The sequence below is a fragment of the Sphingomonas pituitosa NBRC 102491 genome, assembly GCF_001598435.1.
GTDB lineage: Bacteria > Pseudomonadota > Alphaproteobacteria > Sphingomonadales > Sphingomonadaceae > Sphingomonas > Sphingomonas pituitosa.
This window is the reverse complement of sequence record NZ_BCYY01000013.1, coordinates 54,884-111,315: the sequence shown is the minus strand read 5'-3', so window position 1 is coordinate 111,315 and position 56,432 is coordinate 54,884. Positions and strand designations below refer to the sequence as shown.

Annotated in this window: 51 protein-coding genes, 1 pseudogene and 1 riboswitch (2 of these 53 running past the window's edge); of the genes and pseudogenes, 29 read left to right on the top strand and 23 right to left on the bottom strand. The window is 67.2% G+C overall.

From position 1 onward, the window contains the following. Together SPI01S_RS12115 and SPI01S_RS12110 are read left to right on the top strand one after the other, a co-directional pair. Window positions 1–1,483, top strand: partial view of a PepSY-associated TM helix domain-containing protein gene (locus tag SPI01S_RS12115; RefSeq protein WP_157084664.1) — the 3' portion only. Its footprint begins 11 nt before the window's first position; only the last 1,483 of its 1,494 coding nucleotides appear in the window; the start codon falls outside the window, past its left edge; it ends in the stop codon at window positions 1,481–1,483. Further along, window positions 1,480–1,797 carry a DUF3325 family protein gene (locus SPI01S_RS12110; protein WP_066722636.1) on the top strand — a complete coding sequence of 106 codons (318 nt, stop codon included), beginning with the start codon at window positions 1,480–1,482 and terminating at the stop codon, window positions 1,795–1,797. Before SPI01S_RS12115 ends, SPI01S_RS12110 begins: the two co-directional genes overlap by 4 nt. Before the next feature lie 7 nt (window positions 1,798–1,804). Here SPI01S_RS12110 and SPI01S_RS12105 read toward each other — a convergent pair. After that, a pseudogene (locus SPI01S_RS12105) lies at window positions 1,805–2,298 on the bottom strand (nucleoside deaminase). 168 nt (window positions 2,299–2,466) lie between these two features. Between SPI01S_RS12105 and SPI01S_RS21840 the strand changes: the two are divergent. After that, the gene (locus tag SPI01S_RS21840) at window positions 2,467–3,444 is read left to right on the top strand and encodes a DUF4917 family protein (RefSeq protein WP_084253431.1); all 978 of its coding nucleotides are present in this window, start codon (window positions 2,467–2,469) and stop codon (window positions 3,442–3,444) included. Window positions 3,445–3,473: 29 nt separating this feature from the next. On the opposite strand, the gene SPI01S_RS12095 is transcribed toward SPI01S_RS21840, so the two are convergent. From SPI01S_RS12095 to mutM, 4 genes are all read right to left on the bottom strand, one after another. Further along, the gene (locus SPI01S_RS12095; RefSeq protein ID WP_066722490.1) at window positions 3,474–3,962 is read right to left on the bottom strand and encodes a GNAT family N-acetyltransferase; all 489 of its coding nucleotides are present in this window, start codon (window positions 3,960–3,962) and stop codon (window positions 3,474–3,476) included. Next, window positions 3,959–5,344 carry a chromosomal replication initiator protein DnaA gene (gene dnaA / locus SPI01S_RS12090; RefSeq protein ID WP_084253437.1) on the bottom strand — a complete coding sequence of 462 codons (1,386 nt, stop codon included), beginning with the start codon at window positions 5,342–5,344 and terminating at the stop codon, window positions 3,959–3,961. The genes SPI01S_RS12095 and dnaA overlap by 4 nt, the downstream gene beginning before the upstream one ends. 433 nt (window positions 5,345–5,777) lie before the next feature. Next, window positions 5,778–6,041 (bottom strand): 30S ribosomal protein S20, encoded by a 264-nt coding sequence (gene rpsT / locus SPI01S_RS12085; protein WP_010545371.1) that lies wholly within the window; start codon window positions 6,039–6,041, stop codon window positions 5,778–5,780. 97 nt (window positions 6,042–6,138) lie between these two features. Further along, window positions 6,139–6,948 (bottom strand): bifunctional DNA-formamidopyrimidine glycosylase/DNA-(apurinic or apyrimidinic site) lyase, encoded by an 810-nt coding sequence (gene mutM / locus SPI01S_RS12080; RefSeq protein WP_066722487.1) that lies wholly within the window; start codon window positions 6,946–6,948, stop codon window positions 6,139–6,141. Between the two features lie 89 nt (window positions 6,949–7,037). Here mutM and SPI01S_RS12075 point away from each other — a divergent pair, with 89 nt between their 5' ends. From SPI01S_RS12075 to SPI01S_RS12030, 10 genes are all read left to right on the top strand, one after another. Then, window positions 7,038–7,769 (top strand): class I SAM-dependent methyltransferase, encoded by a 732-nt coding sequence (locus SPI01S_RS12075; RefSeq protein WP_066722483.1) that lies wholly within the window; start codon window positions 7,038–7,040, stop codon window positions 7,767–7,769. A 211-nt stretch (window positions 7,770–7,980) separates the two neighbouring features. Continuing rightward, window positions 7,981–9,513, top strand: coding sequence for a 2-polyprenylphenol 6-hydroxylase (gene ubiB, locus SPI01S_RS12070; protein ID WP_066722479.1), 1,533 nt, complete (start codon window positions 7,981–7,983; stop codon window positions 9,511–9,513). Beyond that, window positions 9,510–10,628, top strand: a complete 1,119-nt coding sequence (locus SPI01S_RS12065) for a hypothetical protein (protein ID WP_066722475.1) — start codon at window positions 9,510–9,512, stop codon at window positions 10,626–10,628. Before ubiB ends, SPI01S_RS12065 begins: the two co-directional genes overlap by 4 nt. Next, a complete protein-coding gene (coaBC, locus tag SPI01S_RS12060) occupies window positions 10,625–11,797 on the top strand; it encodes a bifunctional phosphopantothenoylcysteine decarboxylase/phosphopantothenate--cysteine ligase CoaBC (RefSeq protein WP_066722473.1) in 1,173 nt (390 codons plus the stop codon). The genes SPI01S_RS12065 and coaBC overlap by 4 nt, the downstream gene beginning before the upstream one ends. Continuing rightward, window positions 11,787–12,608 (top strand): alpha/beta hydrolase, encoded by an 822-nt coding sequence (locus SPI01S_RS12055; protein WP_245653576.1) that lies wholly within the window; start codon window positions 11,787–11,789, stop codon window positions 12,606–12,608. Before coaBC ends, SPI01S_RS12055 begins: the two co-directional genes overlap by 11 nt. A 2-nt stretch (window positions 12,609–12,610) precedes the next feature. Then, window positions 12,611–13,057, top strand: a complete 447-nt coding sequence (gene dut, locus SPI01S_RS12050) for a dUTP diphosphatase (protein WP_066722471.1) — start codon at window positions 12,611–12,613, stop codon at window positions 13,055–13,057. Continuing rightward, a complete protein-coding gene (locus tag SPI01S_RS12045; RefSeq protein ID WP_066722468.1) occupies window positions 13,054–13,431 on the top strand; it encodes a hypothetical protein in 378 nt (125 codons plus the stop codon). Before dut ends, SPI01S_RS12045 begins: the two co-directional genes overlap by 4 nt. Next, window positions 13,428–14,192 (top strand): HesA/MoeB/ThiF family protein, encoded by a 765-nt coding sequence (locus tag SPI01S_RS12040; RefSeq protein ID WP_066722465.1) that lies wholly within the window; start codon window positions 13,428–13,430, stop codon window positions 14,190–14,192. Before SPI01S_RS12045 ends, SPI01S_RS12040 begins: the two co-directional genes overlap by 4 nt. A gap of 48 nt (window positions 14,193–14,240) precedes the next feature. Continuing rightward, window positions 14,241–15,260, top strand: coding sequence for an NAD-dependent epimerase/dehydratase family protein (locus SPI01S_RS12035; RefSeq protein ID WP_066722624.1), 1,020 nt, complete (start codon window positions 14,241–14,243; stop codon window positions 15,258–15,260). A 46-nt stretch (window positions 15,261–15,306) separates the two neighbouring features. Then, on the top strand, window positions 15,307–16,653 hold the full coding sequence (locus SPI01S_RS12030) for a nucleotide sugar dehydrogenase (protein ID WP_066722462.1): 1,347 nt from the start codon (window positions 15,307–15,309) through the stop codon (window positions 16,651–16,653). A gap of 4 nt (window positions 16,654–16,657) precedes the next feature. Here SPI01S_RS12030 and SPI01S_RS12025 read toward each other — a convergent pair whose 3' ends face one another. The 3 genes from SPI01S_RS12025 to galU all read right to left on the bottom strand — a co-directional run bounded on the left by SPI01S_RS12025 (window position 16,658) and on the right by galU (window position 18,112). Next, window positions 16,658–16,849 (bottom strand): type II toxin-antitoxin system RelE/ParE family toxin, encoded by a 192-nt coding sequence (locus SPI01S_RS12025; protein WP_245653575.1) that lies wholly within the window; start codon window positions 16,847–16,849, stop codon window positions 16,658–16,660. Between the two features lie 83 nt (window positions 16,850–16,932). Then, on the bottom strand, window positions 16,933–17,187 hold the full coding sequence (locus SPI01S_RS12020) for a type II toxin-antitoxin system ParD family antitoxin (RefSeq protein WP_066722459.1): 255 nt from the start codon (window positions 17,185–17,187) through the stop codon (window positions 16,933–16,935). Between the two features lie 55 nt (window positions 17,188–17,242). Next, window positions 17,243–18,112 (bottom strand): UTP--glucose-1-phosphate uridylyltransferase GalU, encoded by an 870-nt coding sequence (galU, locus tag SPI01S_RS12015; RefSeq protein WP_066722457.1) that lies wholly within the window; start codon window positions 18,110–18,112, stop codon window positions 17,243–17,245. Window positions 18,113–18,225: 113 nt separating this feature from the next. Between galU and wecB the strand changes: the two genes are divergently transcribed. The 3 genes from wecB (at window position 18,226) to SPI01S_RS12000 (ending at window position 21,486) form a co-directional block, all read left to right on the top strand. After that, window positions 18,226–19,365, top strand: coding sequence for a non-hydrolyzing UDP-N-acetylglucosamine 2-epimerase (wecB, locus tag SPI01S_RS12010; RefSeq protein WP_157084663.1), 1,140 nt, complete (start codon window positions 18,226–18,228; stop codon window positions 19,363–19,365). A 67-nt stretch (window positions 19,366–19,432) separates the two neighbouring features. Continuing rightward, the gene (wecC, locus tag SPI01S_RS12005; RefSeq protein WP_066722451.1) at window positions 19,433–20,731 is read left to right on the top strand and encodes a UDP-N-acetyl-D-mannosamine dehydrogenase; all 1,299 of its coding nucleotides are present in this window, start codon (window positions 19,433–19,435) and stop codon (window positions 20,729–20,731) included. Window positions 20,732–20,733: 2 nt separating this feature from the next. After that, window positions 20,734–21,486 (top strand): metallophosphoesterase family protein, encoded by a 753-nt coding sequence (locus tag SPI01S_RS12000; protein WP_066722448.1) that lies wholly within the window; start codon window positions 20,734–20,736, stop codon window positions 21,484–21,486. 227 nt (window positions 21,487–21,713) lie between these two features. On the opposite strand, the gene SPI01S_RS11995 is transcribed toward SPI01S_RS12000, so the two are convergent. Next, window positions 21,714–22,301, bottom strand: coding sequence for an FKBP-type peptidyl-prolyl cis-trans isomerase (locus SPI01S_RS11995; protein WP_066722445.1), 588 nt, complete (start codon window positions 22,299–22,301; stop codon window positions 21,714–21,716). Window positions 22,302–22,387: 86 nt separating this feature from the next. Beyond that, the gene (rpsU, locus tag SPI01S_RS11990) at window positions 22,388–22,594 is read right to left on the bottom strand and encodes a 30S ribosomal protein S21 (RefSeq protein WP_010545388.1); all 207 of its coding nucleotides are present in this window, start codon (window positions 22,592–22,594) and stop codon (window positions 22,388–22,390) included. 222 nt (window positions 22,595–22,816) lie between these two features. On the opposite strand from rpsU, the gene SPI01S_RS11985 reads away from it, so the two are divergent. The 4 genes from SPI01S_RS11985 (at window position 22,817) to SPI01S_RS11970 (ending at window position 27,181) form a co-directional block, all read left to right on the top strand. Further along, the gene (locus SPI01S_RS11985) at window positions 22,817–23,554 is read left to right on the top strand and encodes a response regulator (protein ID WP_066722442.1); all 738 of its coding nucleotides are present in this window, start codon (window positions 22,817–22,819) and stop codon (window positions 23,552–23,554) included. Continuing rightward, the gene (locus SPI01S_RS11980) at window positions 23,551–24,831 is read left to right on the top strand and encodes an ATP-binding protein (protein WP_245653574.1); all 1,281 of its coding nucleotides are present in this window, start codon (window positions 23,551–23,553) and stop codon (window positions 24,829–24,831) included. The genes SPI01S_RS11985 and SPI01S_RS11980 overlap by 4 nt, the downstream gene beginning before the upstream one ends. Window positions 24,832–24,958: 127 nt before the next feature. Then, the gene (locus SPI01S_RS11975; protein ID WP_084253436.1) at window positions 24,959–25,804 is read left to right on the top strand and encodes a dioxygenase family protein; all 846 of its coding nucleotides are present in this window, start codon (window positions 24,959–24,961) and stop codon (window positions 25,802–25,804) included. Window positions 25,805–25,894: 90 nt separating this feature from the next. After that, a complete protein-coding gene (locus SPI01S_RS11970) occupies window positions 25,895–27,181 on the top strand; it encodes an MFS transporter (RefSeq protein ID WP_066722436.1) in 1,287 nt (428 codons plus the stop codon). 3 nt (window positions 27,182–27,184) lie between these two features. Here SPI01S_RS11970 and SPI01S_RS11965 read toward each other — a convergent pair whose 3' ends face one another. From SPI01S_RS11965 to SPI01S_RS11955, 3 genes are all read right to left on the bottom strand, one after another. Beyond that, the gene (locus tag SPI01S_RS11965; protein WP_066722434.1) at window positions 27,185–27,571 is read right to left on the bottom strand and encodes a response regulator; all 387 of its coding nucleotides are present in this window, start codon (window positions 27,569–27,571) and stop codon (window positions 27,185–27,187) included. Window positions 27,572–27,640: 69 nt separating this feature from the next. Then, window positions 27,641–30,082: an ATP-binding protein gene (locus SPI01S_RS11960; RefSeq protein WP_157084662.1), complete on the bottom strand. Its 2,442-nt coding sequence runs from the start codon at window positions 30,080–30,082 to the stop codon at window positions 27,641–27,643. Between the two features lie 20 nt (window positions 30,083–30,102). Beyond that, entirely contained in the window at window positions 30,103–31,350 is a 1,248-nt protein-coding gene (locus tag SPI01S_RS11955) for a putative bifunctional diguanylate cyclase/phosphodiesterase (protein WP_245653572.1), read from the bottom strand. 584 nt (window positions 31,351–31,934) lie between these two features. Between SPI01S_RS11955 and SPI01S_RS11950 the strand changes: the two genes are divergently transcribed. From SPI01S_RS11950 to SPI01S_RS11935, 4 genes are all read left to right on the top strand, one after another. Then, window positions 31,935–33,251 carry a UDP-glucose dehydrogenase family protein gene (locus SPI01S_RS11950; protein WP_066722428.1) on the top strand — a complete coding sequence of 439 codons (1,317 nt, stop codon included), beginning with the start codon at window positions 31,935–31,937 and terminating at the stop codon, window positions 33,249–33,251. A gap of 116 nt (window positions 33,252–33,367) precedes the next feature. Further along, window positions 33,368–34,288, top strand: a complete 921-nt coding sequence (gene cysD, locus SPI01S_RS11945; RefSeq protein ID WP_066722615.1) for a sulfate adenylyltransferase subunit CysD — start codon at window positions 33,368–33,370, stop codon at window positions 34,286–34,288. Further along, window positions 34,288–36,201, top strand: coding sequence for a sulfate adenylyltransferase subunit CysN (gene cysN, locus SPI01S_RS11940; protein WP_066722422.1), 1,914 nt, complete (start codon window positions 34,288–34,290; stop codon window positions 36,199–36,201). Before cysD ends, cysN begins: the two co-directional genes overlap by 1 nt. After that, complete coding sequence (locus SPI01S_RS11935; RefSeq protein ID WP_084253430.1) at window positions 36,198–36,917, top strand: 3'(2'),5'-bisphosphate nucleotidase CysQ; 720 nt, start codon at window positions 36,198–36,200, stop codon at window positions 36,915–36,917. Before cysN ends, SPI01S_RS11935 begins: the two co-directional genes overlap by 4 nt. Before the next feature lie 296 nt (window positions 36,918–37,213). Here the strand turns inward: SPI01S_RS11935 and SPI01S_RS11930 are convergent, their stop codons facing one another. Next, the gene (locus SPI01S_RS11930) at window positions 37,214–39,991 is read right to left on the bottom strand and encodes a TonB-dependent receptor (RefSeq protein WP_066722417.1); all 2,778 of its coding nucleotides are present in this window, start codon (window positions 39,989–39,991) and stop codon (window positions 37,214–37,216) included. Window positions 39,992–40,222: 231 nt separating this feature from the next. Here SPI01S_RS11930 and SPI01S_RS11925 point away from each other — a divergent pair, with 231 nt between their 5' ends. Then, window positions 40,223–41,440 (top strand): histidine-type phosphatase, encoded by a 1,218-nt coding sequence (locus SPI01S_RS11925; RefSeq protein WP_066722416.1) that lies wholly within the window; start codon window positions 40,223–40,225, stop codon window positions 41,438–41,440. Window positions 41,441–41,464: 24 nt separating this feature from the next. Here the strand turns inward: SPI01S_RS11925 and SPI01S_RS11920 are convergent, their stop codons facing one another. The 4 genes from SPI01S_RS11920 to glmS all read right to left on the bottom strand — a co-directional run bounded on the left by SPI01S_RS11920 (window position 41,465) and on the right by glmS (window position 45,814). Next, window positions 41,465–41,809, bottom strand: a complete 345-nt coding sequence (locus tag SPI01S_RS11920; RefSeq protein ID WP_066722414.1) for a hypothetical protein — start codon at window positions 41,807–41,809, stop codon at window positions 41,465–41,467. Between the two features lie 27 nt (window positions 41,810–41,836). Next, complete coding sequence (locus SPI01S_RS11915) at window positions 41,837–43,006, bottom strand: glycosyltransferase (protein ID WP_066722413.1); 1,170 nt, start codon at window positions 43,004–43,006, stop codon at window positions 41,837–41,839. After that, window positions 43,006–43,782 carry a DUF2334 domain-containing protein gene (locus SPI01S_RS11910; protein WP_066722410.1) on the bottom strand — a complete coding sequence of 259 codons (777 nt, stop codon included), beginning with the start codon at window positions 43,780–43,782 and terminating at the stop codon, window positions 43,006–43,008. The genes SPI01S_RS11915 and SPI01S_RS11910 overlap by 1 nt, the downstream gene beginning before the upstream one ends. A 208-nt stretch (window positions 43,783–43,990) precedes the next feature. After that, the gene (gene glmS / locus SPI01S_RS11905) at window positions 43,991–45,814 is read right to left on the bottom strand and encodes a glutamine--fructose-6-phosphate transaminase (isomerizing) (RefSeq protein WP_066722408.1); all 1,824 of its coding nucleotides are present in this window, start codon (window positions 45,812–45,814) and stop codon (window positions 43,991–43,993) included. 162 nt (window positions 45,815–45,976) lie between these two features. Here glmS and SPI01S_RS11900 point away from each other — a divergent pair, with 162 nt between their 5' ends. Next, on the top strand, window positions 45,977–46,564 hold the full coding sequence (locus SPI01S_RS11900; RefSeq protein ID WP_245653571.1) for a hypothetical protein: 588 nt from the start codon (window positions 45,977–45,979) through the stop codon (window positions 46,562–46,564). A gap of 15 nt (window positions 46,565–46,579) precedes the next feature. Further along, window positions 46,580–46,726 carry a hypothetical protein gene (locus SPI01S_RS23045; RefSeq protein ID WP_245653570.1) on the top strand — a complete coding sequence of 49 codons (147 nt, stop codon included), beginning with the start codon at window positions 46,580–46,582 and terminating at the stop codon, window positions 46,724–46,726. Between the two features lie 21 nt (window positions 46,727–46,747). Here the strand turns inward: SPI01S_RS23045 and SPI01S_RS11895 are convergent, their stop codons facing one another. Then, window positions 46,748–47,059: a hypothetical protein gene (locus SPI01S_RS11895; RefSeq protein WP_066722406.1), complete on the bottom strand. Its 312-nt coding sequence runs from the start codon at window positions 47,057–47,059 to the stop codon at window positions 46,748–46,750. Continuing rightward, window positions 47,056–48,408, bottom strand: coding sequence for a bifunctional UDP-N-acetylglucosamine diphosphorylase/glucosamine-1-phosphate N-acetyltransferase GlmU (gene glmU, locus SPI01S_RS11890; RefSeq protein WP_084253429.1), 1,353 nt, complete (start codon window positions 48,406–48,408; stop codon window positions 47,056–47,058). Before glmU ends, SPI01S_RS11895 begins: the two co-directional genes overlap by 4 nt. 84 nt (window positions 48,409–48,492) lie before the next feature. Here glmU and SPI01S_RS11885 point away from each other — a divergent pair, with 84 nt between their 5' ends. Together SPI01S_RS11885 and SPI01S_RS11880 are read left to right on the top strand one after the other, a co-directional pair. Then, window positions 48,493–49,170: an HAD-IA family hydrolase gene (locus tag SPI01S_RS11885; RefSeq protein ID WP_066722606.1), complete on the top strand. Its 678-nt coding sequence runs from the start codon at window positions 48,493–48,495 to the stop codon at window positions 49,168–49,170. Window positions 49,171–49,198: 28 nt separating this feature from the next. Further along, a riboswitch (glycine riboswitch) is annotated at window positions 49,199–49,289 on the top strand. A 101-nt stretch (window positions 49,290–49,390) separates the two neighbouring features. Continuing rightward, window positions 49,391–50,779, top strand: a complete 1,389-nt coding sequence (locus tag SPI01S_RS11880) for an L-serine ammonia-lyase (protein WP_066722404.1) — start codon at window positions 49,391–49,393, stop codon at window positions 50,777–50,779. Between the two features lie 188 nt (window positions 50,780–50,967). Here the strand turns inward: SPI01S_RS11880 and SPI01S_RS11875 are convergent, their stop codons facing one another. From SPI01S_RS11875 to SPI01S_RS11865, 3 genes are all read right to left on the bottom strand, one after another. After that, the gene (locus tag SPI01S_RS11875; RefSeq protein ID WP_066722402.1) at window positions 50,968–52,281 is read right to left on the bottom strand and encodes an alpha/beta hydrolase family protein; all 1,314 of its coding nucleotides are present in this window, start codon (window positions 52,279–52,281) and stop codon (window positions 50,968–50,970) included. Between the two features lie 58 nt (window positions 52,282–52,339). After that, window positions 52,340–54,643, bottom strand: a complete 2,304-nt coding sequence (locus tag SPI01S_RS11870) for a TonB-dependent receptor (RefSeq protein WP_084253428.1) — start codon at window positions 54,641–54,643, stop codon at window positions 52,340–52,342. A gap of 261 nt (window positions 54,644–54,904) precedes the next feature. Continuing rightward, window positions 54,905–56,432, bottom strand: partial view of a TonB-dependent receptor gene (locus SPI01S_RS11865; protein ID WP_245653569.1) — the 3' portion only. It continues 767 nt past the right edge of the window; the window shows 1,528 of its 2,295 coding nt (coding positions 768–2,295); its start codon lies beyond the right edge, outside the window; its stop codon occupies window positions 54,905–54,907.

Genomic DNA, 56,432 nt, shown 5'->3' with positions numbered 1-56,432 from the left:
ACGCGACGGCGCCCGCCAGGTGATGGCGTGGCTGCACGGCTGGAGCGGGCTGCTGCTCGGCTGGATGCTGTTCGTGATGTGCCTGGGCGGCACGCTCAGCGTGTTCAAGCCCGAGATCGGCCGCTGGATGCGACCAGAGACTACCGCCACCGCCGACCGCGCCGCCGCGCTCACCGCTTCGAGCGGCTGGCTCGGCAGGAACGCGCCCAACTCGTTCGGCTGGTACCTCACCCTGCCCAACGAGCGAATGAACACAGTCGAGGCGACCTATGATCCGGGCACAGGCTTCGTCTACCGCGCGCTCGATCCGGTGACCGGCGCGCCCGCCCCGCGCGAGACGCTGGGCGGCGAATTCTTCTACCGGCTCCACTTCGAGCTCCAGCTGCCCTTTCCCTGGGGCCGCCTGCTCGCCTCGCTCGCGGCGATGGTGCTGCTGCTCGGGCTGATCACGGGCATCATCGCGCATCGCCGCATCTTCAAGGACTTCTTCACCTTCCGCCCCGCCAAGGGGCAGCGCTCCTGGCTCGACGGGCACAATGCGCTGGGCGTGCTCGCCCTGCCCTTCCATATCATGATCAGCTTCACCGGGCTGCTGACGCTGGCCACGCTCAACATGCCCTGGGCAATCAGCGCCAATTACGGGAACGACATGGCCGCGATGTTCCAGGCGTTGCAGCCGGGGCAGGTCGACCGGCCCGCCGCCGGCAGACCCGCGCCCCTCGCGCCGCTGGCACCGATGCTGCGCGAAGCCGAGCGTCGCTTCGGCGGTCAACCGGTCGGGCGCGTGACGATCGCGCACCCCGGCGACGCCGCCGCGACGGTGACGATGTTCCGCGACGATGCCCGCCAGATCGCCTATGCGGCCGGCGCGGTCAGCTTCGACGGAACCAGCGGCCGCGTCCTCGCAGATTTCACCGAGAACCGGCCGGCGCTCCGCACCTATGGCGTCGCCTATGGCCTCCATTTGGCCCGCTTCGCGCCGCTGGCGACGCGCTGGCTCTATTTCCTGTGCGGGGCGATGCTGAGCCTGGCGGTGGCAAGCGGCATGGTGCTGTGGGTGGTCAAGCGCCGAGAACGCGCCCCGCTCAGCCTGGGCAACCGCATCGTCGAGCGGCTCAATGCGGGCGTTCTCGCCGGCGTGCCGATCGGCTGCGTCGCCTTCCTGCTAGCCAACCGCCTTCTGCCGCTGGGCGCGATCGATCGTGCCGGTGCCGAAGTCTCGGCGGCGCTGTGGACGGCCGTCGTGGCACTGGTGCTCGGCGCGGTCCTCCCGCCGAAGCGCAGCTGGCCGCTGCTGATGACGATCCTGGCGCTGGGATGCGCCGCGGCGGCAATGCCGGGCGGCGCGTTCGCCGATCGCGTGCAGACCGGAGTCAGCGCGGTGCTGCTCGCCGCCGCTGTGGGCACGGGCTGGCTGGCGTGGAAACAATGGCGCCGCCCGGCGCCCGCGCTACGCCGCCGCGCCGGGACCCAGCCGGCATGATCGCCGCCGGCCTCACCCTAATCGGCTTCTTCGCGCTGGCTGCGGCGATGCCCCGCCACGCGCCCTTGCTGCTGGGAGGCTGGCAGTCGCGCCTCCCGCCGCAACGGCTGCAAGCCGCCGGCTGGGTGCTGCTGCTCGCTGCCTTCGCCGCCACGCTCCTCGCGCCGGATTGGCCGCGCGGCCTGGTCACCTGGCTCGGCCTGTTGCCGCTTGCGGCTGCGCTGGTGCTGCTGGGACTGACCTATGACGTCCGCATTGCCCGCGGCACCGCGGCGGCAGGCCTGCTCACGCTGGCGGCCGGGCTGCTCCGCTGACGCGCGATCAGAGGTTCGCCTGCTCCTCCACGGGCAGGTCGGCATCCGGAGCATAATAGAGGGTCGCGCATTCGGCGGCGAGGCAGCCGCCTTCGATGACGATGTCCTCGCGATAGGCGTCGGCGATGAAGCCGAGCGTATCGACGTGCCTGGCCTCGAAATACATCGCATGCACGTCGTCGCGCCCCGCCCCGAACACCACGCGGCCGACCTTCGACCAGATCGAGGCCATGGTGCACATCCCGCAGGGCTGCAGCGTGAATAGAGGGTCGCGCCGCGCAGCTCGAGTTCGCCGGTGCTTTCGCAGGCGCGGCGGATCGCCATCATCTCGGCATGCGCGGTGGCGTCGGGCAGTTCATGAGTCTGGTTGCGCTCGGCGGCGATCACCTTGCCGTCGCGCACGATCACGCAGCCGAGCGGCGAGCTGGCGGGATCGGAACCCTTCGACCGCGCGACCTCGATCGCCCTCCGCATCCACTGTTCGTCGTCCTCGTTCGCCATGCGCATTCTCCCAGGCCGGGGGCAGAACGCGCGGAGCCAAGTTTAGCCCCGCAACACCAATGGGAAGGGGGCGACACGCGAGCGCAGAGGGAAGCTGGCGATAACCGGCTACGCTTAAAAAAAATGCCCACGTCGCCTGCTATCCGGCTTGTGTACTAAAATAGTTACATGAGCGATATCATTGACTTTGCAACCGCTGTTGCCGAAACTGCCGGTGAACCTCGCGCTTTGCTGCTCGGCAACGGTTTCTCAGCGCGCCACTTTCAATATGCGACACTTCTCGAAGCGTCGAAGCTTGAGCTGGGCACTCCTCTCCGCAAGCTGTTTTCAGCGCTCGACACTGTCGACTTCGAGAAGGTCGTTCGTGCACTGGAAGAAGCAATAATCGTCGAAAGTGCCTATGGGCATGACGAACGCGCTGCCGAACTGCGCGAGCATGCCCAAGACGTCCGGACGGCGTTAGTGCAAGCCATTGTCACAACGCACCCCACGCGGCGCGAGGAGTTGGCCTCGCAATATGATCATTGCGCTACATTCCTCCACAATTTTGAAGCGGTCTTCTCCCTGAACTACGACCTGCTACTCTACTTAGGCAATCTTGAGAGAAGAGTTCTACCAGATGGGTTCGGCTTTGGTAAGAAGCAGGGCCTCCTGTTCGGTCCATTCAACGAAAAGGCACACTGCGCGCTCTACAACCTGCATGGCGGCCTCCATCTTTTCGAAGATCAAGCGGGCAACATGCACAAGGCAGTTAAGGACGGCAGAAACGGCAAGAGCGTCATCAACGCGGTGACCGATATCATCAACGAGGAGCATTCGATGCCGGTGTGTGTCGCCGAAGGTAGCTCCACGCAAAAGATGCAAAAGATAAACTCAGTTGCATACCTACGGTATTGCTACGAGAAACTTTCATCAAACGCGCGCACACTGTTCGTCTTCGGTCACAGCGCTGACGAAAACGACGAACATATCTACAAAGCCGTGTTCAATTCCAAAATTAGCAAGATATATTTTGGAATATACCGCCCGGACACGGAAACAATCAACAAATTTACCGCACAATTCGCAAAATATAAGGCACTATGGAAGTCCCCGGTGGCATATTACTTTTATGATAGCGAAAGTGCCGACGTATGGGGTCATTGATCGTCTCGCTTCTGTGCGACGCTACAGGCTCAGAGCCGGCGATACAGTAGCAGCGCATCCACCAGCCCCTGCTTCGGATGCGCGAACGCCTCGGGCACCCTCCCAATGGTCTCGAAGCCGAGCGCGTGCCAAAGCTGGACGGCGGGCGCGTAGCTGTGCACTACGAAGTTGAACTGCATAGCGCGAAAACCACCTGCCCGTGCCTCGGCGAAACTGTGTTCTGCCAAGGCGCGGGCAATGCCGCGCCTGCGGGCGCCTTCATGCGTGGCATAGCCGCAATTGGCGACATGCGCGCCGCCACCCGCCTGATTGGCCCGCAGATACCAGGTGCCGAGCACCTGCCCATCAGCCTCGGCCACGAAGCTCGCTCGATCGGACCCGAGCCAATAGGCCAGCGCCGCATCGCGCGACATGTGCCGATCCAGCGCGTAGGTTTCGCCGGCGCGAATGACCGGTTCCAGGATCGCCCAGATCGCCGCGCCGTCTTCTGGCGCGGCCGGGCGAATCACCGGGCTCACCCCTCCAGGGTGCGCATCAGCGCGCGGACGGCGCCATCGATCTCGACGTCCTTGCTGCGCAGATCCTCGATCCGCTTCACCGCATGGATCACCGTCGAATGGTCGCGGTTGCCGAACTTGCGGCCGATCTCGGGCAATGACCGCGTTGTCAGGCGCTTCGCCAGATACATCGCGATCTGGCGCGGCCGGGCGATCGCAACCGCGCGGCGGGCGGAGATCAGGTCCAACTGCTTCACTTCGAAGTGCGTCGAAACCGCGCGCTGGATCTCGTCGATCGTGATGCGGCGCTGGCTGGTGCGCAGCACCTCGCCCAGCACGCTGGTCGCGAAATCGATGGTGATCGATTCGTTCGACAGGCTCGCATAGGCAACCAGGCGGTTGAGCGCGCCTTCCAGCTCGCGGACGTTCGTGGTGATTCGCGCGGCGAGCAGGTCGGCGACTTCCACCGGCATGTCGACGGCGGGCATGTCCTTCAGCTTGCGCTCGACAATGGCGCGGCGCAGGTCGAGCTCGGCGGGCTTGATGTCCGCCACCAGCCCGGCGCCGAGGCGACCGACCAGGCGGGGCTCGAAGCCTTCCAGCGCCTGGGGCGCGCGGTCTGCGGCGATCACCAGCCGCTTGCCGGCGCCCATGAACTCGTTGACCGTGTGGAAGAATTCCTCCTGGGTCGCGTCCTTGCCGCCGATGAACTGAAGATCGTCGATCATCAGCAGGTCGACCGAACGAAGCCGGGTCTTGAACGCCAGCGTGTCCTTGTTGCGCAGCGCCTGCACGAACTCGAACATGAAGCGCTCGCCGGTCGAATAAATCGCGGTCGCGCCGGGATTGGCTTCCAGAAAGGCATGGCCGATGGCGTGCATCAGGTGCGTCTTGCCCTGGCCGGTACCGGCATGGAGGTAGAGCGGGCTGAACATCGGCACGCCCGGCAGCGCGACAGTGCGGGCCGCGTTGAAGGCGACGCGATTCGTCGTGCTCACCACGAAGCGATCGAAGGTGAAACGCGGATCGAAGGCAGGACGCTCCGCCGGCTCGACCAGCGTTTCCTTGCGCGGCGCGGGTGCGGCTGCCGGCTCGGCGCTCAACACGCGCTGTTCGGCATCCTGCAGCGTCTCCAGCGTGACGGTGCGCACGTTCGGCAGCACCGCGCGGAACTCGAGCAGCAGACGCTCAGCATAGTGATTCTTCACCCACTGGGTGAGGAACGGGGACGGCAGACCCAAGCGGACGGCGAGCGAATCGCTGCCGTCGATCAGGACGACGGGCTTCAGCCACTGGTCGAACAGCCGCTGGCCGGCCGAGCGGCGCAGGTTGGTGCGCACATGCGCCCAAGCCTTGGCGACGTCGCGGCCTTCCTCACGTTCCAGCGGTTGAACCTGAGTCACTTTGACGCACCCTTCCTTCGCGGGGATCACGATTCCCGCGTTCCAAAAACAATATCGATCATGAGGCCCATCGCAGCCGGTCATGCCCCCGACGACGCGCGATGAACTCGTTGCCCCAACCAGCAGCGTGGCCGGGAGGCTTGTTGTAGGAAGCTCGAACTGAGTCGAGCAAGGGCCTGCTATGTAAACTTTCTGAAATAGTTTTGTTGACAGCAGGAACCCCTAGGAAAACCGTGGGGGTGGCGAAATTGTCAAATCATTCCAGGTGTTTAACGTGGCAAACCAAGGCCAGGGCGCGATCGAATCGAGCCGACTCGTGGATTCGCGCGATTCGAGGCTGTTGCCCGAATTTTAACCATCTTTTGCGGCGCACATGCGCAAAAAGCCCCGCCGGACGGGTCCGGCAGGGCTTTTGATTACCGCTTGATTACGGTTAGGCGAGCGCCTGAAGACGCTTGTTGAGGCGCGAGAACTTGCGCGCCGCGGTGTTCTTGTGGAGCACGCCCTTGGCGACGCCACGTGCGATTTCCGGCTGCGCAGCGGCGAGCGCTTCGGTGGCAGCGGCCTTGTCGCCGGCGGTCAGCGCAGCTTCGACCTTCTTGACGAAGGTACGGATGCGGCCGACGCGTGCACCGTTGATCTCGGCGCGGCGGTCGTTGCGACGGATGCGCTTCTTCGCTTGCGGCGTATTCGCCATTCGGTCTTGTTCCTGCTCGAAATGGGTGAGGCGCGGAAGCGAGCCCACGCCGGAAAGACGGGCCCTTTATCGGCTGCAGCGATTCGGGTCAACCTTTTCAGCGCTGACATTTGCCACAATAGAAGGTGGAACGCCCCGAATCCACGCGCCGCTGCACAAGACGACCGCAAGCACAGGGCTCCCCTTCCCGCCCATAGACGCGCCATTCCTTGGCGAAATAGCCGAGCTCGCCGTCCGGCCGGGCATAATCGCGCAGGGTGGAGCCGCCCGCGCGAATCGCCGCCGCCAGCACCTCGCGTATCGCCGCGACGAGCTTCTCGAGCTTGGCCCGCCCGATCGATCCCGCCGGCTTGGTCGGCGCGATACCCGACAGGAACAGCGCCTCGCACACATAGATATTGCCGAGGCCGGCGACGATTCGCTGGTCGAGCAGCAGCGCCTTCACCGGCGCGATTCGATCGGCGAACGCTTCTACAAGGTGCGCGGCGGTGAACTCCGGCCCCAGCGGCTCCGGCCCCAGCGCCTTGAAAGCCGGCCAGTTCGCCAGCCCGGCCGTCGGCACCAGGTCCATCGAACCGAATCGCCGCGGATCGTTGAGCGCCAGCCGGTGGCGCGCCGTCTCGATCACGACATGGTCGTGCTTGCCGATTTCCGAAGGATCGATCCGCCAGCGCCCCGACATGCCGAGGTGGAAGACCAGCGTATCGTCGCGGTCCGTATATATAAGGCCGTATTTCGCGCGGCGGGACAGGCCGGTGACGATCGCGCTGGTCAGCCGCTGGCCAAGATCGACCGGAAAGGGCCGACGCAGATCGGCCCTGTTCAACAGCACACGCTCGATCCGCTGCCCCTCCAGCACGGGGGCGAGGCCGCGAACGGTGGTTTCTACTTCGGGAAGCTCAGGCATCTCGCATTACAGCTAGGAAGTGCGGGGCCGAATGTCACCTGCCCCTCAGCCCCCTTGGTTTGGCCGTCGCGTGCCGCTAAGGCACGGCCATGCCCGATACCGTCTCCTTCGGTTACGAAGACGTCGCCCCCGAGGACAAGACCCGCCGCGTCGGCGAGGTGTTCTCGAATGTCGCCAGCAAATACGATCTGATGAACGACGCCATGTCGGGCGGCATGCATCGGCTGTGGAAGGACCGCTTCGTCCGCCGGGTGAAGCCGCGCGCCGGCGAGCACATCCTCGACATGGCCGGCGGCACCGGCGACATCGCCTTCCGCATGGCCGAGACCGGTGCCGCGATCACCGTCGCGGACATCAATCCGGAAATGCTCAGCGTCGGCGTCGAGCGCGCCGCCCAGCGCGGCATCGACGGGCTGGTGTGGACCGAGGCCAATGCCGAGACGCTGCAATTCCCCGACCGCTTCTTCGACGCCTATACGATCGCGTTCGGCATCCGCAACGTGACCGACATCCCCAAGGCGCTCCGCGAGGCGCACCGCGTATTGAAGCGCGGCGGCCGCTTCTTCGTGCTCGAATTCTCGACCACCCAGTGGCCGGGCTTCGCCGAGCTCTACGACGCCTATTCGCACAAGCTGGTCCCCAAGCTCGGCAAGCTGCTCGCGCAGGACGAGGACAGCTATCGCTACCTGATCGAATCGATCCGCCGCTTCCCGGACATGCCGAGCTTCGAGCGGATGATCGCCGAAGCCGGCTTCCGGCAGACCAAGGTCGAGCCGCTGCTCGGCGGCCTCGTTGCGATCCACAGCGGCTGGAAGATTTGATGGCTTTTTGGCTGCGCGAGGGAGTTCCCGCGCTGAAGCCCCTCTCCTTCAGGCGCACCGGGTCGGCGCTGCCCCCGGCAGCGCCTGAACAGCGCGGGGCGCTGTTCACCCGGTGCGGGGTTTGGGGTGGGGCTGTGTCTCACCGAGACCAAGAGGCGTTCTGGAATCCCTCCACCCCCAACCCCTCCTCCGAGGAGGAGGGGCTAAAGGCATGACCGCGCCCGCCATCCATCTCTGGCGCCTGTTCAAATGGGGCCGCATCCTCGCCCGCCATGGTGCCCTGCGCGGCATCGAGCGGGACGCAAACACGCCGCGACCGATTCGGCGTTTCGTGCGCGTACTGCGCATTGGCGCGCGCCTTCCGACAGTACCCGCTTATGCCGATGCCTTCCAGGCGATCGGCCCGGCGGCGATCAAGCTGGGCCAGACGCTCGCCACCCGCCCCGATCTCGTCGGCGAGGAAGCCGCGCATGACCTGCTCCGCCTGCAGGATGCGCTGCCCCCCGTCCCCTTCGAGATCATCCGCGAGCGGATCGAGACCAGCTATGGCCGCCCGCTCTCCGCCTTCTTCGCCGAGATCGAGGAAGCCCCGATCGGCGCCGCCTCGATCGCGCAGGTCCACCGCGCGGTGACCACCGACGGCCGCCGCGTCGCGGTGAAGGTGCTGCGCCCGGGCATCGAAAGCGATTTCGCCCGCGCGATCGAGACCTATGAATGGGCCGCCGCCCAGCTCGAGGCCTATGGCGGCGAGGCGCGCCGCCTGCGCCCGCGCCTGGTGATCGAAAGCTTCAAGCGCTGGACCGTGCGCGAACTCGACTTCCGCCGCGAGGCTGCCTCGGCCTCCGAACTGGCCGAGGCGATGACCGCGGAGCCGGACTTCATGGTCCCCACGATCGACTGGCAGCGCACCACCGGCAAGGTGCTGACGCTGGAGTGGATCGACGGCATCAAGCTCAGCGACCGCGACGCGCTGGTCCGCGCCGGGCACGACATGCCGGGCCTCGCCGGCAAGCTGATCAAGGCGTTTCTCCGCCAGGCGATCGCCGAAGGCTTCTTCCATGCGGACATGCACCAGGGCAATCTGTTCGCGCTGCCCGATGGCCGCATCGCCGCGATCGACTTCGGCATCATGGGCCGGATCGATCGCCGCGCCCGCGTGTGGCTGGCCGAGATCCTCTACGGCCTGATCACCGGCGACTATAAGCGCGTGGCCGAGATCCATTTCGAGGCGGGCTATGTCCCCGCCCACCACAATGTCGCCGAGTTCGCGACGGCGCTGCGTGCCGTGGGCGAGCCGATGCGCGGGCTGCCGGTGAAGGAAATGTCGATCGGCGGCATGCTCGACGGCCTGTTCTCGATCACCCGCGACTTCGACATGATGACGCAGCCGCATCTGCTGCTGCTCCAGAAGACGATGGTGATGGTGGAAGGCGTGGCGCGCGGGCTCGATCCGGACATCAACCTGTGGGACGTCTCGGCACCGTTCGTCCGCGAATGGATCCGCACCGAGCTGGGGCCCGAGGCCAAGGTCGCCGATCGCCTGATCGCGGACATCCGCACCCTCGCTCGCCTGCCGGAACTGGTCCGCAACATCGAACTGCGCTTCCCTGCCCCCGGCGGCGCGCCGCCGGAACCGCCCCTGCGCGAAATCCAGGTGGTGCGCGTCGGCGGCGGCTGGCGCTATGCGGTGGTGGCGCTGCTGGCAGCGGCGGCGGGCGTGCTCGGAACGCTGCTGCTCGCATGAGCGGCCGCACGCGCCGCGTCTGGACCCGCCAGCCGAGCCGCTTCGCTGCCCTTTCGCGGGGCCGCGCGCGGCTGGCCTGGGCCGCGCTGCTCGTGCTGCTCCTCACCTCGCTGACGGCGCTGGCGGTGCCTTCGCTTACCGGCGCCGGCGACGCAGCGGGGCGCACGGCGGACCGGATGACGGACATCGGCCTCTACGAGCGCGTGGTTGCCGGGATGAAGGGCGGCGACCCCTATTATGTCGCGGCCAGCGAGGCGATGCGGGCGGGCGCCTATCCGCTCCACCCGTTCCTGACGATGCGCCTCCCGGCGCTCGCCGCGCTGCAGGCGGCGATCCCGGGCTGGGCGAGCATCGCGCTGCTCCTCGCGCTGGCGGCGCTGACCGCCTTCGCCTGGGCATCGCGGGTGGGCGCCGCGCTCAGCGGGCTGCTGCCGCGCGCGATCATGATGATGCTGCTCGCCGCCTCGATGCTGGCCTTCTTCCAGCCGGGGCTGGTGCTGTTCCACGAGATCTGGGCCGGGTTGCTCGTCGCCCTTTCACTGGCCCTCCGCCGCCCCGGCCGCGCGCTGGAAGCGATCGCGCTGGGCCTCGCCGCGATGCTGATCCGCGAGACCGCCGCGCTCTACGTGCTCGTCATGCTCGCCTTCGCCTGGCGCGAGGACCGGCGCGGCGAGGCACTGGGCTGGGGCGTCGCGCTGCTGCTGTTCGGCGGCGCACTGGCCCTCCACGCCCATGCGGTGGCGAGCGTCACCGGCCCGCTGGACCCGACGTCGCCAGGCTGGGCGGCGTTCAACGGCCCCGGCTTCTTCCTCAGCGCCCTGGTTGCATCGACCGGGTTCCAGGCACTGCCGCTGGCGCTGGGCGCGCTGCTCGTCACCCTCGCGGTGGTGGGCTGGGCGAGCTGGGACGACGCGCTGGGCCTGCGGATGTTTGCGCTGCTGGTCGCTTACGGCGCCGTGATCGCGCTGTTTGCCCGGCTCGACAATTTCTACTGGGCGCTGATGGTGGCGCCCGCCGCGCTGGTCGGCCTCGTCTTCGTACCCGATGCGGTGGCGGACCTGTGGCAGCGCGCGCTCGACAGGCGGCGGATCACGGTTACAACGGTGACACCATGAAACGCATCCTGCTCATCGTCGGCGGGGGCATCGCTGCCTACAAGGCGTGCGAACTCGTCCGCCTCTGCCGCAAGGCCGGAATCGGCGTTACCTGCGTGCTGACGGAAGGCGGCCAGCATTTCGTGACGCCGATGACGCTGGCGGCGCTGTCCGAAAACCAGGTGTATACCACCTTGTGGGATCTGAAGGACGAAGCGGAGATGGGCCATATCCAGCTCAGCCGCCAGGCCGATCTGGTCGTCGTCGCGCCCGCCACCGCCGACCTGCTCGCCCGCATGGCCGGGGGCATCGCCAGCGATCTGGCGACCACGCTGCTGCTCGCCACCGACAAGCCGGTGCTGGCCGCGCCCGCGATGAACGTGCGGATGTGGAGCCATGCCGCCACCCGCCGCAACGTGGCGCAACTGCGCGCCGACAGGGTGACCGTGCTGGAGCCCGACGAGGGGCCGATGGCGTGTGGTGAATATGGCCCCGGCCGCCTGCCCGAGCCCGCGGCGATTCTCGCCGCCATCCAGCAGGCGCTCGCCCCCGCCGAGGCGCGGCTCGCCGGCAGGCACATCCTCGTCACTGCCGGCCCCACGCACGAGCCGATCGATCCCGTGCGCTACATCGCCAATCGTTCGTCGGGGAAGCAGGGCTTCGCCATCGCCGGAGCGCTTGCGGCACTTGGGGCGCGCGTCACGCTCGTCGCCGGGCCCGTGACGCTGCCGACGCCGCCCGGGGTCACCCGCGTCGATGTCGAAACCGCGCGGGAGATGGCCGCCGCGGTCGATGCCGCCCTTCCCGCCGACGCCGCGGTGATGGTCGCCGCGGTCGCCGACTGGCACGTCGAGCCAGCGTCCCAGAAGCTGAAGAAGGGCGATTCCGCGCCGCTGCTGCACCTGTCACAGAATCCTGATATCCTCGCCGGCCTGGCGCAGGACGCGCGTCGGCCGCAGCTCGTGGTGGGCTTCGCGGCGGAAACCGAACGAGTGATCGAACATGCCGTCGCGAAACGCACGCGCAAGAACGCGGACTGGATTGTCGCCAACGATGTTTCCGGCGATGTGATGGGGGGTGAAGCCAATGCCGTCCATCTCGTCACTGTCGAAGGCGTCGATTCCTGGGAGCGCGCGTCCAAGGCCGACGTCGCCCGCCGCCTGGCCGAGCGGATCGCCGATGCGCTCTAGGATACTGCCCGCGCTTGCCGGGCTCGCCCTGGTCGCCGGCTGCACCACGCCCGTTGCGACCGTGCATACCGCCGCCAAGGTGGAGCCCGCGCTCAACCTCCACGCACGCAACTTCGGCGCAACGGCGCCGGACACGGTGCGGACGCTCGTCGTGGTGCTGCACGGCGACGGCAGCCCGGAGGCGCGAAGCGATCATTACCGCTTTGCGGAGAGCGTCACCCAGGCCATTCCGAACAGCGCCGCCGTTGCGCTGCTGCGCCCGGGCTATGGCGACATGGCGGGCAACCGCTCGCCGGGCCAGGCAGGGATGGGTTTCGGCGACGACTATACGCAACAGCATATCGACGCCGTCGCCGAGTCCATCGGCATCCTGCGCCGCCGCTTCGCCGGTGCGCGGCTGATCCTGGTCGGCGATTCGGGCGGCGCGGCGATCGCGGCCGACATCGCCGGCATCCGCCCCGATCTGCTCGATGCGATGGTGCTGGTCGGGTGTCCCTGTGCGCTGCCCGAATGGCGCAAGGGCATGCAGAAACAGCGGCACGGCGCCGCGTGGGCGACGCCGGTCGCCAGCCTCGATCCGCTCAAGACTGCTGGCGGGGTGATGCCCGGCCTGCGCGCGGCGGTGCTGGTCGGCCTGAACGACAAGATCACGCCGCCGGCCCTGTCGCGTGCCTATGCCGAGGCCCTTGCACTTCGCGGCATCGCTACCGATCTGCGCATCGTCCCCGGACGGGGACATGATTTGCTCAACGATTCTGAAGTGTTGGCGGCCACCACCCGGCTGGCCGCGGCGCTTCCCACGAAAGGCTGACCTTGCTGCCGCCGATCCGCATCGCGATCCAACGCCTGCCCCATGGTGAGCACCTCCCCCTTCCCCGCTATGCCACCGACGGCGCCGCCGGCATGGACGTGGTTGCCGCGGAGGACCTGACCCTCGCGCCGGGGGCGCGCCACGCCGTCGCCACCGGCTTCGCGATGGCGATCCCGGCCGGCTATGAGGTGCAGGTCCGCCCGCGCTCCGGACTGGCGCTCAAGCACGGCATCACCTGCCTCAACACCCCGGGCACCATCGACAGCGATTATCGCGGCGAAATCAAGGTGATCCTCGCCAATCTTGGCAGCGAGGACTTTCCCGTCGCCCGCGGTGATCGCATCGCGCAGCTGGTACCGGCCCCGGTGCAGCGCGCCGATCTCGACGAGGTCGCCACCCTCGACGCGACCGCAAGGGGAGCCGGCGGCTTCGGCTCGACCGGGCAATGATCACCGCCATCGCCCTTGCGATCGCCCTGCAGGCAACGCCCCCGCGGATTGACTGGCCGTCGCTCGCGCCCCTCCCCTTTCGGGCCGAGCCGCAGATCACGCCGGACATGCTCGCCTTCGTGGCCCAGGAAGTCACGGCGCGCAAATGCCCGCTGGCGATCGGTGCGGGCCTGACGCTCACCGTCGACGTCGCCGTTCTGGTGGACGCGCAGGACACTATCCGCACGACCGTACCACGCGCCATCCAGTGCCCGACGGTGGAGCAATATGCCGCAGCCATGGTCGCGAGCGCCGCGCGCGGCAACCTGTTGCCGCGCATGGCCAGCGCCGATCAATGGTACCGCGCGAGCGTTACCTTCACCTGGCCGAAATGACCCTCTCCGACGAGGAGCTGGAACGCTACGCGCGCCACATCATCCTGCGTGAAATCGGCGGTGCGGGCCAGGCAAGGCTGAAGGCAGCGCAGGTCCTGGTGATCGGCGCGGGCGGCATCGGCGCACCGGCGATCCAGTATCTTGCAGCGGCCGGGGTCGGCGGGATGACCATCGTCGATGATGACCTCGTGGATCGCTCCAACCTGCAGCGCCAGGTGCTGTTCGCCACCGCCGACATCGGCGCCGGCAAGGCGCAAGCTGCCGCCGCACGGGTCGCGGCGATCAATCCCAACGTTGCCGTGCGCGTCGAGCCGCGTCGCCTGTCCGCGCAGGACGCCCCCGCGCTGATCGCCGGGCACGACGTCGTCCTCGACGGCACGGACAATTTCGCAACCCGCCTCGCCGTCGCCGACGCCGCCCTCGCCGCCCGCGTGCCGCTCGTCTCCTCCGCCGTCGCGGAGTTCGAGGGCCAGCTCGGCACCTTCCGCGGCTGGGAGGCGGACAAGCCCTGCTACCGCTGCTTCGTCGGCCACGACCCCGAGCGTGAAGGCGTGAGCTGTTCCGAACAGGGCGTGCTCGGCGCGCTGACCGGCATCCTCGGCAGTCTTGCGGCGCTGGAAGTGATTCGCGCCATCACGCCTTTCGGCGACGATACGGCCGGCAAGCTGTTGCTGGTCGATGCGCTGGCGTTGCGCTTCCGCACGCTCCAGCTGCCCAAGGATCCGGGTTGCCCGGCTTGCGGCACGGGAACGCTCCGGTAAGGAGAAGGGGCTACCAACGGCGCCGAAGCCGCAGCTACAGGAGCCATGATGACCGACCCGACCGCCAAGCCCCCGCGCGTGCTCGTCACCGGATCGGCCGGGTTCATCGGCTTCCACACCGCCAGCCGCCTGCTGCAGGCGGGCGCGACGGTGCTCGGCATCGACAATTTCTCGGATTACTATGACGTCGCGCTGAAGGAAGCGCGCAACGACATGCTGTCGAACCACCCCAATTTCCGGGTGGCGCGCCTGTCGATCGAGGATCAACCCGCGCTCGCCGCCGCCTGGGCCGCGTTCAAGCCCGACGTGGTGATCCACCTCGCCGCGCAGGCGGGTGTGCGGTTCAGCATCGAGCAGCCCGCCAGCTATGTTGGCGCCAACATCGTCGGCACGTTCAACCTGATCGAGCTCGCGCGGCATCATCCGGTCCGCCATTTCCTCGCCGCCTCGACCAGCTCGGTCTACGGCGCCAATACCGACATGCCGTTCGGTGAAACCCAGCGCACCGCCACGCCGATGAGCCTGTACGCCGCCACCAAGGGCGCGACCGAGCTGATGGGCCACAGCTATGCGCACCTGTTCCGCACGCCGATGACCTTCTTCCGCTTCTTCACGGTCTATGGGCCGTGGGGGCGGCCGGACATGGCGCTGTTCAAGTTCACCCGCGCCATCCTCGCGGGCGAGCCGATCGACGTCTACAACAACGGCGACATGGTGCGGGACTTCACCTTCATCGACGATCTCGCCGAATCGATCGTGCGCCTGGTCGACGCCGTGCCGGGCGACGTGCCGGTGGAAGGCGACAGCCTCTCGCCCGTGGCGCCGTTCCGCATCGTCAACATCGGCGCCGGCCGCCCGACGCCGCTGATGGACTATATCGCCGCGGCGGAGAAGGCGCTGGGCCGCACGGCCACGAAGAACTTCCTGCCGATGCAGGCCGGCGACGTGCCGGCTACCGAAGCCTCCTCGGAGCTGCTCCGCCGCCTCACCGGCTACGCGCCTTCCACCACCCCGGAAGAGGGCGTGGCGGCGTTCGTGCGCTGGTATCTGGAACATTATCGAAGCTGAAACCGGCGCTGGTGCATGGCAGCTGCTCCTGAACGGAGCGGACAAGATGACCTTCGAATGGCCGGCGCACGGACTGAAGCTGCAGACCCGCATCGAAACGCGCGCGGCGACGATCGGCGTGATCGGCATGGGCTATGTCGGCCTGCCGCTGGCCGTTGCCTTCGGCGAGGCCGGTTGCTCGGTGCTCGGCTTCGACCTCGATCCCGAGAAGGTCGTCGCGCTCAACCGGGGCGAAAGCTACATCAAGCACATCCCTGGTGACCGCATCGCCCCGCTCGTCGCCGCGCAGCGTATCGCCGCCACCGCCGACCTGGACCGGCTGGGCGAAGCGGACGTGCTGCTGATCTGCGTGCCGACGCCGCTCACCCGCCATCTCGAACCCGACCTGAAATATGTCGAGCACACCACCCGCGCGATCGCGCACACGCTGCGCAAGGGCCAGCTGGTGATCCTCGAATCGACCACCTATCCCGGCACCACCCGCGAGGTGATGCAGCCGATCCTCGAGGAAGCCGGCCTGATCGCCGGCAAGGACTTTTTCCTGGCCTACTCGCCCGAGCGCGAGGACCCGGGCAACCCGACCTTCTCGACCACCAAGATCCCCAAGGTCGTCGGCGCCGACGATCCGGCCTCGGCGGGGCTGGCCATGGCGCTCTACCGCCACATCGTGCCCCAGGTCATCCAGGTCTCGTCCGCCGCGACCGCCGAGGCGGTGAAGATCACCGAGAATGTGTTCCGCGCGGTCAACATCGCGCTGGTCAACGAGCTGAAGCTGATCTTCACTGCGATGGACATCGACGTGTGGGAAGTGATCGAGGCGGCAAAGTCCAAGCCGTTCGGCTTCATGCCCTTCTATCCCGGCCCGGGCCTGGGCGGGCACTGCATCCCGATCGACCCCTTTTACCTCACCTGGAAGGCGCGCGAGTATAACCAGCACACCCGCTTCATCGAGCTCGCCGGCCAGATCAACGCCGACATGCCGCAGCACGTGATCCGCGTGCTGGCGGACACGCTCGACGCGCGCTTCGGCCGGGGCCTGCGCGGCGCGCGCATCCTGGTGCTGGGGGTGGCCTACAAGAAGAATGTCGACGACATTCGCGAGAGCCCGTCGCTCCGCCTGATGGAGCTGATCGAGGCGCGCGGCGCCACGGCCGATTTCCACGATCCCCATGTCGCCCAGATCAACGGCACGCGCGAGCATCCGACGCTCAACTACCGGCACGGCGTGGCATGGGACGAGGCGGCGATCGCCGGGTATGACGCGGTGCTGATCGCCACCGACCACGACGCGGTCGACTATGCCGCGCTGGTGGCTTCCGCCAAGCTGGTGATCGACACCCGCAATGCCTGCGGCAAGGCAGGCGTGACGGGCGACAACATCGCCCGCGCCTGAGGCCTTAATCGTCAGCCAACCAGTCTTCCCGGCCATGTCGGAGGCGGAGGATGAGAATGCCGTCGGCTTGGGCGTGGTAGAAAATCAGGTGCGCCTTGTAGCGAAACGCGCGCAAACGCTGCCGGAGTTCCTCGCGTTCCCGCGAGATGCGGATTGTCCGCCAGCATCGCGAAGCACGCTTCCAGCCCCGCAGCATAGCGCTCGGCCTGCGCGGTGCCGAACTGCTCGACGCCAAATAGTTATAGTTCGACCAGATCGGCGCCGGCCGCGCGGCTGAGCCTATACCGCGCCATCGTTGCTGCCGACGCGCGCACGGGCCGCATCGAGCAGCGCTGCCACGCTGCGCGTTTCGATGCCGCTGGCTTCGGCTTCGTCGATCAGCTGCTGCATTGCCTCGATCTTGCGCTCGCGGCGCTGATCGCGACGGATCAGGTCCCGCACATAGTCGCTGGTATTACTGTAGCGGCCGCTTTCGGCCTGCGCCTCGACCCAGGCCTTCATCGTGTCGGGCAGAGAAACGTTCATCGTCGCCATAGAGCACCTCGCAGGTGAACTATGGCGACGATGACAAACTTTGCCAAGTACGGGCTCAGCCCAGCGCCTTCTCCGCGAAGGCGCGCACCGCCGGTTCGAGGTCCGGACGCGACAGCGCCACGGCGAGGTTGGCCTGGATGAAGCCCGCCTTGTCGCCGCAGTCGTATCGGGTGCCCTGGAAGGTCACGCCGTGGAACGCCTGGTCGCCGATCATCCGCTGCATCGCGTCGGTCAGCTGGATCTCGCCGCCGGCGCCCTTGCCCTGGTTTTCCAGGATGCGCATCACTTCCGGCTGCAGGATGTAGCGACCGATCACCGACAGGTTCGACGGCGCGGTGCCCGGCGCCGGCTTTTCGACGAGGCCCTTCACTTGCGTGAGGGTGCCGTCCTGCGTGCCCGGCGTGATGATGCCGTAGCGGTGCGTCTGGTCGTCGGGCACTTCCTCGGCGCAGATCAGATTGCCGCCCACCTTGTTATAGGCGTCGACCATCTGCTTCAGGCACCCCGGCTGGCCGAACATGAAGTCGTCCGGCAGCAGCACCGCGAACGGCTCGTCGCCGACGATGTCGCGGGCGCACCATACGGCATGGCCCAGGCCCATCGGCTCCTGCTGGCGGACATAGGCGATGTTGCCCGGCTTCAGCCGGGTGCCGTCGAGCACTTCGAGCGACTTGCCGCGTGCGGCCATCGTCGCTTCCAGCTCATAGGCGATGTCGAAATGGTCCTCGAGCGCGGACTTGCCGCGACCGGTGACGAAGATCATCTGCTCGATGCCGGCTTCCACCGCCTCGTCGACGGCGTACTGGATCAACGGGCGGTCGACGACCGGCAGCATCTCCTTCGGCATCGCCTTGGTGGCGGGCAGGAACCGGGTGCCGAGACCCGCAACCGGGAACACGGCCTTACGCAGCGGCTTGATCGTCATAACCCCCCTCGTGGTAAATTTTGGGTGCAGTGCGGCATAACGTCATACCGCGCGGCTGGCAAACGCGCGGAATCCGTAATGGTTCGGTTAGGCAACTACGCTAATCGATGAAAATGGCACAGGCCCGCAAAAAGCTGTTCGTCGTCTTCGGCACACGACCCGAAGCCATCAAGCTCTTTCCCGTGATCGGGGCATTGCAGGCCATGCCCGACCTTGCGGTCGTTACTTGCGTGACTGCGCAGCATCGTGGCCTGTTGGACCAGGTTCTGGCGATCGCCGGCATTGCGCCGGACATCGACCTCGACCTGATGACGCCGGGCCAGTCGCTCGACGCGCTGACCGTCCGGCTGCTCACCGGCATCGGCGGCGCGCTGGATTCGGTTCGGCCCGATCGGGTGATCGTGCAGGGCGACACCGCCACCGCGATGGTCGGTGCGTTGGCGGCCTATTACCGAAAGATCCCGGTAAGCCATGTCGAGGCCGGCCTGCGCTCGGGCGACATCTACCAGCCCTGGCCGGAGGAGGTGAACCGCCGGATCGTCGCGCCGATCGCCGACCAGCATTTCGCGCCTACCGAAACGGCGGCGAATGCGTTGCGCGACGAGAATATTCCGGCGGCCACCATCCATGTCACCGGCAACACGGTGATCGACGCGCTGCTGGCGACGCGCGCGCGGATCGCGGCGGAACCGTCGCTCGCCGCCGGGCTGGACCCGATCGCCGCGCGCTTCGCCGGCAAGCGGATCATCCTCGTCACCACGCATCGTCGCGAGAATTTCGGCGGCGGCATGGCCGCGATCGCCGAGGCGCTGCGCCGAATCGCGGCGCGTCCGGACGTGGCGATCCTGTTCCCGGTGCACCCCAACCCCAACGTCGTCGCGGTGATGGACGCGGCACTCGGCGATCAGCCCAACATCGCGCGCATCGATCCGCTCGATTACCCGCACTTCATCCGCGCGCTGGGCATGGCCGATCTGGTGCTGAGCGATTCGGGCGGCGTGCAGGAAGAAGCGCCCGCGCTCGGCAAGCCGGTACTGGTGATGCGCGAGACGACCGAGCGGCCCGAGGGGGTCACCGCCGGCACCGCGCGACTGGTCGGCACCGATGCGGACCGGATCGTCGAGGAAGTGGCGCGCCTGCTCGACGACCCCCAGGCCCATGCCGCGATGGCCCGCGCGCACAATCCGTTCGGCGACGGTCACGCCGCCGCGCGTATCGCCGCCATCGTCCGCGCGGGGTTCGACCTCGACTGAGCGGTCTTCCGATATTTTAACGCCTCTCTGCCATGGTCGCGGCTCCTGATTTCGCCCGGAGTTTGCGATGCTTGTCACCTCTGAGCCGAAGGTCGCGGTGCTCGGCCTCGGCTATATCGGGCTACCGACCGCGGCCGTGATCGCGCGGACGGGCGCAAGGGTGCTGGGCATCGACGTCGATGCGACCGTGGTGGAGACGGTGAACTCGGGCCGCGTGCATATCGAGGAGATCGACCTCGACGGTCTGGTCTCCGGCGTGGTCGCGCGCGGCAACCTTCGCGCCGCGCTGACGATCGAGCCGTCGGACGTGTTCGTCATCGCCGTGCCGACCCCCTTCGGCGCCAACCATGCGCCCGACATCGGCTATGTCCTGCAGGCCGCGACCAGCATCGCAACGGTCTTGAAGGCCGGCGACGTGGTGATCCTCGAATCGACTTCGCCGGTAGGCACGACCGAGAAGGTGGCCGAACTGCTCGCCACGCTGCGCCCGGACCTGAAGGTGCCCGGCCACAGCGCGGGCAGCGCCGACATCGCCATCGCCTATTGCCCGGAACGGGTGCTGCCCGGCCGCATCCTGGTCGAACTGATCGAGAATGACCGGGTCATCGGCGGCATCACCCCGCGCTGCGCCCGCAAGGCGCTGCATTTCTACCGCCGCTTCGTCCGCGGTGCCTGCGTCACCACCACGGCGCGGGCGGCGGAGATGACCAAGCTTACCGAGAACGCGTTTCGCGACGTCAACATCGCCTTCGCCAACGAACTGTCGATCCTGGCCGAGGGCATGGGCGTGGACGTATGGGAGGTGATCCGCCTCGCCAACCGCCATCCCCGGGTGAACATCCTGTCACCCGGTCCGGGCGTAGGCGGCCACTGCATCGCCGTCGATCCGTGGTTCCTGGTGCATTCCAACCCCGAGCAGAGCCCGCTGATCCGCACCGCCCGCGAGGTGAACGACGGCAAGGTCGCGCACAGCATCGCGCGGGCCGAGGCGCTGATCGCCCGCCTGCCGGGCGCGCCGATCGCCTGCCTGGGCCTCGCCTTCAAGGCGAACATCGACGATTTCCGCGAGAGCCCGGCGCTCAAGGTCGCGCAGGCGATCGCCGAGCGGCACGGCGCCCGCGTCCGCATCGTCGAGCCCTATGCCCAGGCGCTGCCCCCTGCCCTCGCCGCCACGGGTGCGACGTTGACCGACATCGACAGCGCGATCGAGAGCTGCCCGATCTTCGTGGTGCTGGTCGATCACGACCTGTTCAAGTCGGTCCCGCTCGACGAGCGCGCGGGCAAGCTGGTCTACGACACCCGCGGCATCTGGCCCGATCAGCCGGCCCCGGAGAGCATCGCCGCGGGCCTGCGCCTCGCAGGCTGAGGATGTTCTCAGCGCTGTTCCGCCGGGCGGCCCCAGCCGCCTATGCGCTGCCAGCGGGCACCCGCGCCTATGCCATCGGCGACGTCCATGGCCGGCGCGACCTGCTAAAGGAACTGCTCGCCCGGATCGACGCCGAGCGCGCCCGCGATCCCCGGCCCGACGAACATCTGATCCTGCTGGGCGACCTGATCGATCGCGGCCCGGAGTCGCGCGGCGTGCTCGATCTGCTGCTCGACCGGCAGGCGGCCGATCCGAGCCTGACGATCCTCGGCGGCAACCACGAATCGATGCTCGTCGCGATGCTCGACGGAAATTTGCAGGATCTCGAATCGTGGCTGCATTTCGGCGGCGAGGAATGCGCACTGAGCTACGGCCTCGATCCGCTCGCGCTGCTGGCGCAACCCGCCGCGGCGGCAGCGCTGCTCGGCGCCGCGATTCCCGAGACGCATGTGGCGCTGCTGCGCAGCCTGCCCGATTCGGCGCGGGTGGGCGACGTGCTGTTCGTGCACGCAGGCATCCGCCCCGGCGTCGCGCTGGACGCGCAGGACCACCATGACCTCCGCTGGATCCGCAGCCCTTTCCTGCGGAGCACCGCCGATCACGGCGTGCTGGTGGTCCACGGCCACACCGTCGTCGGCGATCCCGAAGTCCATCCGAATCGCATCGCGATCGATACCGGCGCCAGCGCCACCGGCCGCCTGACCGCACTCTGCCTCGACGGCGCCGAACGCCGCTTCCTCGCCACCGGCGCCTGATCCGGCGCCGGACGGCTATCTCGATTCGTCATCCCGGCGGAAGCCGGGATCCATTCGCCTCTACGTTGCAGAAAGAGCCGCGGCCGAGACGCTAATGGATCCCGGCTTTCGCCAGGATGACGGGAGCGGCGAAATGCCAGCCTTCCCGTGAATCGGCTTGCGCTGCACACGAAAAAGCCCGCGAGGATCACTCGCGGGCTTTTCGAACTCCGGCAATCGGAAACCGCTTACTGGCCGGCGGGCTCGCCGGCGCCTTGCGGCATGCCGCCCTGCTGCTGCTGCTGCATCATCATCTGGCGGATGACCGCGGCAGGCACCAGTTCCTGCATGTTGACGTCGAAGATCAGCACCTGGTCGGACAGCTCGTTCTGCTGGCCGCCCTCGGCGCCATAGCCCAGCTTCGGCGGGAGCCAGAAGCGATAGCGCGCGCCCTTCTTCATCAGCTTCACACCCTCGGTGAAGCCGGGGATCATCGGCTGGCCGACCTGGAAGCGCATCGGCGTCTTCGGCTGGAATTCCTTGCCGCTGCGCAGAACGCCGTGGATTTCGACGACGACACCGTCCTGCTCGGCAGGATTGGCGCCGCTACCCGGCTCGATCACCTGGTACTGGAGACCCGACGGGGTGGTCTGAATGCCCGGCTGGTTCTTGTGCCACGCCATGAACCCATCGGCATCGAGATGCGATGCGACGGGCGTACGGGTGCCGCCCCAGGCCAGCGCGAAGGCGACGGCGGCCGCAGCCAGCACCCCCAACCAGATCCAGAGCTTGTAGCTGCCCTTGACGGGCTGGAGCGGAACGGCGGTCACCGACATGATCGGACTCCGGCAGAGGCTCGCGCCCCTGTTATGATGAAAACAGAGAATACGGCGCGCGCGATGTCACGCGCGCCGGGCAGGCCTCAACGGGCGCTGTCGCGCTCCATGCGCTTGCGCTCCAGCTTGCGGGCGCGACGCACGGCGGCGGCACGCTCGCGAGCGCGCTTCTCGCTCGGCTTCTCGTAGTGACGGCGCAGCTTCATCTCACGATAAACGCCTTCACGCTGCAGCTTCTTCTTGAGCGCCCGCAGCGCCTGGTCGACGTTGTTGTCGCGAACGATGATTTGCATAAAGTCGTACAGCTCCGATCAAACTCAATAGCAAGGGGCCGCCGAAACCAAAGGTACGGCGTCGAACGGGCCTCCTATCAGCGCTGTTGCGATTCTTCAAGCAAAAGCGTGCGCCCGACGCCGAAAGCAGCCGGCCCTGCCGCTATCGGCGGCGACAAAAGCATTACACCAGATTGCAGCGCTGTAACCCGGTCGATAGATTCGGGTCGCAATACCCACTTCATGATGCAGTCAGTCTCTCCCGTGGATCTAGAAACCCGCCTGTTGATCGTCGACGACGACCCCGGAATCCGCGAGCTCACGGCCGCCTTCCTGGCCCAGCACGGTTATGTCGTGGACACGGCGGAGGACGCCACCACGATGCGCGCCGCCGTCGCGTCGAAAAGCTATGCACTGGTCGTGCTGGACCTGATGATGCCGGGGGAGGACGGACTCTCGATCCTGCGCACCATGGATCGCCAGTCGGGCCCGGCCGTGATCCTCCATTCGGTGCTCAGCGAGGATATCGACCGCATCGTCGGGCTGGAGATGGGCGCGGACGATTATATCGCCAAGCCGGCCAATCCCCGCGAGCTGCTGGCCCGGATCCGCTCGGTGCTGCGGCGCAGCGTTGCCGCCCCCATGATCGGCGGTGCGCTGGAGCGCAGCTACCTTCGCTTCGCCGGATGGCGGCTCGATCCGGTCGGGCGGCAGCTCTATGATCCCGAAGGCGTGCTGATCAACCTGTCGGACGGCGAGTTCCGGCTGCTGCTGGCGCTGGTGGAACGGCCGCGCCGGGTGCTCACCCGCGACGCCCTTCTCGACTATTCGCGCGGCGCCCATGCGGAGCATTTCGACCGCGCGATCGACGTCCAGATGAGCCGGCTGCGCAAGAAGCTCGCCCGGTCCGACGCCGACGAACTGATCCGCACCATCCGCAACGAAGGCTATATGTTCGTCGCCGAAGTCACCACCAAGTGATCCGCCGGCCGGCGTCCATCGTCGTTCCGATGATGCTGTTCGCCATCACCTCGGCGGCGGTCGTCATGCTGGTCCAGTTCGCGGTGGTGTTCCACGGCCCTCCGCCAGGCTCCGGCCCGCTTCCGATCGCGCGGGTGGCCGATGCGCTCCGCGCCGGGCACGCGCCGCCCGGCCCCCAGGGCCAGAAGATCAGCATGTACCTCTCCGAAAATGACCGTTTCGGCCGCAGCGAGGAGCGCGCCTCGCCCGAGCGTGATCGCGCGATCGCCATTCTCCTGCCGGTGCCCGCCGATCAGGTCCGCGGCTATTATGAATGGCCGGCCAACGATCCGGACCAGGACATCCATGGCAGCTTCACCGTGGGTCGCCGCACCGAAAAAGGCTGGCTGGTGGCGTCGGTCAGCCGCGGGCCCGCGTTGGGCCGCTGGCGGATCGCCATCCTGCAATGGATGCTGCTCACGCTGATCATCCTGTCCCTGCTGGCCTGGGCGGCGGCGCGGCGCATCTCGCGGCCGATCCGGCGCCTGGCGGAGGCCGCCACCCGCGCGCGGCTGGGGGCACCGGAGGCCATCCCGCTGGACGGCCCCCGCGAGATCCGGGAGCTGGGGCGCGCGATGGAGGCGATGCAGGCGCGCATCCTCCAGCAGGCGGAGAACCGCACGGTGATGCTGGCAGCCATGGCCCATGACCTGGGGACACCGCTCTCGCGCCTGGCCTTCTGGATCGAGCAGCTTCCCGATGCAGCCCGCGAGCGCGCCGTGGCCGACATCGGCGAGATGCGCGCGATGCTGTCCGTCACGCTCCAGTTCACGCGCGACATTCGCGGGCACGGCGACATGGTCCGGCTGGATCTCGGCAGCGTGATCGAGAGCCTGGCGGACGACCTTTCCGCCGCGGGCAAGCCCGTGAACGTCGAGCCAGGCCCCCGCATGGTGCTGATCGGCGAGCCGCAGGCGTTGCGGCGGCTGTTCGGCAATCTCGTCGAGAATGCGATCCGCTACGGCCAGCGCGCGGAGATCCGGTGGAGCGTCCGCGACGGGCATGGGGAGATCCAGATCGACGACGAGGGCCCCGGTTTCGACCCCGCACAGACCGAGAATCTGTTCGCCCCCTTCGTGCGCGGTGAAAGCTCGCGCAACCGCGCGACGGGCGGCACCGGTCTCGGGCTCGCCATCGTCCGCTCGATCGTCGAACTGCACGGCGGCCTTGTCACGCTGGAGAATCGCCCCGGCGGCGCGGGTGGCCGCGTGCTGGTACGGTTGCCGCTTGCAACATGAAGCAACAATGAAACGGGGGTGAAATCGGCATGCGATCCGGCCCCGGCATCTGATCCTCCACGACAGGAGGGCAGGTTTGAACGACATCGACCACCAGGATCACGGCCTCACGCACGATCTTCGCGTGATGAACGCGCTCGCCAGCAGGCGCCGCGCGCTGCGCTGGTTCACCGGCGCGGGCACGGCTGCCATGCTGGCCGCATGCGACAGCGGCAATGGCGGGAGCAGCGCCACCGTCGCCAGCGCCACACCGACGCCGAGCTCGAGCCCGACGCCGACCCCCAGCCCGACGCCGACGCCGACGAGCGGCGGGAACTGCGTCGTCGATCCGACCGAGACCAACGGCCCCTATCCTGCCGACGGCACCAACACGTCCTCGGGCCTGACGTCGAACGCGCTGACGGCCGGCAATATCGTCCGCAGCGACATCCGGCCCAGCTTCATCGGGAGCGCGACGACCGTGGCCGCCGGCGTCCAGCTGACCCTCACCCTCACCGTCGTGGACGTGAATACGGGATGCGCACCGCTGGCCGGCTATGCGGTGTATATCTGGCACTGCGACCGCAACGGGAAATACTCGCTCTACGACCTGCCGGGCGAGAGCTATTTGCGCGGGGTCGGCGTAACCGATGCCAATGGCCAGGTGACCTTCACCACCATCTTCCCCGGCTGCTATGCCGGGCGCTGGCCGCACATCCATTTCGAGGTTTTCTCCAGCCTCGCCACCGCTACCAGCGGCCGCTACGCGACGCTGATCTCACAGCTGGCGATGCCCGCTGCCGCGTGCAGCACCGTATATGCCTCGGCGAGCGGCTATAGTTCGAGCCTCGGCAATCTTTCAGGCGTGTCGATCGCCCGCGACAATGTGTTCGGCGACAACAGCGCCGCCCAGATCGCACAGCAGACGCCCGCGATCAGCGGCAGCGTCGACACCGGCTACACCGCGACCGCGGTAATCGGGATCGCGCGCTAGGCTTTCCGCGCGATCTGCGCCGCTCGCCGAGGGGGCGCCTCCCCCTGCACGCGCCTTTTCGGCGGGCGGCGCTTTGCTATAGACGGGGGCATGGCCCATGCTCCCGATGCACCGCTCGATCGCAGCACGCGACTTCGCTCGATCCTCGGCGGATCGGCCGGCAATCTCGTCGAATGGTATGACTGGTACGCCTATGCGGCCCTGGCCAGCTACCTCGCGCCGCATTTCTTCGCACCGGGCACCGCGCAGGACCTGAACGCCTGGATCGTGTTCGCGATCGGCTTCTTCATGCGGCCGATCGGCGGCTGGCTGATGGGCGTCTATGGCGACCGGCACGGCCGCAAGGCGGGGCTAAGCCTGTCGGTGACGCTGATGTGCGCAGGCTCGCTGCTGATCGCGGCGACGCCGAGCTACGGCGCGATCGGATGGCTGGCGACCGCTGCGCTGGTGCTGGCGCGGCTGCTCCAGGGCCTGTCGCTCGGCGGCGAATATGGCGCCAGCGCTACCTATCTTTCGGAGATGGCAGGCCGGCGGCATCGCGGCTTCTTCTCCAGCTTCCAATATGTCACGCTGATCTCGGGCCAGCTGACCGCGCTGGTGGCGCTGATCGGGCTGCAGGCGGTGCTGCCCGAGGGGAGCCTGCGCGAATGGGGCTGGCGCCTGCCCTTCGCATTGGGCGGTGCGCTGGCGCTGCTGGTATATTGGCTGCGCCGCCGGCTGGCCGAGACCGAGAGCTTTGCGAAGCGGGACCGGCAGGCGAAATCGGGGGCCCTTGCGCTGTTCCGCCAGCACCCGCGCGAGGCGATGCTGGTGCTGCTGCTCACCGCCGGCGGCACGCTCGCCTTCTATGCCTATACCATCTACCCGATCACCTTCCTCAAGAAGACGGCCGGCTTCTCCGATGCGGCCGCCACGCAGGTGAACGCAGCGGCGCTGTTCGTCTTCATGCTCGTCCAGCCGCTCGCGGGCGCGCTGTCGGACCGGATCGGCCGCAAGCCGCTGATGATCGGCTTCGGCGTGCTGGGCGTCTGCTTCACCTATCCGATCTTCGTCGCCCTGGAGGGCGTGCGCGACGGCATGAGTGCCTTCTGGCTGATGACCGCGGCGCTGCTGATCGTCACCGGCTATACGGCGATCAACGCCGTGGTGAAGGCAGAGCTGTTCCCCGCCCATATCCGTACCCTTGGCGTTGCGCTGCCCTATGCGCTGGCGAACGCGATCTTCGGAGGCACGGCACCGTCCGTCGCCCTGTGGTTCAAGCAGGAAGGCTGGGAGCGCGGCTTCTACTGGTACGTCACCGCGATGATCGGCATCTCGCTGATCACCTATGCGACGATGCGCGACACCGCCCGCAACAGCCGGATCGCCGAAGACTGACGCTCAGGCGAGGATCGCCCCGCCGCGCTTCGCCAGCACCCGCCCGATCGCATCGAACAGCGCGTCCATCGCCACCGGCTTGAACAGCACGTCGTCCGCGCCGGTAGCCAGGCAGCGTTCGCGCAGGTCGAGCGCCGTATCGGCGGTGACGACGATGATCGGCAGATCGGCCTTGGTATCGGGGCGCGCGCGGATCTGGCGGATCGTCTCGAACCCGTCGGTGCCCGGCATGCGCAGATCGACCAGGATGATGTCGAAAGACTCGTCGTCGATTCGGGCCAGGCCCTCCTCCGCCCACGCCGCCTCGGCCATGGTCGCACCGGCAACGTCCAGCATGTCCTTCACGACGCGCCGATTCATCGGATCGTCCTCGATGAACAGGATGTTCATCGACGCTCGCCCTTCTGGGCAGACACCAGCGTTCTGGCCAAAATTTGCATGTCGAGGTGTGTTATCGCCCTAAGCCGCTTGCGAAACAAGCGGGTCATTCCCCAGAATTTCTCTTTTCCGCGCGGACGCGGGCACTGCCGCGTTTACCAAATCCGTTCCAGCGACAGGCTTTTCTATCACCTGTGTTATGCCGGCGTCCAGAAATTGCGCATGTCGTTCGGCGTCGCCGCCGCCCCACAACAAGGTGGAACGTAGATGGGGCTGTGCCCGGCAAAGGATTGTAAGGTCTTCCAATAGGGTATTCGTTGCGGTGGCAAGCGTCGCCTCGTCAATGACCAGTGCCGCGAACTGCTCCAATTCGAGTAGCTGCAGCGCCTCATCACCGTCCTTGGCGAATCGCACGCGATCGACCGCCGCTTCGAACAAGGTCCGCAGCATGGCCCGGGTGATCGGATTGCGCTCGACGATCAGCACCCCTGCCCCCGCTTCGCCCACCGGCGTCGCCGCCACCGGCGCTTCGGCGTGGACCAGCGGCAGGTCGATCGTGAAGGTCGATCCTGTGCCCGGCACACTTGCCACGAGGATTTCGCCGCCCAGCGCCTCGGCCAGGTTCCGACAGATCGTGAGGCCAAGGCCGGTACCGCCATATTGGCGGGTCGTGCTGGAATCCGCCTGCCGAAAGCTCTCGAAAATCTCCTCCAGCTTGTCCGCAGGGATGCCGATGCCCGTATCGGAAACCGCGATGCGCAGCCGATCGCCCTGGCTCTCCCGGCCCTGGGCCACCGCCACCTGCAGGCCGATCGCACCTTCCGAGGTGAACTTCAGCGCGTTGGAGAGAAGATTGAACAGCAACTGCCGCAACCGGCTCGGATCGCTGACGATCCAACCCGGCGCGTCCTCCAGGCGAACGTCGAACGCCAGCCCCTTCGCCTGCGCGGGATCGGTCCAGAGGCGCGCGACTTCTTCCGCAAGCGTGCGGAAGTCCATCGGCACCGGATCCACGCTGAGGTTGCCGCTCTCGATTTTCGCGACGTCGAGAATATCGTCGACCAGCGCCCGCATCGTCAGCCCGGCGCCCTGGACGACCTCCAGGCGATCGCGAATCTCTTCGCTCAGGGCTTGATCCGCCAGCATCACCTGCGTCATGCCCAGGATGCCGTTCAGCGGCGTACGGATCTCGTGGCTCGTCGTCGCGAGGAACTCGGTCTTCGCCCGCAGCGCCTTTTCGAGCGCGGTGTTGGTGGAAGCCAGCACCCTGTTGGCCGCCCGCACCTGATTGCGGCTGCGCCGGATCGTGAACAGGCCGAAGCTGAGCAGCAGTATGACGACCAGGGTGGCCAGACCGAGCGAGATGAACAGCACGCGCTGGAAATGGGCGGCCTTGCGCAGCTGCTCGGTCTTGAGCCGCTGGATGGTGAGTTCCTGGTTCGCATAATCGAAGCGTGCCGCCATCAGCGCGGCGCCGTTGGTCGTCGCGACCTTCGCCGCCTCATCGCTCAGCCGCTTCAGCGCCTCGAGGTGCCGGAGGGCCCGCTGGTCGTCACCGAGGCGGCGGTAGATGATATAGGCGATCTGATGGGGCGTACGATAATCCTGGGTAGTCGTCGCCAGATCGACGCCCTGGAACGTCTCTCCGATCAACGCCGCAGCCCGCTGCGGATTGCCCTCGTCGTTCGCAAGCTTCGCCGCAGTCGCGTTCAGCAGCCGCAACAAGCCGCCCGCGTCGCCGCCTTTCGCCAGTGCGAAGGCGCGGTCGAGCGTTGCATGCGCATTTTTCAGATCGCGCGCCTCGATCTGGTTGCGCGCCATATTGTCGAGAATGCGCGCCTCGAGCACCGGCTTGCCGAGCTTGCGCGCCAGGCGCACCGCCTCGGCATACTCCGCATCCGCTTCCCGATAGCGCTCGAGAACGAGCAGCACGTTGCCGCGGCTGTTGTGCAGGCTAAGCGACAGGATGTCGTCCCCGCCATACAGCAGCGAGGCCTGCCGGAAATAGCGTTCGGCACGATGATCATCATGCGCGATGACATAGAGGGAACCGATCGACTGCAGCGCCAGCGCCTGGCTGCGGACCTCGTGCAGCTGCTCGAAAATGCGGTAGGCGCGTTGAAACGCCGAAAGCGCCTCCGCAGCCTGATCGCGCATCATGTACAGGTTGCCCAGCGAGAGCAGCAGATCGCCCTTCACCCGTACCGGCGCCGCGATTGGCGCCACCGCCCGTTGCGCTTCCTCCAGCGAGGCCCGCGCCGCATCCATGTCGTCCGATCGCAACTGCAGCTCCGCGCGCAGCCACAGGGCCGTGGCGCGGATCAGCGCCCGCTGGGCGGGGTCTTGGGCTTGTGCGGCGGCCCGGTCGATCCGGTCGAGCAACGGCTTGGGATCGGCCGACTGGTCGACGATGCGGTCACGCGCCTGTCCCACCAGCCCGGCGACGTCGCGCGGCAGTTGCTGCGCCTGGGCGGATGCCGGCAGGGCGACGGCAAGCAGGACGGGAACAACAGCGCGGGCCACCAGGTGCCCGCCACGGTGGGTCACGCGCGGGTCCACGAACTTCCGGACCGGAGAAACACCGGACGGTTCGTCATCGTCTCGGCGAGCTGGTCCTGCTCGTCGAGATAGGTGCACAGCGCCGCAAAGGGCACCGGACGCGAGATCAGATACCCCTGGACGAGATCGCATCCCATGACGCTGAGCAGCGCCAGCGCCGCCGGGGTTTCGACGCCCTCCGCGGTGACTTCCATCTCGAGCGCATGGGCCAGATCGATGGTCGAACGCACGATCAGCGGGTCGCGATGGCTCGACGTCAGCTGCGTGATGAACATCTTGTCGATCTTCAGCTCCTTGGCAGGGAGCTGCTTCAGATAGGCAAGCGAGGAGAGCCCCGCGCCATAATCGTCGATCGCCAGCACCACGCCGTGATCGGCGAATTGCTGCAGGTGCCGGATCGCGCTTTCCGGATCCCGAATCACTGCCGTCTCGGTGATCTCGAAGCCCAGCTTCGCGGACGGATTGGCGGTGATGATCCCGCACACCTCGTCGACGAACGCCGCATTGGCGAGCAGCATGCCCGAGATGTTCAGGAACAGCGGAATATCGTGTCCATGCGCAGCCATGCGCCGCTGGTCGGAAATGACCTGACGGAGCGTCCACAAGGTCAGCGGCCCGATCTGGCCCGATTCCTCCGCGGCGGCAATGAAGTCGCCGGGCATGATCAGGCCACGCTCGGGATGCTGCCAGCGGATCAGCGCCTCGGCGCTCGACACGCGCTGCTGCCGTACGTTGATCTTCGGCTGGTAGTGCAGGAACATTTCCCCCGCGGCGATCGCCCGGGGCAGATCGGCAATGAGGGTCAACCGATCCACGGTGTGGTCCGCGAGGGAGAGATCGATGATCTCCAGCCCGCCCTCGTCGCCGGCGCGCCCAAGCGCGATTTCGGCGGCCTCGAGCAGGCGCAGCAGGTCCGTTTCGTCGCCCGGCGCACAGGCGGCACCGATCGCGAATTCGAGATGTGGTTCGCCAAGCAGCTCGCGCTGCTGAGAGTCGAGCGCGACGTGGAGCGACTGGAGCGCCGCGGTCACCGCGCCGCGGTCAGCGGCATTCAGGGAGAACTCGATCAGGTCGCGGCCGACGCCGATCAGTTCGCATTCCTCCGCGCTGTCGGTGATTCGAACCGCCAGCGCTTCGGCGGCACGATGCAGATCATTTTTGCCGAGAACACGGCGCGCTGTCTCGAAATTGGTCACGCGGCACAATGCCGTTACCTTCAAGCCCTGGCTCACCGAATGCCCTCCCGCCGCCTGTTCGGCCGCATACCGAATAATGAACAGATACGCGAAAAACTACCGTCTGATACAGAAACCCGCCCAAAAACCGACATTTGCCTGAATTTCCAGCCCCCCGCCGGCCTGCCCCGGCCGCTGCCGGCCCGCCCCCTGGCGCCGGGCGCAGAGGATTACGGAAAGTGACTGAAGGAAAGGTAAATGCACATCTTCGCATTCCCGCAGCTTTCCTCCTCCGCAGAATCCCCGATTGCGGGAAAGTAAATTTTTCATTAACGAAATGACTTGCGCGGAACAGCGCAGAAATGGGAGCCAAAAAAAATGACCTTCTTCACCCTCTTCTTCCGTGATGGCATCGGCGGCACCGAGATCCGTCCGCTCTGAACCCACAACGGGCCGGCCGGCGGCAACACGTCGCCGGCTGGCATCTGATCAAGAAAAAGGCCTGCCCCCGCAGGCCTTTTTTCTTTTGAGGCCAACGTGCTGGCGCAAATGCTGCACTGCGGTGGGTTGCGGTCGCGGCAAGTTCGGTTAAGAGCCTTGGTTGACCGCTGGCAACAGCATCTTCGGCACAGGGGAAAATCGTGCGCATTGCGATGATCGGCACGGGCTATGTGGGCCTGGTATCTGGAGCCTGCTTCTCGGACTTCGGCCATGAAGTCATCTGCGTCGACAAGGACGCGCGGAAGATCGAGCTGCTGCATCAGAATGTGATGCCCATCTACGAGCCGGGCCTTGCGGATCTGGTTGCCAGCAACGTGAAGGCCGGCCGCCTCTCCTTCACCACCGATCTCGCCGAAGGCGTAAAGGATGCCGATGCGGTGTTCATCGCCGTCGGCACGCCGAGCCGCCGCGGCGACGGCCATGCCGATCTCTCCTATGTCTTCGCCGCCGCGCGCGAGATCGCCGAGAACCTGACCAAGCCGAGCGTGATCGTCACCAAGTCGACCGTGCCGGTGGGCACCGGCGACGAGGTCGAGCGGATCATCGCCGAGGTCGCGCCCGACAGCGGCGCCAAGGTCGTATCCAACCCCGAATTCCTGCGCGAAGGCGCTGCGATCGAGGACTTCAAGCGCCCGGACCGCGTCGTCGTCGGCACCGATGACGAGTTCGCCCGTCAGGTGATGCGCGAGATCTACCGCCCGCTGTCGCTCAACCAGTCGGCCCCGGTGCTGTTCACCGGCCGTCGCACCAGCGAGCTGATCAAGTACGCCGCCAACGCCTTCCTCGCGGTGAAGATCACCTTCATCAACGAGATCGCGGACCTGTGCGAGCAGGTGGGCGCGGACGTGCAGGAAGTGTCGCGCGGCATCGGCATGGACAACCGCATCGGCGGCAAGTTCCTCCACGCAGGTCCTGGCTATGGCGGCTCGTGCTTCCCCAAGGACACGCTGGCGCTGATGAAGACCGCAGCCGACAACGAGACGCCGCTGCGCATCGTCGAGGCGACGGTGCAGGTGAACGACGCCCGCAAGCGCGCGATGGGTCGCAAGGTCATCAAGGCGATGGGCGGCGACGTGCGCGGCAAGACCGTCGGCATCCTCGGCCTGACCTTCAAGCCGAACACCGACGACATGCGCGACGCGCCGAGCCTGTCGATCATCGCCGCGCTGCAGGATGCCGGCGCGACGGTGAAGGCCTATGATCCGGAAGGCGTCGAGCAGGCGGCCAAGATGCTGACGGACGTCGAGTTCGTCGCGAATCCCTATGCGGCGGCCGAGGGTTCGGACGCGCTGGTGATCGTGACCGAGTGGGACGCGTTCCGCGCGCTCGACCTCACCCGCATCAAGAACAGCCTGAACAGCCCGGTGCTGGTCGACCTGCGCAACATCTATCCGCCCTCGGAGCTGGAGCGCGCCGGCCTGCAGTATACCGGCGTCGGCAAGCCGAGCCACGACTGATCCGCTGCCCGCCCCCGCCATCTGCAGCGGGGGCGGGTATGCCGCGCTAAACAATAACTAGATCGCGTGTGTGCCCGGGGCTTTTTACATGCCCCTCCATGCTGCAAATGAGCGCCATGGATTCCGCCACCGCATCCCCCTCGCCGCTGACCCATCTTCAGCGGCTCGAGGCAGAGAGCATCCACATCCTGCGCGAAGTCGTCGCCGAGGCCGAGCGGCCGGTGATGCTCTATTCGATCGGCAAGGACAGCGCGGTGATGCTGCACCTCGCGCGCAAGGCCTTCTTCCCGGCACCGCCCCCCTTCCCGCTGCTCCATGTCGACACGACGTGGAAGTTCAAGGCGATGTACGAACTGCGCGAGCGCTCGGCGGCCGCAGCCGGCATGGAGCTGCTGGTCCACCGGAATCCCGAAGCGATCGCGCGCGGCATCAATCCGTTCGATCATGGCGGGCTCCATACCGACCTGTGGAAGACCGAGGGGCTGAAGCAGGCGCTCGACAAATATGGCTTCGACGCGGCGTTCGGCGGCGCCCGGCGCGACGAGGAAAAGAGCCGCGCCAAGGAACGCATCTTCAGCTTCCGCACCGCATCGCACCGGTGGGACCCCAAGAACCAGCGGCCCGAGCTGTGGCGGCTGTACAATGCGCGCAAGGCCAAGGGCGAGAGCATCCGCGTGTTCCCGCTCTCCAATTGGACCGAGCTCGACATCTGGCAGTATATCCTCGCCGAGAAGATCGAGATCGTCCCCCTCTATTTCGCCGCCCCCCGCCCCACGGTGGAACGCGACGGCATGCTGCTGATGGTCGATGACGATCGCTTCCGCCTGCACCCCGGCGAAGTGCCGGTCGAACGCTCCATCCGCTTCCGCACGCTCGGCTGCTACCCGCTCACCGGCGCGGTGGAGAGCACGGCCGACACGCTGGAGAGCGTGATCCAGGAAATGCTGCTCACCACCACCAGCGAACGCCAGGGCCGCGCGATCGACCACGACCAGGCCGCCAGCATGGAGAAGAAGAAGCAGGAGGGGTATTTCTGATGACCGCCTATCGCCCCGACGCGCTGATCGCCTCCGACATCTCCGCCTATCTCGAACTGCACCAGCGCAAGTCGCTGCTGCGTTTCCTCACCTGCGGCTCGGTCGATGACGGCAAGTCGACGCTGATCGGCCGGCTGCTCTATGATTCGAAGCAGATCTTCGAGGACCAGCTCTCCGCGCTGGAAAATGACTCGAGGCGCGTCGGCACGCAGGGCCAGGCGATCGACTTCGCGCTGCTGGTCGACGGCCTCGCCGCCGAGCGCGAACAGGGCATCACGATCGACGTCGCCTATCGCTTCTTCGCGACCGAAAAGCGCAAGTTCATCGTCGCCGATACGCCGGGCCACGAGCAGTATACCCGCAACATGGTCACCGGCGCCTCGACCGCCGATCTCGCGGTGATCCTGATCGACGCGCGCAAGGGCGTACTCGCCCAGACCAAACGGCACAGCTTCCTCGCCCACCTGCTGGGCATCCGGCACCTCGTGGTGGCGGTGAACAAGATGGACCTGATCGACTATGATCAGGGCGTCTTCGACCGGATCGTCGATGCCTATGCCGAGTTCGCCCAGTCGATCGGCATCCAGGACTTCACCGCGATCCCGATCTCCGGCTTCCGGGGGGACAACGTCACCACCCGCAGCGACGCCATGCCGTGGTTCACCGGCCCGGTGCTGCTCGATCATCTCGAGACGGTGGAGGTCGATGCAGAGATCGATCGCATCAAGCCCTTCCGCATGCCCGTGCAGTGGGTGAACCGGCCCAATCTCGACTTTCGCGGTTTCGCCGGGCTGATCGCCAGCGGCACGGTGCGCCCGGGCGATCCGGTGCGCATCCTGCCCTCCGGCCGCACCAGCACGGTCGCGCGTATCGTGACGATGAACGGCGACAAGGACGTGGCCGTGGCGGGCGAATCCGTCACCCTCACCCTGGCGGACGAAATCGATTGCTCGCGCGGCGACGTGATCGCCACCGCCGATGCGCCCCCCCAGGCCGCCGACCAGTTCAAGGCGACGCTCGTCTGGATGGATCCGGCGGAGCTGCTGCCCGGCCGTGCCTATTGGCTCAAGCTCGGCACCCAGACGGTCAGTGCCGTCATTCGCGCGCCGGAATATGCGATCGACGTCAACACCATGGCCCGGGCACCCGCCAAGACGCTGGCGCTCAACGACATCGGCGTCGCCGAGATCGTCACCGATCGGGGAATCGTGTTCGAGCCCTATGCCGAGAGCCATGACCTCGGCGGCTTCATCCTGATCGACAAGCTGACCAACGCCACGGTCGGCGCGGGCATGCTCGATTTCGCGCTGCGCCGCGCACAGAATGTCCATTGGCAGGCGGTGGAGATCACCCGCGAGGCGCATGCCCAGCAAAAGGGCCAGCAACCGCGCCTGCTGTGGTTCACCGGCCTGTCCGGCTCGGGCAAGTCGACGATCGCAAACCTCGTGGAAAAGAAGCTGCACGCGCTCGGCAAGCACAGCTTCCTGCTCGACGGCGACAATATCCGCCACGGGCTCAACCGCGACCTCGGCTTCAGCGACCAGGACCGGGTGGAAAATATCCGCCGGATCGGCGAAGTTGCCAAGCTGATGACCGATGCCGGACTGATCGTGCTGACCGCCTTCATCTCGCCCTTCCGGGCGGAGCGGGCGATGGTGCGCTCGCTGCTGCCGGACGGCGAGTTCTTCGAGATTTTCGTGGACACGCCGATCGAGGAAGCCGAGCGCCGCGACGTGAAGGGCCTCTACAAGAAGGCGCGCGCCGGGGAGATCGCCAATTTCACCGGCATCTCCAGCCCCTATGAGCCGCCGCGCGCACCCGAGATCCACATCGACACCACCCGCACCACGCCCGAGGAAGCGGCCGAGCAGATCGTCGAGGCGATCATGGGCGTGTGGAGCCCCACGCTGTGAACGACGCCCAGCTCGCGCATGCCATTGCCGAGGAAGCGGGGGCGCTGCTGCTGCGCATCCAGGGCGAATGCGCAGGCGGCGCCCGCGGGGATGCGGAGGCCAACACGCTGATCCTCGATCGGCTGCGCGCTGCGCGGCCGGACGATGCGATCCTGTCCGAAGAATCGGCGGACGATCCCGTCCGCCTCGGCCGCAGCCGGGTGTGGATCATCGACCCGCTCGACGGCACCCGCGAATTTGCCGAGCGCCGCGAGGATTGGGCGGTGCACGTCGCGCTCGCGATTGACGGCGAACCTGCGGTGGGCGCGGTCGCGCTGCCCCGGCTCGGCCTGACGCTCGCCAGCGACACGCCGCCTGCCCTCGCGCCTGCGCAACAGCCCCCGCGCATGCTGGTCAGCCGCACCCGCGCCAGCCAGCTTTGCGCCGAGGTCGGCAGTTCGATCGGTGCGGTGCATGTCGGCATGGGCTCGGCAGGCGCCAAGGCGATGGCCGTGGTGCGCGGCGAGGCGGAGATCTACCTACATTCGGGCGGCCAGCATCAATGGGACAATTGCGCGCCGGTGGCGGTCGCGCTGGCAGCGGGGCTGCACGCGTCGCGCATCAACGGGACGCCGATCGTGTACAACCAGGCGAGCACCAGCGTGCCCGATCTGCTGATCTGCCGTCGCGAATGGGCGGCACCGGTGCTGGCGGCGGTAGCCGACTGCAATCGTTAGCATCGTTGAGAAAGCGTTACGGACAAACCCGGATGGGACTCACCCCGAATATTCGCCGCGCTGCGGTACGGCTATCTGAAGGGCACGCGAACGGCAGCGCTTCCCCCCGCTCCTTTCGCCGGTAACAGCGTATCGGCCGGCCCTGAACTGACGCAGGGCCCAGCCATTTGGAACAAGTCGGCGCACCTGCAAACCGATCCCCCTGCGGGGCGCCGACTTGTTTTCCGAGTACGAGAGAACTGCTTGCGCTTGACGGGCCGGTCCGCTTTCCTCCCTTGGCGGACCGGCCTCTTTGTTCAGAACGCGTAGGACAGGTTGAGCATGTAGGTGCGACCCACCTCGACATAGCCGCCCTTGCGATCCACCGAGAGCAGCGCCTTGCCGACCCCCGCCGTCGCCCAATAGCTATGCGCATCGAGCAGGTTCTGCACCGACACCCCTGCCGTGAGATGCTGGTTCACCGTGTAGCTGAGGATCGCGTTCATCGTGGAGACCGGCTGGACATAGGTGTCCGGCTGCGACGAGCGCAGGTCGTACAGCTTGTTGCCGGTGTAGTTGTAGTTCAGCGCGGCGTTGAAGGCGCCATGCACCCAGAACAGCTCGGTGTTGAACATCACCTGCGGCGCCTGCGGCATCCGCTGGCGACGATAGCCGTTCGAGACATACACCGTCGCATCCGCCCGCTGCAGCGTGACGTTGCCCTGGAAGCCGAGGCCGTCGAGGACAGCCGGCAGCCCCTTCAGGCTGTACCGCGCGAACAGTTCGACGCCGTACACGCTGCCCTTGCCGCTGGTGTCGAGCGTTTCGATCTCGACGCCGTCGGGCGAGAGTTGCTTGTTGGGCCCGGTCCACACGTTGAGGTCGCCGGTCGAGTTGGTCGACCCGGTCGAGAACATCACATGGTTCAGCCGCTTGTAGAACAGCGCCGCCGAGAACAGGTCGGTGCCTGCGCCCTTGTGCTCGATCGAGGTGTCGACGTTCCATGCCTCGACCGCATCGAGATTGGGGTTCGGCACGAAGATCGAGGTGATCTTGCCGCTGTCGTCGCGCGAGACGCTGGTCGGCCCGAGCAGCAGGTCGAACGCAGGGCGCGAATAGCTCTTGCGCACCGAGAAGCGGTACACGGTGTTCTCGCCCGGCCGGTAGGAGGCGATCAGGCTGGGGAGCCACTGGTCGTAGCTGCGGGCGCTGGTGGTGAAGCCCGAGGTCTTGCCATTGTCCTGCCAGTAGCGCCCCTGGAACCAGTTGTGCTCGAAGCGCAGGCCCGGGGTGATCGTCAGGCCGCCGAAGCTGAGATTGGCGAGCAGATAGCCGCTGGCGCGGTGCTCCTTGCCGTCGAGCCGGTTCTCCTGCAGCTTCACCGGATCGATGCCGGCGAGCTTGGAGAGCGACAGCTTGGCGTTCTGCGCCTCGATCCAGGCATGATCCGGGATGTAGAACGGCACCTGCACATCGTTCATGAAGCCGTTCAGCCGCTTGCCCGGCACCGCGGTCAGCTTGGTCTGGTTGGGATCGGTGGCGGTGAAGTCATATTCCAGCGCGCCGTCATCGCCGAGGCTGTTCGAATAGCGCTTGGACGCCTCGTACTTGCCGCCCGCCTGGATCGAGGAGAGGCCGCGATCGCCGAAGCGCCAGGTGCCGTCGAGCCGGCCTTCGAGCTTCGATTCCCACGAATCCTCGAACTGCGCCGTGGTGTAGGCCTGGGCGAAATTGTCGAGATTGGTGATCGTATTGCGGGCGTCGTCGGTCAGCACCACCTGCGGGTTGGTGCGATCCGCCAGGCCGGTGATCAGCTTGTACGTCGCCGGACCGGTGGCATTCGCGCCGATATAGGTCGGGCTGCCCCACTTGGCCTGGATGCGCAGCGGATAGCTGGTCGCACCGCGCGAATAGGCCCCGTTATAGTCGAGCGTCAGGTCCCCCAGCCGGCTCTCGCCGCCGATCTTGGTGGTGAACAGCCGCTGGTTGCTGTGCTCGGTCCGGAAGTAATTGGTGCCCCCCAGCCCGTACATCGCCAGATAGCCGGCGCTGTCATAGTTCGAGCCGAGCTTGTTGCCGGCATTGGGGTTGGTCTGCCCGGCGGTCAGGCCCACGCTGCGCGCGGCGGTCTGGTCCATCCAGTTCTTCAGGCGATATTCGCCATAGGTGGTGCGGGCGTACAGGTCGGTGCTGTCGCCCTTCCACTCCAGGTTCACCGTGCCGCCGAAGCGCTCGATCTTGTTCTGGAAGATGTTCCACTCGACGCCGACCGGCACCGCATTGGCAAGGTTGTCGCGCACCGCGCCGGGCACATTGCCGTTGAGCTTGGTGTAATCCTTGTGGATCGCCACCGACTCGCTGAAGATGTTCTTCTTGCCGTAATAGCCCGACGCATAGATGCCGAAATTGCCGAAGCGCTGGGCGGTTTCGAGCGCGATCGTGCCGCCCCAGGGATCCTGGTCGCGGGCAGCGGCGCGACCGGCGATCTGGCCCTGCGCGCGGATCTGGAAATGGTGCGCGCCGAAATCGAACGGCGAGGCGGTGCGCAGGTCGATCACGCCGGCGATGGCGTCGCCGTCCTGCGCCGCGGTCGGCGCCTTGTCGACGCGGACCTCGGAGAGTGCGAAGGGCGACAGCAGGTTCATCGAGATGGCGCGGGTGCGCGCATCGGTCTGCGCCAGGCGGACGCCATCGAGTTCATAGGCGTTGTACGCGGTGTCGAGGCCGCGGATCGACAGATACTGGGCCTCGCCGGTCGAGGCGGCGTTGCGCGACTGGTCGACCGAGGAATTGACGCCCGGCAGGCGCGTGAGCAGATCGGCCAGGTTCTGCTGCGGCTGCGCGCGCAGTTCCTCGCCCGATACGATGGTGACGAGCGAGGCGCTCTTCACCTGTTCCTCCTGCACGGTCCGAATCGCGGCGCGCTGGCCGGTGACGACGATCGTCTCGCCTTCGCGCGCCTGATCGTCATTGTCCGGCGTCGAAGCCGTGACGGGGTCTTCGCGCGATGCCGCGGCGAGCGCATTGCCCTGTGCGAGAAGTGCGACCGTGCCCCCGCCCAGGAGCAGCGCGATGCGCTTGTTCCAGTGTCCCATTGGTATGTCCTTCGCTGGATATTGGTGCCAGCCTGTTCCTGCTGGTCGCCGCCGCCGCTAGCCGCCGCCAACGGCTATTCGGCGTCCGGTCCATGGCATTTCCACTATGTTGGAATGACAGATTTGCTGCACCGCAGCACAAGAGACGGAAATCACGGGAATAATACCAATTATGAAATTGGTATTCTTTTTCGTCACACAGCTTTCACGTAGCCGGGCTAGCTTCCGCCGATGTCGATTTCTCCCGTCGCACGCATCGGCGCGCTTGCCGCGCTCGTCCTGTCGCCCGCTGCCGCGCAGGCGGCTCCGCCAAAGACGCCGCGGGTCGAACGGCTGATCCTGCTGATGCGCCACGGCGTGCGCGCACCGCTCAACGGCGAGGTGCCGCCCGCCACCCGCACCGGCAAGCCCTGGCCGCGCTGGGATGCGCCGGCCGAGCAGGTGACGCCGCACGGCGCCGCCGCGCTGCGCGCGCTCGCCAGGGCCGATCGCCGCTGGTTCGCCGCTGCCAGGCTGCTCCCTGCGCAAGGTTGCCCCGACCCCGCCGCGCTCCGACTGTGGACCAACAGCTCGCCACGCACGATCGCCAGCGGTGAGGCCTATGCCGCAGGCCTGGCGCCGGGCTGCACGCTCGCCGTCGGTCACAAGCCCGAGGGCACGAACGACCCGATCTTCGAGCCGCTCGGCGCGCACCCTGCGGCGTTCGACGCGCACCGCGCGGTGGACTCGATCAACCGCTTCACCGGCGGCGCCGAGGCGCTTACCCGGCACCACGCCGCCGGGCTGCAGCTGCTGGAACAGGTGCTCGCCTGCCCCGCCCCCCGGTGCAGCCCGGTCGAGCCCTCCGCGGTCCAGCCGAGCGCGGACGGCCATGGCATCGACCTCAAGGGTCCGATCCGCGCGGCTTCGGGCACCGCCCAGGTGCTGATGCTCCAATATCTCGAAGGGCTGCCGATGGCGCAGGTCGGCTGGGGGCGGGCGACGCCGGCGCGGCTGGAGGCGCTTGGGGCGGTCCATGGCGCGCTGTTCGACGTGTTCAGCCGGCCGCCGTACATGGCCGCCTTCCAGATGGCGCCGACGGTCGACCGCATCACCCAGGAGCTGACCGCCTCCAGCGGACCCAAGATCGACGTGCTGATCGGCCACGACACCAACGTCGCCGCGCTGGCGGCGGTGCTGGGCGTGCCGGTCAAGGCACCGGGCTTTGCGACCAATGATCCTTCCCCGGGCGGCGGCATCGCGATCGCGCTGGTCAAGGCGCCGAACGGAAGAGCAGCGGTCCGCCTCTGGTACCGCAGCCAGAGCGCCGCCGACATGCGTGCCGCCCGCGACCGCGCAGCATGGACCCCGCTGCGCCTGAAAGGGTGCGACGAGGGCCTCGAGCATCGCTGCGCGCTCCCGCAGTTCCTCAAGCGGCTGGAAGCAGCCACCGCACCGGCGCGCGGCTAGTCGGCGGTCAGGCCGGCGCCGGCTTCACCACCTAGCGAAGCGAATGACCAGGCAGCTTGCGACGGTCAGCCAGAGGACGAACGCGAGGCAGCGCGCCGCGCGCGCCGACAACACCCGCCCGTTGGACAGCCGGAGCGCCTGCTTGTTCCAAGTCCACCAGGTGAAGGCGCCATAGGGGAAGGTCGCGTACGCAATGGCGACGGCAGAGGTCGCCCATGCTGGTGCCCCCGCGCGCTGGATCATCCACGCCAGTGCGAGGGCCACGCCGCACAGCGGCACGATCAGGCATCCAAGGATCGGGCCGTAGGCCGCGAACTCGCCGACGTCCGCAATCGACCATGCCGGAAGTTCGTCCTCACCGTCGGGCATGCGCACCCGCCAGACACGTCATCCCGCTCACGCCGCGCGCGAGTAGGCCATTGCCCGGTAGCTGGCGAACAGCTCCTCGAAATGCTGGTCCATGGTCCGTGTGCCCGGCGCGTCGGCGGCGGCGCGCATGCGGTGGAACATCGGGGTGGTTTCGACGAACTGGGTCAGCGCATCGCGCAAGGATACCGGATCGGCGGCGCGATACAGCATGCCCTGCCCCTCGACGAACTGGTCGGCGGCACCGCCTTCGTCCGGCACGATCAGCGGCAGGCCGCTCGCCCGCGCCTCCGCCGCGACCATGCAGAAGGTCTCCGCCTCGCAGCCATGGACCAGGGCGTCCGAGCTTGCCAGCACGCGGGCGAGCTGCTCGCGGTTGCTGGTAGGTTCGAACAGCTGGGCGTGCGGGTTGCGGCCGATCGCGGTGATCACCTTCGATCGCGCGGTGCCCGTGCCGATCAGGATCAGCCCCATGGGATGCCGACCGGCCGCCGCCTCGGCCGCCTCGATCACCATCGGCCAGCGCTTCTCCGCCGCGAGACGACCAACGCCGATCAGCAGCGTCGCCTCGGGGCCGAGGCCACAGCTCGCCAGCAGTTCGGCGCGCAGCGTTTCGTCGCGCAGGCTCGGGCTGAAATAGCCGGGCTCCACCCCCATCGGGATCGTCACCACCTTGGTAAGGCCGCCTTCGGTCAGCCGCCGGGCGAGGTCACGCCCCGCCGTCACCACCTGGTCGAACCCGTCGTCCAGCCGGCGGAGATGCTGCCAGAAGGAGGAGAAGCCCTTGTCGATCGTCTCGCGGTTGGCGATCGTGCCGAACCAGCGATAGGCATAGGCGGCCAGCGGGTCCGCGTGCATCACCAGCGCGCGCGCGGCAGCGCCCTGCCAGCGCGCGACCATCGAGGCGCTGCGCCACGGCGACGAGGCCTCGACGAAATCGGGCCGCCAGCGGTCGAGCGCCGCGTGCAGCGCGGGCTCGTCGTCGAAATAGCGGTAGCGGCGGTCGAGCGGCAGCAATGGCGCGGGGATCGTCGCCAGGATGGCACCGTCGCGCTCTTCCAGGATTTCCTCACGCTCGCCGGGGGCGAGGATGACGATCTCGTGGCCCAGCTTGGCGCCGAGCTCCATCTTGCGGCGGACATAGGTTTTCACGCCGCCACCATAGGGGCTGTAGAAGGCGCAGACGTCGAGGATGCGCATCAATGCGTCTCCAGCAGTTCACGATATTGGCCGAAGCGGCCGCCCTTGGTGAGCGCAGCCAGCGTCTTGTCGATGCTCGTCAGCAGCGCCGGTACGGTGACGTCCCCCGGATGCACGCCCAGCCGCATCGCCGGGCGGCGCGGCAGCAGCGTGCGCGCGAGCGCGGCGACGGCGAGCGAGGAGGCGATCCGGCTCTTGCTGCGGCTGGCCCAGGTGATCACCGGCCCCTTGGCAAGCACGCGGTCCGCCTGCTGCGGCGCCCAGACGCGGAAATGATCCTCGGCCAGCGCGAAGCCCAGGTCGCGCAAGGCTTCGCGCGCACCGTCGCCATAGAGCCACGCCGGGGCGATGAAGCCGGTGACCGGGCGACCGATGATGTCCTCCACCAGCGCCCGGCCGCGCGCCATCCGGTCGCGCGCGGTGGCATAGTCCAGGCCGAGAAACTCGCCCTCGCCCGCGGTCATGTGCTTGGCCTTGAAACGCGCGCCGGCCGAGGCGTGCTCGGACACGTCGCGGTGGAACCAGCCGTGCAGGAACATCTCGATGCCGGAATCGGCCCAGGCGCGCAGCCGGGTGGCGAAAGGGCTGCCGGGGACCAGCGGGGCCGAGCCCCAATGGTCCGGCACCACCAGCATCGCGTAGCGGGGAGCGCCGATATGCTTCAGGAACAGCTCGGAAAGCTGGTCGACCGCACCCTCGGAACGGGGCCCGACATCATGGATCGATGCGAGGAGGCTGGGGCTTCGAGGCCCTTGGGGGCGGGTGGTTGCGGTCATCGGATCGTTCTTTGCTGCGAGTGCGAGCGATATAGACCGCCGGAACAGGGCGGCAAGCGGGCCGAATCTCGTCTTTTTCTAACGCACGGAACGCAAAGCATTAAACGACGCGGGAGCGGCACATCCACACGAACGGTGCCACATTTTCATGGTCCGGGCCAGCGCTGCCGCCGTTTCCTCCCCCGGATGGAGGGGAGGAAACCCCATCTCACTCCACCGTCACCGACTTGGCCAGGTTGCGCGGCTGGTCCACATCGGTGCCCTTGGCGACGGCGACATGGTACGCCAGCAACTGCACCGGCACCGCATACACCAGCGGCGCGATCAGCGGATGGACCTTGGGCATGGTGATGGTGGCGATGCAGCCGTCGCCGGCCGCCTGGATGCCGTCATAGTCCGAGATCAGCACCACCTTGCCGCCGCGCGCCTGCACTTCCTGCATGTTGCTGACGGTCTTGTCGAACAGCGGGCCCGAAGGCGCGATCACGATCACCGGCACGGCATCGTCGATCAGCGCGATCGGCCCATGCTTCATCTCGCCCGCCGCATAGCCCTCGGCGTGGATGTAGCTGATTTCCTTCAGCTTCAGCGCGCCTTCCAGCGCCAGCGGATAATCGGTGCCGCGCCCCAGATACAGCACGTCGCGCGCCGCCGCGATCACGCCCGCCATCGCCTGGATCGATTCGTCATAGGCAAGTGCCGCGTTGAGCGAGGCCGGCGCCTCGCCCAGATGGCGGACGATGCGGCGTTCCTCCGCCTCGTCCATCCGGCCCTTGGCCTTGGCCAGATTGGCCGCCAGCGCCGCCAGCACCGCCAGCTGGCAGGTGAACGCCTTGGTCGAGGCGACGCCGATCTCCGGGCCGGCATGGGTGGGCAGCAGCAGGTCCGCCTCGCGCGCCATCGAGCTGGTCGGCACGTTGACCACGGCGGCGATCGTCTGCCCCTCGCTGCGGGCATGGCGGAGGGCTGCCAGCGTGTCCGCCGTCTCGCCCGACTGGCTGATGACGATCATCAGCCCGCCTTCTTCCATCACCGGGGCGCGGTAGCGGAACTCGGAGGCGACATCGATGTCGACCGGCACGCGGGCGAACTGCTCGAACCAGTATTTCGCCACCATGCCCGCATAATAGCTGGTGCCGCAGGCGACGATCGTCACGCGCTTGATCGCGGAGAGATCGAAGTCCGGGATCGGCAGCGTCACCTTCTCCTCCATGCGCTGGAGGTAGGAGCGCAGCGTCTGCGCGACGACGATCGGCTGCTCGTAGATCTCCTTCAGCATATAGTGCCGATGGTTGCCCTTGGAGATCAGCTCGCCGGTGACGCCCGAGATGGTGATCGGCCGCTCGACGGGATTGTTGTCGCGGTCGTAAATATCGGCGCCGTCACGCGTGATGACGACCCAGTCGCCCTCTTCCAGATAGGAGATCCGCTGGGTGAGCGGCGCCAGCGCCAGCGCGTCCGAACCCAGATAGGTCTCGCCCTCGCCATAGCCGACGACCAGCGGCGAGCCGAGCCGCGCGCCGATCAGCAGGTCGGGGTGCTGACGAAACAGGATGGCGAGCGCGAAGGCGCCGTGGAGGCGCGGCAATACCTCGCGCACCGCATCGGCCGGGGCCATGCCGGCCTCGACCTTCTCGCTCACCAGATGGGCGACGACTTCGGTGTCGGTCTCGCTGGTGAAGGTGCGGCCGCGCGCGGTGAGTTCCTCGCGCAGCGCCTTGAAATTCTCGATGATGCCGTTGTGGACCAGCGCGACTTCGCCGGTGGCGTGGGGGTGCGCGTTGTTGGTGGTCGGGCCGCCATGCGTCGCCCAGCGGGTGTGGGCGATGCCGGTGGTGCCGGGCAGCGGATGCGCGGCGAGTTCCTTGCCGAGATTGACCAGCTTGCCCGAGGCGCGGCGGCGCTCGATCTTCCCGTCTACGTCCGTGGCGATGCCGGCCGAATCATAGCCGCGATATTCCAGCCGCTTCAGGCCTTCGAACAGGCGCTCCGCGACGTCTTCCTTGCCCACGATTCCTACGATTCCGCACATGGCATCGGCCCTCCTGCCCCTGCCCTAGCGCGGGCGGGTGGCCGCCGCTAGCCGGGCTATACTGACGGAGGGGTGAACAGCACTATGCCCCCTGACAGCATGGTGCGACGTTCCGCAGGGTTCGCCGTCACCGGCTCGCAGGTTTGAAGAGAGGTCGCTCCCATGTTCCGTCGCAACGCCGCGTTGTTCGCCCTCCTGCTGCCGCTGGCCGGTTGCGGCGCCGCCGACCGCGCCGAGGCGCCGGTGAACGAAACGCTACCGACCCGCCAGACGACCGCAAGCGAGGCGCCGGCGACCCCCGTCCCGAGCCCTTCGACAACGGCGACAGCGACCGCAATGACGACCCGCAGCTGTGCCGCCGAGATCGGCGCGACGGCAGCGGCCAAGCGCGTGAAGATCTGCATCGACGTCTCGCCCGCAACGCATCCACCCTGCAACGCCGCCAATAGCTGCGCGATGATCGAGGACGAGATTGCGCGGAGCTGTGCGCTGTTCGACGGCGACGGACAGCCGATACCGGGCTGCACCGTCGATCCGAAGCGTTCGCAGGCCGCCGCCGACGTGGTGCGCCGCTATTATGCCGCGCTCGATGCGCGCGACTTCGGCACTGCCTGGACGCAATGGGGCGACGACGGCAAGCCGGGCCAAACGCTGCAGGCGTTCGAGGACGGCTTCGCCCATACCCGCGCGACGCGGGTGACGATCGGCACGCTCGGGCCCAGCGAGGGCGCTGCGGGATCGATCTACTAGACGGTGCCGGTCACGGTGGAAGCGACCCTGGACGACGGCACCGCCCAGCGTTTCACCGGCACCTACACCGTGCGCCGGGTCAACGATGTCGACGGCGCGTCCGCGTCCCAGTTGCGCTGGCACCTCGATTCCGCGCAGTTGCGCCCGGCCGCCGCGCGGTAGCGGCAGCCGGCACCGCCCGCCTCAGTGCGGAAAATTGGTGTCGATGAAGATCCGGGTGAACTCGCCGGGATCGGGCTCGTGCCCCTGCGCCTCGACGAACTTCTGCCGCCCGTTCTGCCACACTTCGAGGATGGCGCCCTGCATCCCGTCCTGGAACCCCAGCTTGTCCTCGACGATGCCGCGCCAGGGGCCCTCGGCTTCGAACAGACGGTGCAGGTGCGGCTCGATCGATGTCAGCTCCGCATCCGCATCGGGCGGGAGATGGCCGATCGCGTCGAGCACATAGCAGTCGAGCAGCTTGAGGAACGGCTTGTCGGTGTAGCGATCGGTCATCTGGCGGCCTTTCGTGCCTTCATGGTCGCACGGAAGGTCGTGGCCCAGCCCTGCTTCTTCAATGTTTCCGGCCGGGTGACGGCGAGCGCATCGGCCTCCACGTCGCGGGTGATCACCGATCCCGCGCCGATGATCGCGCCGGCGCCGATCGTCACGGGGGCGACCAGCGCGCTGTTCGATCCGATGAACGCGCCTTCGCCGATCACCGTCTTCTGCTTGAGATAGCCGTTGTAATTGCAGGTGATCGTGCCCGCGCCGATGTTCGCGCCGGCGCCGATACTGGCATCGCCCAGATAGGTGAGGTGGTTGGCCTTGGCGCCGCGGCCCAGCACCGCGTTCTTCAGCTCGACGAAATTGCCGACATGGCTGTCCGCCTCCAGCACCGCGCCGGGCCGCAGCCGGGCATAGGGGCCGACGGTCGCGCCGCTGGCGATGGTCGCGCCCTCGATATGGCTGAACGCGCGCAGCACCACGCCGTCCGCCACGGAGACGCCGGGGCCGAACACCACGTTGGGCTCGATCGTCACGTCGCGGCCGATCTGCGTGTCATGGGCGAACCACACCGTTTCCGGCGCGATCAGGGTCGCCCCCTCCACCATCGCGCGGGCGCGCCGGGCCTGCTGCCATTCCGCCTCCAGCGCCGCCAGCTCGCCGCGGCTGTTGACGCCGGTGACTTCGGTGGCGCCGGTCTCGATCACGGCGGCGACCCGGCCGTCGCCGTTCGCCAGCTCGACGATGTCGGTGAGGTAATATTCGCCCGCTGCGTTGTCGCTGGTCACCCGCTCGAGCAGCGCGAACAGATCGGCGCCGCGCACCGCCATCAGCCCCGAATTGCACAGGGTCACCGCGCGCTCCTCCGGCGTGGCGTCCTTATACTCGACGATCTTCGACAGGCGATCGCCGCTCTCGACGATCAGCCGGCCATAGGCACCCGGATCGGCGGGGCGGAAGCCCAGCACGACCACGGCGGGCGCGTCCGCGCCATGCAACCGCGCGACCATCCGCTGCATCGTCGCGGTGGTGACCAGCGGCACGTCGCCATAGAGGATCAGCACGTCACCCTCGAAGCCGGCCAGCGCCGCCTTCGCCTGCAGCACCGCATGGCCGGTGCCGAGCTGCTCGGCCTGGTGCGCCGTCTCCGCCCCCAGCGGCGTCACCGCAGCCTCGACCTGCTCGCGGCCCGCGCCGACCACCACGACCTCGCGCGCGGCGCCCAGCGCCTTCACGCTGTCGATCAGGTGGAGCAACATCGGCCGCCCCGCGATCGGATGGAGCACCTTGTGGGTATCGGATTTCATCCGCGTGCCCTTGCCGGCGGCGAGGATGATCGCGGCGATGGGTGCAGTCACGTGGCCAGTCTCCGGTCAAATGGGGTGCAACCCCTGCCACGCTGCCGATGGCTTTTCCAGCGCGATGCTGCCATGCGGCCGGCCATGTCCCTGCCCTTCGCCACCATCGGCTTCGATCTCGACGGCACGCTGCTCGATACCAGCGGCGACCTCGCCGCCACGCTCAACCGCGTGCTGGCGGAAGATGGCCGGCAGACCCTGCCGCTCGACCGGGTACTGCGGATGGTCGGCCGGGGCGTGCGCGCGCTGCTGGAACAGGCCGTGGCGGCGACCGGCGGCGGCGATGGGCAGGTGGTGGAGCGGCTCCATCCCCGCTTCGTCCAGACCTATGCCGCGCACATCGCCGACCACAGCCGCCCCTATCCGGGGCTGATCGAGGCGCTCGATGCGCTGGCGGCGCGCGGCGTCACGCTTGCGGTGGTCACCAACAAGCCCGAGGCGCTCACCCTGCCGCTCTTGGAAGCGACCGGCCTGCTCCCGCGTTTCGCCTGCGTGATCGGCGGCGACACGCTCGGCCCCGGCACCGCCAAGCCCTCGCCCGCGCCGATCCTGGAGATGCTGCGGCGTTGCGGCGGCCCGGCGGCGTTCGTCGGCGATTCGATCTACGACGTGCAGGCGGCGCAGGCGGCGGGCGTGCCGGTGATCGCGTGCAGCTTCGGCTTCTCGGCCGTGCCGGTTGCCACGCTCGGCGCCGAGGCGGTGATCGATTCCTACGCCGAGCTGCTCCCCGCGCTGGCGGCACTTCGCCCAATCAGGGTTTGACAGCGCCTGCCACCCCGCGCGAAACACAAGATGTCGGAAAGGGAGAGAATCCGGGAAACCGGATCGCCGAAGGAGCAACCGCCCCGGAAACTCTCAGGCAAAAGGACCTTCCGGCCACCACATTCTGGAGAGTGGCGCCTGGAGCGCCCGCCGACGGGATAGCGATCTCAGGCAAACCGACAGAAGGGGCCCGCAACCGCGTAGTGAGGAGCAGGGTTCCGTGGCGAGTGCCAAAGGCGTCGGGCCGAATGCAGGGCCGATCAGTATTCAGGACGTTTTCACGATCGGCATCGGGCCGTCGAGCTCGCACACCGTGGGGCCGATGCGCGCCGCGCGCGACTTCGCGCTCTGGGTGGTCGCCGATGGCCGTGCCGTCACCAGGCTGTGCTGCGAGCTGTTCGGATCGCTGGCGCTGACCGGCAAGGGCCATGCGACCGATCGCGCGGTGGTGTTGGGGCTGGCGGGCGAGCGGCCCGAGGGCGTCGATCCCGATACCGTCGAGCCGATGCTGGCCGCCATCGCCGATGCGCGCCGCATCCTGCTGGGCGGGTCTGCATCGGTCCAGTTCGATCCCGAGGCCGACCTCAAGTTCCGCAAGCGCCAGTTCCTCCCCGGCCACCCCAACGGCATGAAGCTGCGCGCCACGCTGGTCGACGGCGCGGTGCTGGAGCGGACCTATTATTCGGTCGGCGGCGGCGCGATCCGGCGCGAAGGCGAGGAAGCGGCGGCAGGCCTGTCCGCCGGCACCAACCACCCCTTCGCCAGCGCGCGCGAGATGCTGGAGCGCTGCGACGAGCTCGGGCTCGACATCGCCGGGCTGATGCTCGCCAACGAACGCGGCTGGCGCGCGGATGGCGAGACGCTGGCGTTCGTCGACGGCATCCACGCCGCGATGAACGCGTGCATGGATCGCGGCATGGTGCAGGACGGCATTCTGCCCGGCGGCCTCGACGTCCCCCGCCGCGCGCGCAAACTCCACCAGAAGCTCGTCGCACGCGGTCCCCGCGTGGAGCCGGCCTCGGTGCTCGAATGGGTGAGCCTGTGGGCGCTGGCGGTGAACGAGGAGAATGCCGCGGGCGGCCGCGTCGTCACCGCGCCGACCAACGGCGCGGCGGGGGTGATCCCGGCGGTGCTGCGCTACTACGAATGCTTCGTCGGCGCCGCGACCAAGGACGGTGCGCGCCGGCTGCTGCTCACCGCCGCCGCGATCGGCATCCTCTACAAGCGCCAGGCCTCCATCTCGGCGGCCGAGATGGGCTGCCAGGGCGAAGTGGGCGTCGCCTGCTCGATGGCCGCGGCCGGGCTCGCTGCGGCGCTCGGCGGCAGCAACGCGCAGATCGAGAATGCAGCCGAGATCGGCATGGAGCATAATCTCGGCCTCACCTGCGATCCGATCGGCGGGCTGGTGCAGATCCCCTGCATCGAGCGCAACACGATGGGCGCAGTGAAGGCGATCAACGCGGCGATGCTCGCGCTCCACGGCGACGGCACGCACAAGGTGTCGCTCGACGCGGTGATCGAGACGATGCGCCAGACCGGCCTCGACATGCGCTCCAAGTACAAGGAGACGAGCCTCGGCGGACTGGCGGTCAACGTCGTCGAATGCTGAGCTGCCGGCCCGAATCGGGTTTCAGCGCTTTCCGCACATACGCGTCATCCCCGCGAAGGCGGGGATCCATTGCCCTGGGCGCTGGGGGAAGGAACCGCGGCATCAGCGCCAATGGATCCCCGCCTTCGCGGGGATGACGATGGGAAGGTTGGGGAGGTCGGGAAGCCGGTCCGCCCTCGCACCGGACCTCAAGGCTGGGCGGGCTTGAACTCGAAGTTCATCCCCGAGACGCGGCTTGGCTGGAACCCCTTCCAGATGGTCGAGGCGGGTGCGCCGGGGCTGAACCCCGCATAGCGCCCGCCCGGCGCGCCGGGCCATTTGCCCTCATTGGCGTTGGGCACCAGGCCGTCGAGATACGACGCCTTGGCTTCCTCGCCCTTCACATAGCGGTCGAGGAAGGCGGTGATGAAGTGCGCCTGCACCGCCATCAGCCGGTCCTTGCGCCACACCGCGTCCTCGAACCAGTCCAGGTCCCAGAAGCTGTCGCGCATCGCCGGCGGCGCGCCGATCAGCGCGATGCTGTGCGCCGCCTCGCGGAAGGTGAGCAGGTAGCGCGGCGCATGGACTTCCTGGTTGAACAGGGTGCGCACGCCGGGATCATAGCCGACGACATGGTCCTGGCTGCCGACGATGAACAGCGTCGGCGCACGGATCGCGGCCACGCCCTGCGCGGCCCAGAGCGGCGTGCCGTAGAGGTTGCTTGCCGGCGAGATCGCCACCACCGCCTTGAGGTCCGCGACCTTGAGCGCGCCTGCCCTGGGGCCACCCGCGACAAAGGGCGCGAGCACGCCGCGCGTCGCTGTCGCCACGGCCGGATCGAGCGGCGCGCCGGCTGCGGTGAGGACGCCATAGCCACCCATCGAATAGCCGATCAGCGCGGTCCGCCCCGCATCGGCCGCGGCGAACACCCCCTGCCCGCCCCGCGCGCGCCGCTGCGCCTCGGCGGCGACGAAGGCGATATCGAGCGGGCGGCTGGCCAGCGGGCCGGCGCGCGCGGCGGGGGTACGGATGGTGATCGGCGGATCCCGGAAGGCGGGCGCGACCACCACATAGCCCTTGCTCGCCAGGTTCTCGCCCAGCCACGAAAGCACCTCGGGCGTGTTGCTATAGCCGTGCGCGAGGATCACCAGCGGAAACCGCCCCTTGGCCGCGGCGGCGCCGGGCGTGGCGAGCCCCGGTACCTCGAAGGGAACGTCGCTGCCCTTCTCACCCGGGAGGCCGGTGCGGTAGCGCGTGCCCGGCCCCTTGGCCGCCGCGGGATACCAGAGCTTGATGGGCACGTGCCGATCGACGATCGCCGGTGCGTCGGCACCCTGGAGCGGATCAGCGCGGCCTTTGTCGATAAAGTCCAGATCGGCGACGCCGATCCCATAGCTGCCCAGCGACGCCAGTTCCGGCGCGTCGATGCTGGGGCTTGCCGGCGCCTGCTGCGCGCGCCCTTCTCCAAACGAAAAGATCGCGGCTGCACCGATGGCGGCCGCGATCCAGTTTCTGCCGGTCATTCTGAACCCTCCCGATGTCGGGGCGGACGCCGTGCATCCGCCCCGACATCGGGGTGTATCAGTAATTCAGGCCGAAGCGGATACCCGCATAGCGGCGGAAATCACGCGGCAGCAGCGCCTGGGTGGCGATGACCGTGGGTGAGGTGGCATCAGCGATGGCGTTGAAGTTCGACGACGTGTTCACCAGCGACTGGAAATACTGCTTGTCGAACAGGTTGTTGACGAACAGCGTCGCTTCCCAACGGCGCTTGTGATCGCGCACCCCGACGCTTGCGTTGAAGATGCTGTAGGCCTGCTGGAAGGTTTCCGGATCGTGCGCCACATAGTAGACGCTCGACTGGTACTGCCAGCTGCCCTGGAACACGCCGGTCAGCTTCTCGGTCAGCGCGGGCGCATATTCGATGCTCGCGGTGCTCTTCCATTCCGGCGCCTGGATGGCGCGCGTGCCGGTGAGGTTCTGGAACGCCGGCGTCCCCGGATTGCAGCCCTGCGCCTGGGTCTGCAGCGGATAGCATTGCGCGGTCGGGAACGAGGTATAGGTGGCATCGAGATAGGTCGCCGCACCGCTGATCGTCAGGTCACGGGTAACGCGCGCCGCGCTTTCGAATTCCAGACCCTTGGTATTGAGGCCGCCGACATTGGTCAGGCGGTAGTTGCTGGTGCCGTTGACCGTCTCGATCGACTGCGCCTGCAGGTCCTTGTAGTTGGTATCGAAATAGGTGACGTTGAAGGTCATGCGACGCCCGAAGAACTGGGTGCGGACACCGAATTCCTTGTCCTTCGACGTCTCCGGACGGATCGGGCCGGCATTGGCGCGGGCCTGGTTGAAGTTGGTGGTCAGATCGTAGGTCTGGCCCTTGTAGCCGGTCGCGTAGCTACCGAAGAACATCACGTCCCGCGTCGCCTGATATTGCAGGCCCAGGCGGTAGGTGGTGGCGTTGTCGCTCGCATGGCCGGCCCAGCTGGTAGGAACGGCGAGGTTGTTGTCACGGAAGGTATATTTCACGCGCTCGTTCTGCGCGCGGCCGCCGACGGTGGCGGTCAGGTTCTTGACGAACTCCCAATCGATCTGGCCGAACGCGGCAATCTGGCGCGATCCCGAGGTGGCGAACCAATCGGCGTTCGAGAAGACCGGACCGCGCTTGAACGGCCGCTGGAAGCCGGTGTTGGCATAGTAGAGGCCCAGGGCGTAGCGGAACGCGTCGGTGCCCGGCGACAGCAGGCGGATTTCCTGGGTGAACAGGCGAGACTTGAACGCGCCGACCTGGATGTTGCGGCCGAAGCTGCCCGGTGCGGCCGTGTCGTCATGGTCGATATAGTCGTCCATGCGGAACTTGTCGTACGAGGTCAGGCCCAGCAGCTGCATCTTGCCGATGTTGATGTCGGTGCGCAGCATCGTGCCCCAGCCCCAATATTTGGTGCCGGCGCGATCGTTGTTGGCGACCTTCTGGTTCAGCGGGTCGATGGTGATGCCCGGCAGCACGACATCGGCCGTCAGGCCCGGCTGGCGGCGGAGCAGCGCGCCCGGCGCCATCCGGATGAACGGGCGGCCGACCGTGGTGTTGCCGTTCAGATAGTTTGCCGAGGCGGTGAACACGACGTCGGGCGTCGCCTTCAACTTGAGCTTGCCGCGGGTGCTCAGCGTTTCGCGGCCGTTGACGTCCTTGCCGTTGGTCACGTTGCGGACATTGCCGCCCCAGTTCGAATAGCTGGCCGAGAAGACGTAGCCGAGCGTCTCGCTGATCGGACCGGTGACGCTGAAATTGCCGCCATATTCGCTGTCGTCGGTGGCGAGCAGGTTGGCCTTGACGTGGAAGTCGTTGGTCGGCTGCGTCGTCATGATCTTGATCAGGCCGGCCGAGGCCGCCTTGCCGTACAGCGTGCTCTGCGGCCCGCGCAGCACCTCGATCATCGCCACGTCGGGCAGATCGGTGAAGGCGCGCGCCTGGAAGGCCAGCGGCACGCCGTCGACGGTGACCGCCACCGAGGATTCGACGCCGATGCCGAAGGCATAGGTGCCGACGCCGCGCAGCGACACGTTGGAGTTGACGGGGTTCTCGGCCGTACGGATCGTCAGCGACGGTGCGACCTTGCCGAGATCCTGGAAGTGGCGGACGCCCTGCGCCTCGAGCGCGGCGGGCGTGACGACCTGCACCGCGAGGGGCACGTTCTGGATGTTCTCGAAGCGCTTCTGCGCGGTGGTGGTGACGATGATCTCGCCATCGTCCTTCACCGGCTGGGCGGCCTGTGCCGGCGCCGCCGCCGCATCACGATGCTCTTCCGCGGCGTTCGCGTGCGCTGCGCTGCCGAGAAACGATGCGGCAAGCGCAAGCGTGCACAGCGGAAACTGGTAACCCCTCATCAATCATGCCCCTTTGGAAGGTAAACTTCATCCTTCCTCTCCTCCCGCTGGTATACTCTTTGGCCACCAGTCGGTTTGTCCTCAGAATTGTAGGACCAATTGGAGAATTCCCAAATTTGCTTGAGAATTATCGGAAGCATTTCCCACGAAAGGCGCGTGGTGTGACGCGGAAGACACAGGACGGCAAACGTTTGTATTACCCTGTAAAAAAAGGGCGGAAGCATCGCTCCCGCCCTTCTCTGCATTGCCAGGCCGTCGGGCTCAGTAGTTTATGCCGAACCGGATGCCGCCATAGCGACGGAAATCGCGCGGCAGGATCACTTGGGTCGCAAGCTGATTGCCCCAGTTGCCCGCCGAGTTGACCAGCGACGGGTAATATTGCTTGTCGAACAGGTTGCTGACGAACACCGACGCGTCCCAGCGACGGCGGTGGTCCCGCACGCCCATGCTGGCGTTGAAGATGCTGAACGCAGGTTGGAACTGCTCCGGATCGCGCGCCGCATAATAGACGCTGGACTGGTACTGCCAGCTGCCCTGCACAACGCCGTTCAGCTTCTCCGTGATCGCCGGAGCGTACTCGATGCTGGCCGAGGCCTTCCACTCCGGCGACTGCACCGCGCGCGTACCGGTCAGCACCTGATAATTCGGCGGGCCCGCGATGCAGCCCGTTGCCGGCGTCTGCCGCGGATAGCATTGTGCCTTGGCATAAGAGGTATAGGTCGCGTCGAGGTAGGTAGCCGATCCGCTGATCGTCAGGTCCCGGGTGATCCGCGCCGCCGTCTCGAATTCCAGCCCCTTGGTGTTGAGGCCGCCGACATTGGTGAGGCGGAAATTCTGGACACCGTCCAGCGTTTCGATCGTCTGCGCCTGTAGATTGGTGTAGTTGGTATCGAAATAAGTGACATTGAAGGTCATGTGGCGATCGAAGAACTGGGTGCGGATACCGAACTCCTTGTCCTTCGACGTCTCCGGCTTGATCGGCCCCGCATTGGCGCGGTTCTGATTGAAGCCCGTGGTGAGATCGTAGGTCTGGCCCTTGTAGCCGGTGGCATAGCTGCCAAAGAACATGATGTCGCGCGTCGCCTGATAGTTCAGGCCGAGGCGGTAGGTCGTTGCATTGTCGTTGGCGTGCCCCGACCAGCTGCCCCGCGTGGCCGGCACATTGTCGCGGAAGGTATATTGCACGCGCTCGTTCTGTGCGCGGCCGCCGACGGTCGCGGTGAGGTTCTTGATGAACTCCCAGTCGATCTGGCCGAACGCCGCGATCTGGCGCGAACGCGACGTGGCGAACCAGTCGGCGACGGAATAGACCGGACCGCGCGCGAACGGGCGCTGGAACCGCGTGTCGGCGTAATAGACGCCGAGTGCATAGCGGAACGCGTCGGTGCCCGGCGACAGCAGGCGGATTTCCTGCGTGAAAAGCTTGGACTTGAACGCGCCGATCTGAAGGTTCTTGATCGTCGTCGACGACGTGTCGTCGTGGTCGAGATAGTCGTCCAGGCGGAACCGGTCATAACTGGTCAGGCCCAGCAGCTGCAGCTTGCCGATGTTGATGTCGGTGCGCAGCAGGCCGCCATAGCCCCAGTACTTCGTCCGAGAGTTATAGTCGGTGCTGACGGTCTGGTTGTCCGGGCCGATCACCACGCCAGGGAGCACCACATTGGTGGTCTGGCTGCCATTGCCGCGCAGGGCTGCCGTCGGCGCCACGCGGATGAACGGACGGCCGACACTGGTGTTGCCGTTCAGGTAATTGCCCGAAAGCGTGAAGGTCACGTCCGGCGTGGCCTTC

Bases quoted from the DNA above. Each gene is read 5' to 3' on its own strand.
- mutM (WP_066722487.1), bottom strand. From the start codon at position 6,948: ATGCCTGAGCTTCCCGAAGTAGAAACCACCGTTCGCGGCCTCGCCCCC.
- coaBC (WP_066722473.1), top strand. From the start codon at position 10,625: ATGAAACGCATCCTGCTCATCGTCGGCGGGGGCATCGCTGCCTACAAG.
- SPI01S_RS12055 (WP_245653576.1), top strand. From the start codon at position 11,787: ATGCGCTCTAGGATACTGCCCGCGCTTGCCGGGCTCGCCCTGGTCGCC.
- SPI01S_RS11895 (WP_066722406.1), bottom strand. From the start codon at position 47,059: ATGACCGATCGCTACACCGACAAGCCGTTCCTCAAGCTGCTCGACTGC.
- SPI01S_RS12040 (WP_066722465.1), top strand. From the start codon at position 13,428: ATGACCCTCTCCGACGAGGAGCTGGAACGCTACGCGCGCCACATCATC.
- wecB (WP_157084663.1), top strand. From the start codon at position 18,226: ATGGCACAGGCCCGCAAAAAGCTGTTCGTCGTCTTCGGCACACGACCC.
- SPI01S_RS12110 (WP_066722636.1), top strand. From the start codon at position 1,480: ATGATCGCCGCCGGCCTCACCCTAATCGGCTTCTTCGCGCTGGCTGCG.
- SPI01S_RS12035 (WP_066722624.1), top strand. From the start codon at position 14,241: ATGACCGACCCGACCGCCAAGCCCCCGCGCGTGCTCGTCACCGGATCG.
- SPI01S_RS12045 (WP_066722468.1), top strand. From the start codon at position 13,054: ATGATCACCGCCATCGCCCTTGCGATCGCCCTGCAGGCAACGCCCCCG.
- SPI01S_RS11965 (WP_066722434.1), bottom strand. From the start codon at position 27,571: ATGAACATCCTGTTCATCGAGGACGATCCGATGAATCGGCGCGTCGTG.
- SPI01S_RS11995 (WP_066722445.1), bottom strand. From the start codon at position 22,301: ATGTCGGTGACCGCCGTTCCGCTCCAGCCCGTCAAGGGCAGCTACAAG.
- SPI01S_RS12025 (WP_245653575.1), bottom strand. From the start codon at position 16,849: ATGCTGCGGGGCTGGAAGCGTGCTTCGCGATGCTGGCGGACAATCCGC.
- SPI01S_RS11975 (WP_084253436.1), top strand. From the start codon at position 24,959: ATGAACGCGCTCGCCAGCAGGCGCCGCGCGCTGCGCTGGTTCACCGGC.
- SPI01S_RS21840 (WP_084253431.1), top strand. From the start codon at position 2,467: ATGAGCGATATCATTGACTTTGCAACCGCTGTTGCCGAAACTGCCGGT.
- SPI01S_RS11970 (WP_066722436.1), top strand. From the start codon at position 25,895: ATGGCCCATGCTCCCGATGCACCGCTCGATCGCAGCACGCGACTTCGC.
- SPI01S_RS11925 (WP_066722416.1), top strand. From the start codon at position 40,223: ATGTCGATTTCTCCCGTCGCACGCATCGGCGCGCTTGCCGCGCTCGTC.
- SPI01S_RS11885 (WP_066722606.1), top strand. From the start codon at position 48,493: ATGTCCCTGCCCTTCGCCACCATCGGCTTCGATCTCGACGGCACGCTG.
- SPI01S_RS11910 (WP_066722410.1), bottom strand. From the start codon at position 43,782: ATGACCGCAACCACCCGCCCCCAAGGGCCTCGAAGCCCCAGCCTCCTC.
- SPI01S_RS11900 (WP_245653571.1), top strand. From the start codon at position 45,977: ATGTTCCGTCGCAACGCCGCGTTGTTCGCCCTCCTGCTGCCGCTGGCC.
- SPI01S_RS11870 (WP_084253428.1), bottom strand. From the start codon at position 54,643: ATGAGGGGTTACCAGTTTCCGCTGTGCACGCTTGCGCTTGCCGCATCG.
- glmS (WP_066722408.1), bottom strand. From the start codon at position 45,814: ATGTGCGGAATCGTAGGAATCGTGGGCAAGGAAGACGTCGCGGAGCGC.
- SPI01S_RS12065 (WP_066722475.1), top strand. From the start codon at position 9,510: ATGAGCGGCCGCACGCGCCGCGTCTGGACCCGCCAGCCGAGCCGCTTC.
- wecC (WP_066722451.1), top strand. From the start codon at position 19,433: ATGCTTGTCACCTCTGAGCCGAAGGTCGCGGTGCTCGGCCTCGGCTAT.
- SPI01S_RS11915 (WP_066722413.1), bottom strand. From the start codon at position 43,006: ATGCGCATCCTCGACGTCTGCGCCTTCTACAGCCCCTATGGTGGCGGC.
- rpsU (WP_010545388.1), bottom strand. From the start codon at position 22,594: ATGCAAATCATCGTTCGCGACAACAACGTCGACCAGGCGCTGCGGGCG.
- SPI01S_RS12030 (WP_066722462.1), top strand. From the start codon at position 15,307: ATGACCTTCGAATGGCCGGCGCACGGACTGAAGCTGCAGACCCGCATC.
- cysN (WP_066722422.1), top strand. From the start codon at position 34,288: ATGACCGCCTATCGCCCCGACGCGCTGATCGCCTCCGACATCTCCGCC.
- ubiB (WP_066722479.1), top strand. From the start codon at position 7,981: ATGACCGCGCCCGCCATCCATCTCTGGCGCCTGTTCAAATGGGGCCGC.
- SPI01S_RS12020 (WP_066722459.1), bottom strand. From the start codon at position 17,187: ATGGCGACGATGAACGTTTCTCTGCCCGACACGATGAAGGCCTGGGTC.
- rpsT (WP_010545371.1), bottom strand. From the start codon at position 6,041: ATGGCGAATACGCCGCAAGCGAAGAAGCGCATCCGTCGCAACGACCGC.
- SPI01S_RS11985 (WP_066722442.1), top strand. From the start codon at position 22,817: ATGATGCAGTCAGTCTCTCCCGTGGATCTAGAAACCCGCCTGTTGATC.
- SPI01S_RS12000 (WP_066722448.1), top strand. From the start codon at position 20,734: ATGTTCTCAGCGCTGTTCCGCCGGGCGGCCCCAGCCGCCTATGCGCTG.
- galU (WP_066722457.1), bottom strand. From the start codon at position 18,112: ATGACGATCAAGCCGCTGCGTAAGGCCGTGTTCCCGGTTGCGGGTCTC.
- cysD (WP_066722615.1), top strand. From the start codon at position 33,368: ATGGATTCCGCCACCGCATCCCCCTCGCCGCTGACCCATCTTCAGCGG.
- SPI01S_RS11875 (WP_066722402.1), bottom strand. From the start codon at position 52,281: ATGACCGGCAGAAACTGGATCGCGGCCGCCATCGGTGCAGCCGCGATC.
- SPI01S_RS11920 (WP_066722414.1), bottom strand. From the start codon at position 41,809: ATGCCCGACGGTGAGGACGAACTTCCGGCATGGTCGATTGCGGACGTC.
- SPI01S_RS12075 (WP_066722483.1), top strand. From the start codon at position 7,038: ATGCCCGATACCGTCTCCTTCGGTTACGAAGACGTCGCCCCCGAGGAC.
- SPI01S_RS11930 (WP_066722417.1), bottom strand. From the start codon at position 39,991: ATGGGACACTGGAACAAGCGCATCGCGCTGCTCCTGGGCGGGGGCACG.